54 protein-coding genes, 1 tRNA gene and 1 riboswitch (1 of these 56 cut by a window edge) are annotated in these 56,777 nt (G+C 68.9%); of the genes, 14 read left to right on the top strand and 41 right to left on the bottom strand.

Annotated elements, in window-relative coordinates:
• Nucleotides 1-27: 27 nt before the first annotated feature.
• Together HNR40_RS41130 and HNR40_RS41135 are read right to left on the bottom strand one after the other, a co-directional pair.
• Nucleotides 28-1,218 (bottom strand): cytochrome P450, encoded by a 1,191-nt coding sequence (locus HNR40_RS41130; protein ID WP_184971370.1) that lies wholly within the window; start codon nt 1,216-1,218, stop codon nt 28-30.
• A gap of 9 nt (nt 1,219-1,227) precedes the next feature.
• Nucleotides 1,228-1,977, bottom strand: a complete 750-nt coding sequence (locus tag HNR40_RS41135) for a TerC family protein (protein ID WP_184971372.1) — start codon at nt 1,975-1,977, stop codon at nt 1,228-1,230.
• Nucleotides 1,978-2,206: 229 nt separating this feature from the next.
• Nucleotides 2,207-2,322: riboswitch (SAM riboswitch) on the top strand.
• A 42-nt stretch (nt 2,323-2,364) separates the two neighbouring features.
• On the opposite strand from HNR40_RS41135, the gene HNR40_RS41140 reads away from it, so the two are divergent.
• Nucleotides 2,365-3,663: an aminotransferase class V-fold PLP-dependent enzyme gene (locus HNR40_RS41140; protein ID WP_376773575.1), complete on the top strand. Its 1,299-nt coding sequence runs from the start codon at nt 2,365-2,367 to the stop codon at nt 3,661-3,663.
• Between the two features lie 3 nt (nt 3,664-3,666).
• Here the strand turns inward: HNR40_RS41140 and HNR40_RS41145 are convergent, their stop codons facing one another.
• Entirely contained in the window at nt 3,667-4,371 is a 705-nt protein-coding gene (locus HNR40_RS41145) for a DoxX family protein (RefSeq protein WP_184971374.1), read from the bottom strand.
• A gap of 159 nt (nt 4,372-4,530) precedes the next feature.
• Between HNR40_RS41145 and HNR40_RS41150 the strand changes: the two genes are divergently transcribed.
• From HNR40_RS41150 to HNR40_RS41165, 4 genes are read left to right on the top strand one after another with little or no spacing between them, the layout of a single operon-like run.
• Nucleotides 4,531-5,676: an NADH-quinone oxidoreductase subunit D gene (locus HNR40_RS41150; RefSeq protein ID WP_184971376.1), complete on the top strand. Its 1,146-nt coding sequence runs from the start codon at nt 4,531-4,533 to the stop codon at nt 5,674-5,676.
• The gene (locus HNR40_RS41155; protein WP_184971378.1) at nt 5,673-6,764 is read left to right on the top strand and encodes an acyltransferase family protein; all 1,092 of its coding nucleotides are present in this window, start codon (nt 5,673-5,675) and stop codon (nt 6,762-6,764) included. The genes HNR40_RS41150 and HNR40_RS41155 overlap by 4 nt, the downstream gene beginning before the upstream one ends.
• A gap of 21 nt (nt 6,765-6,785) precedes the next feature.
• On the top strand, nt 6,786-6,983 hold the full coding sequence (locus HNR40_RS41160; RefSeq protein WP_184971380.1) for a hypothetical protein: 198 nt from the start codon (nt 6,786-6,788) through the stop codon (nt 6,981-6,983).
• Entirely contained in the window at nt 6,977-7,297 is a 321-nt protein-coding gene (locus HNR40_RS41165; RefSeq protein WP_221341441.1) for a type II toxin-antitoxin system PemK/MazF family toxin, read from the top strand. The genes HNR40_RS41160 and HNR40_RS41165 overlap by 7 nt, the downstream gene beginning before the upstream one ends.
• Here HNR40_RS41165 and HNR40_RS41170 read toward each other — a convergent pair.
• The 11 genes from HNR40_RS41170 to dacB form a co-directional block, all read right to left on the bottom strand.
• Nucleotides 7,282-7,743 (bottom strand): DUF3180 domain-containing protein, encoded by a 462-nt coding sequence (locus HNR40_RS41170; RefSeq protein WP_184971383.1) that lies wholly within the window; start codon nt 7,741-7,743, stop codon nt 7,282-7,284. The genes HNR40_RS41165 and HNR40_RS41170 overlap by 16 nt on opposite strands.
• Nucleotides 7,740-8,243 (bottom strand): 2-amino-4-hydroxy-6-hydroxymethyldihydropteridine diphosphokinase, encoded by a 504-nt coding sequence (gene folK, locus HNR40_RS41175; RefSeq protein WP_184971384.1) that lies wholly within the window; start codon nt 8,241-8,243, stop codon nt 7,740-7,742. The genes HNR40_RS41170 and folK overlap by 4 nt, the downstream gene beginning before the upstream one ends.
• Nucleotides 8,240-8,605, bottom strand: coding sequence for a dihydroneopterin aldolase (gene folB / locus HNR40_RS41180; RefSeq protein WP_246510102.1), 366 nt, complete (start codon nt 8,603-8,605; stop codon nt 8,240-8,242). Before folB ends, folK begins: the two co-directional genes overlap by 4 nt.
• On the bottom strand, nt 8,595-9,038 hold the full coding sequence (locus tag HNR40_RS41185; RefSeq protein WP_184971388.1) for a nuclear transport factor 2 family protein: 444 nt from the start codon (nt 9,036-9,038) through the stop codon (nt 8,595-8,597). Before HNR40_RS41185 ends, folB begins: the two co-directional genes overlap by 11 nt.
• Nucleotides 9,035-9,880 carry a dihydropteroate synthase gene (folP, locus tag HNR40_RS41190; RefSeq protein ID WP_446685795.1) on the bottom strand — a complete coding sequence of 282 codons (846 nt, stop codon included), beginning with the start codon at nt 9,878-9,880 and terminating at the stop codon, nt 9,035-9,037. The genes HNR40_RS41185 and folP overlap by 4 nt, the downstream gene beginning before the upstream one ends.
• Nucleotides 9,881-10,254: 374 nt before the next feature.
• A complete protein-coding gene (gene folE, locus HNR40_RS41195) occupies nt 10,255-10,824 on the bottom strand; it encodes a GTP cyclohydrolase I FolE (protein WP_184971390.1) in 570 nt (189 codons plus the stop codon).
• Nucleotides 10,821-12,815 (bottom strand): ATP-dependent zinc metalloprotease FtsH, encoded by a 1,995-nt coding sequence (ftsH, locus tag HNR40_RS41200; RefSeq protein WP_184971392.1) that lies wholly within the window; start codon nt 12,813-12,815, stop codon nt 10,821-10,823. The genes folE and ftsH overlap by 4 nt, the downstream gene beginning before the upstream one ends.
• Nucleotides 12,816-13,075: 260 nt before the next feature.
• A complete protein-coding gene (gene hpt / locus HNR40_RS41205; protein ID WP_312896704.1) occupies nt 13,076-13,627 on the bottom strand; it encodes a hypoxanthine phosphoribosyltransferase in 552 nt (183 codons plus the stop codon).
• 11 nt (nt 13,628-13,638) lie between these two features.
• Entirely contained in the window at nt 13,639-14,625 is a 987-nt protein-coding gene (gene tilS / locus HNR40_RS41210) for a tRNA lysidine(34) synthetase TilS (protein WP_184971394.1), read from the bottom strand.
• Between the two features lie 269 nt (nt 14,626-14,894).
• On the bottom strand, nt 14,895-15,971 hold the full coding sequence (locus HNR40_RS41215; RefSeq protein WP_184971396.1) for an Rv3626c family coenzyme F420 biosynthesis-associated protein: 1,077 nt from the start codon (nt 15,969-15,971) through the stop codon (nt 14,895-14,897).
• 45 nt (nt 15,972-16,016) lie between these two features.
• Nucleotides 16,017-17,393 (bottom strand): D-alanyl-D-alanine carboxypeptidase/D-alanyl-D-alanine endopeptidase, encoded by a 1,377-nt coding sequence (gene dacB / locus HNR40_RS41220; RefSeq protein WP_312896705.1) that lies wholly within the window; start codon nt 17,391-17,393, stop codon nt 16,017-16,019.
• Between the two features lie 113 nt (nt 17,394-17,506).
• On the opposite strand from dacB, the gene HNR40_RS41225 reads away from it, so the two are divergent.
• Complete coding sequence (locus HNR40_RS41225) at nt 17,507-17,998, top strand: inorganic diphosphatase (RefSeq protein WP_184971400.1); 492 nt, start codon at nt 17,507-17,509, stop codon at nt 17,996-17,998.
• A 6-nt stretch (nt 17,999-18,004) separates the two neighbouring features.
• Here the strand turns inward: HNR40_RS41225 and HNR40_RS41230 are convergent, their stop codons facing one another.
• The 7 genes from HNR40_RS41230 to HNR40_RS41260 all read right to left on the bottom strand — a co-directional run bounded on the left by HNR40_RS41230 (nt 18,005) and on the right by HNR40_RS41260 (nt 24,641).
• Nucleotides 18,005-19,123, bottom strand: a complete 1,119-nt coding sequence (locus HNR40_RS41230) for a C40 family peptidase (RefSeq protein WP_184971402.1) — start codon at nt 19,121-19,123, stop codon at nt 18,005-18,007.
• Between the two features lie 84 nt (nt 19,124-19,207).
• Nucleotides 19,208-19,861 (bottom strand): hypothetical protein, encoded by a 654-nt coding sequence (locus HNR40_RS41235; protein ID WP_184971404.1) that lies wholly within the window; start codon nt 19,859-19,861, stop codon nt 19,208-19,210.
• A 3-nt stretch (nt 19,862-19,864) separates the two neighbouring features.
• A complete protein-coding gene (locus HNR40_RS41240) occupies nt 19,865-21,313 on the bottom strand; it encodes an RNA polymerase sigma factor (protein ID WP_184971406.1) in 1,449 nt (482 codons plus the stop codon).
• A gap of 130 nt (nt 21,314-21,443) precedes the next feature.
• Nucleotides 21,444-22,247 (bottom strand): hypothetical protein, encoded by an 804-nt coding sequence (locus tag HNR40_RS41245; protein ID WP_184971408.1) that lies wholly within the window; start codon nt 22,245-22,247, stop codon nt 21,444-21,446.
• Between the two features lie 64 nt (nt 22,248-22,311).
• The gene (locus HNR40_RS41250) at nt 22,312-23,922 is read right to left on the bottom strand and encodes an ABC-F family ATP-binding cassette domain-containing protein (protein WP_184971410.1); all 1,611 of its coding nucleotides are present in this window, start codon (nt 23,920-23,922) and stop codon (nt 22,312-22,314) included.
• 67 nt (nt 23,923-23,989) lie between these two features.
• Complete coding sequence (locus HNR40_RS41255) at nt 23,990-24,322, bottom strand: type II toxin-antitoxin system VapC family toxin (protein ID WP_184971507.1); 333 nt, start codon at nt 24,320-24,322, stop codon at nt 23,990-23,992.
• Between the two features lie 106 nt (nt 24,323-24,428).
• Nucleotides 24,429-24,641, bottom strand: coding sequence for a hypothetical protein (locus HNR40_RS41260; protein ID WP_184971518.1), 213 nt, complete (start codon nt 24,639-24,641; stop codon nt 24,429-24,431).
• 123 nt (nt 24,642-24,764) lie between these two features.
• Here HNR40_RS41260 and HNR40_RS41265 point away from each other — a divergent pair, with 123 nt between their 5' ends.
• The 3 genes from HNR40_RS41265 (at nt 24,765) to HNR40_RS41275 (ending at nt 27,717) form a co-directional block, all read left to right on the top strand.
• A complete protein-coding gene (locus tag HNR40_RS41265) occupies nt 24,765-25,868 on the top strand; it encodes a DUF5005 domain-containing protein (RefSeq protein ID WP_184971412.1) in 1,104 nt (367 codons plus the stop codon).
• A 44-nt stretch (nt 25,869-25,912) separates the two neighbouring features.
• Nucleotides 25,913-26,875, top strand: coding sequence for a DUF4432 family protein (locus tag HNR40_RS41270; protein WP_246510104.1), 963 nt, complete (start codon nt 25,913-25,915; stop codon nt 26,873-26,875).
• A 101-nt stretch (nt 26,876-26,976) separates the two neighbouring features.
• Nucleotides 26,977-27,717 (top strand): SDR family NAD(P)-dependent oxidoreductase, encoded by a 741-nt coding sequence (locus tag HNR40_RS41275; protein ID WP_312896706.1) that lies wholly within the window; start codon nt 26,977-26,979, stop codon nt 27,715-27,717.
• Here HNR40_RS41275 and HNR40_RS41280 read toward each other — a convergent pair.
• The 7 genes from HNR40_RS41280 to HNR40_RS41310 are packed head-to-tail and all read right to left on the bottom strand — an operon-like array spanning nt 27,706 to nt 37,027.
• Nucleotides 27,706-29,130, bottom strand: coding sequence for a S10 family peptidase (locus tag HNR40_RS41280; protein ID WP_184971418.1), 1,425 nt, complete (start codon nt 29,128-29,130; stop codon nt 27,706-27,708). The two genes, HNR40_RS41275 and HNR40_RS41280, sit on opposite strands and share 12 nt — an antisense overlap.
• A 10-nt stretch (nt 29,131-29,140) precedes the next feature.
• Nucleotides 29,141-30,373 (bottom strand): enolase C-terminal domain-like protein, encoded by a 1,233-nt coding sequence (locus HNR40_RS41285; RefSeq protein WP_184971420.1) that lies wholly within the window; start codon nt 30,371-30,373, stop codon nt 29,141-29,143.
• A complete protein-coding gene (locus HNR40_RS41290; protein WP_184971422.1) occupies nt 30,360-33,350 on the bottom strand; it encodes a glycoside hydrolase family 38 N-terminal domain-containing protein in 2,991 nt (996 codons plus the stop codon). The genes HNR40_RS41285 and HNR40_RS41290 overlap by 14 nt, the downstream gene beginning before the upstream one ends.
• Nucleotides 33,350-34,159, bottom strand: a complete 810-nt coding sequence (locus tag HNR40_RS41295; RefSeq protein ID WP_184971424.1) for a carbohydrate ABC transporter permease — start codon at nt 34,157-34,159, stop codon at nt 33,350-33,352. The genes HNR40_RS41290 and HNR40_RS41295 overlap by 1 nt, the downstream gene beginning before the upstream one ends.
• Nucleotides 34,160-34,219: 60 nt before the next feature.
• A complete protein-coding gene (locus HNR40_RS41300; RefSeq protein ID WP_312896707.1) occupies nt 34,220-35,065 on the bottom strand; it encodes a carbohydrate ABC transporter permease in 846 nt (281 codons plus the stop codon).
• Complete coding sequence (locus HNR40_RS41305; protein ID WP_184971426.1) at nt 35,062-36,309, bottom strand: ABC transporter substrate-binding protein; 1,248 nt, start codon at nt 36,307-36,309, stop codon at nt 35,062-35,064. Before HNR40_RS41305 ends, HNR40_RS41300 begins: the two co-directional genes overlap by 4 nt.
• A gap of 10 nt (nt 36,310-36,319) precedes the next feature.
• The gene (locus tag HNR40_RS41310; protein WP_184971428.1) at nt 36,320-37,027 is read right to left on the bottom strand and encodes a FadR/GntR family transcriptional regulator; all 708 of its coding nucleotides are present in this window, start codon (nt 37,025-37,027) and stop codon (nt 36,320-36,322) included.
• Nucleotides 37,028-37,092: 65 nt separating this feature from the next.
• Between HNR40_RS41310 and HNR40_RS41315 the strand changes: the two genes are divergently transcribed.
• A complete protein-coding gene (locus tag HNR40_RS41315) occupies nt 37,093-38,211 on the top strand; it encodes an alpha/beta hydrolase (protein WP_184971430.1) in 1,119 nt (372 codons plus the stop codon).
• Nucleotides 38,212-38,300: 89 nt separating this feature from the next.
• Here the strand turns inward: HNR40_RS41315 and HNR40_RS41320 are convergent, their stop codons facing one another.
• Nucleotides 38,301-38,828, bottom strand: a complete 528-nt coding sequence (locus HNR40_RS41320) for a DUF305 domain-containing protein (RefSeq protein ID WP_184971432.1) — start codon at nt 38,826-38,828, stop codon at nt 38,301-38,303.
• A gap of 120 nt (nt 38,829-38,948) precedes the next feature.
• Here HNR40_RS41320 and HNR40_RS41325 point away from each other — a divergent pair, with 120 nt between their 5' ends.
• The 3 genes from HNR40_RS41325 (at nt 38,949) to HNR40_RS41335 (ending at nt 42,264) form a co-directional block, all read left to right on the top strand.
• The gene (locus HNR40_RS41325) at nt 38,949-39,575 is read left to right on the top strand and encodes a GNAT family N-acetyltransferase (protein WP_184971434.1); all 627 of its coding nucleotides are present in this window, start codon (nt 38,949-38,951) and stop codon (nt 39,573-39,575) included.
• 10 nt (nt 39,576-39,585) lie between these two features.
• Entirely contained in the window at nt 39,586-39,987 is a 402-nt protein-coding gene (locus HNR40_RS41330) for a VOC family protein (RefSeq protein WP_184971436.1), read from the top strand.
• A gap of 651 nt (nt 39,988-40,638) precedes the next feature.
• Nucleotides 40,639-42,264 (top strand): MFS transporter, encoded by a 1,626-nt coding sequence (locus HNR40_RS41335; protein ID WP_184971438.1) that lies wholly within the window; start codon nt 40,639-40,641, stop codon nt 42,262-42,264.
• Between the two features lie 635 nt (nt 42,265-42,899).
• Here HNR40_RS41335 and HNR40_RS41340 read toward each other — a convergent pair.
• The 6 genes from HNR40_RS41340 to HNR40_RS41365 all read right to left on the bottom strand — a co-directional run bounded on the left by HNR40_RS41340 (nt 42,900) and on the right by HNR40_RS41365 (nt 48,543).
• A tRNA-Thr gene (locus HNR40_RS41340) sits at nt 42,900-42,973 on the bottom strand.
• A 57-nt stretch (nt 42,974-43,030) separates the two neighbouring features.
• Nucleotides 43,031-44,476: an alpha/beta hydrolase gene (locus HNR40_RS41345; protein WP_184971439.1), complete on the bottom strand. Its 1,446-nt coding sequence runs from the start codon at nt 44,474-44,476 to the stop codon at nt 43,031-43,033.
• A 430-nt stretch (nt 44,477-44,906) separates the two neighbouring features.
• Nucleotides 44,907-45,551 (bottom strand): TetR/AcrR family transcriptional regulator, encoded by a 645-nt coding sequence (locus HNR40_RS41350; protein WP_184971442.1) that lies wholly within the window; start codon nt 45,549-45,551, stop codon nt 44,907-44,909.
• Nucleotides 45,541-46,449 carry an LLM class flavin-dependent oxidoreductase gene (locus HNR40_RS41355; protein ID WP_184971444.1) on the bottom strand — a complete coding sequence of 303 codons (909 nt, stop codon included), beginning with the start codon at nt 46,447-46,449 and terminating at the stop codon, nt 45,541-45,543. Before HNR40_RS41355 ends, HNR40_RS41350 begins: the two co-directional genes overlap by 11 nt.
• A 329-nt stretch (nt 46,450-46,778) precedes the next feature.
• Nucleotides 46,779-47,624 (bottom strand): PSP1 domain-containing protein, encoded by an 846-nt coding sequence (locus tag HNR40_RS41360; protein WP_376773576.1) that lies wholly within the window; start codon nt 47,622-47,624, stop codon nt 46,779-46,781.
• Nucleotides 47,625-47,817: 193 nt separating this feature from the next.
• Entirely contained in the window at nt 47,818-48,543 is a 726-nt protein-coding gene (locus HNR40_RS41365) for a permease-like cell division protein FtsX (protein ID WP_184971446.1), read from the bottom strand.
• On the opposite strand from HNR40_RS41365, the gene HNR40_RS41370 reads away from it, so the two are divergent.
• Nucleotides 48,542-48,814, top strand: coding sequence for a hypothetical protein (locus HNR40_RS41370; RefSeq protein ID WP_184971447.1), 273 nt, complete (start codon nt 48,542-48,544; stop codon nt 48,812-48,814). The genes HNR40_RS41365 and HNR40_RS41370 overlap by 2 nt on opposite strands.
• Nucleotides 48,815-48,839: 25 nt before the next feature.
• Here HNR40_RS41370 and HNR40_RS41375 read toward each other — a convergent pair whose 3' ends face one another.
• The 6 genes from HNR40_RS41375 to topA all read right to left on the bottom strand — a co-directional run.
• Nucleotides 48,840-49,382: a SigE family RNA polymerase sigma factor gene (locus HNR40_RS41375; protein WP_184971449.1), complete on the bottom strand. Its 543-nt coding sequence runs from the start codon at nt 49,380-49,382 to the stop codon at nt 48,840-48,842.
• 577 nt (nt 49,383-49,959) lie between these two features.
• Nucleotides 49,960-51,132: a DNA polymerase III subunit delta' gene (locus tag HNR40_RS41380; protein WP_184971451.1), complete on the bottom strand. Its 1,173-nt coding sequence runs from the start codon at nt 51,130-51,132 to the stop codon at nt 49,960-49,962.
• A 9-nt stretch (nt 51,133-51,141) separates the two neighbouring features.
• Complete coding sequence (gene tmk, locus HNR40_RS41385; RefSeq protein ID WP_312896709.1) at nt 51,142-53,151, bottom strand: dTMP kinase; 2,010 nt, start codon at nt 53,149-53,151, stop codon at nt 51,142-51,144.
• Between the two features lie 168 nt (nt 53,152-53,319).
• Nucleotides 53,320-53,829: a helix-turn-helix transcriptional regulator gene (locus tag HNR40_RS41390; RefSeq protein WP_221341444.1), complete on the bottom strand. Its 510-nt coding sequence runs from the start codon at nt 53,827-53,829 to the stop codon at nt 53,320-53,322.
• Nucleotides 53,830-53,899: 70 nt separating this feature from the next.
• Nucleotides 53,900-55,120: a metallophosphoesterase gene (locus HNR40_RS41395; protein WP_312896710.1), complete on the bottom strand. Its 1,221-nt coding sequence runs from the start codon at nt 55,118-55,120 to the stop codon at nt 53,900-53,902.
• A gap of 56 nt (nt 55,121-55,176) precedes the next feature.
• Nucleotides 55,177-56,777: the 3' portion of a type I DNA topoisomerase gene (gene topA / locus HNR40_RS41400; protein ID WP_184971454.1), read on the bottom strand. 1,090 nt of this gene lie beyond the right edge of the window; 1,601 of the gene's 2,691 nt are visible here — the last part of the coding sequence; the start codon falls outside the window, past its right edge; its stop codon occupies nt 55,177-55,179.

A 56,777-nucleotide genomic window follows, 5' to 3' on the forward strand; every position in this document is an offset into this window, starting at 1 on the left:
CAGCCACTCCAGGCCACGGCCGGGCGATCAGCTCGTTGTGACCTCCAGAGACTCCAGGCCGCGGATGACGTAGCCGGGCTTCCAGACCGGCTCGCGGACCAGTTCCAGCTTCGGCGCCTTCTCCAGCAGGGCGCCGAAGGACTCCATGAGCTCGATCCTGGCCAACGGCGCCCCCAGGCAGAAGTGGATGCCGGCGCCGAAGGAGATGTGCGGGTTGTCGGCGCGGCCCACGTCCAGGCGGTCGGGGTCGGTGAAGACCTCGGGATCGCGGTTGGCGGAGCCGAACAGCAGCGCCACCTCCACGCCCTTCGGAATCGCCACGCCCTCCACCTCGATGTCCTCCAGCACCCAGCGTTCGAACATCTGCAGCGGCGTGTCCCAGCGCATCAGCTCCTCGATCGCCGTGGGGAGCAGGGAGCGGTCGGCGCGCAGCCGTTCCAGCTCGGCCGGGTTCCTGAACAGCGACCACCAGCCGTTGCCGGTGACGTTCACGGTGGCCTCGTGGCCGGCGTTGAGCAGCAGCACGCAGGTGCCGACCAGCTCGTCCTCGGTCAGCTCATCGATCTGGGCCAGCGCGCTGATCAGGTCCTCGCCGGGCTGCCGCTTCCGCTCGCGGGCCAGGACCTTCAGGTAGTCGGCGAACTCCGCCGCCGCGCGCACCGCCGTGTGCTGGGCCTGCGGCGAAGGGTTGAGCTCGTACATGAGGCAGATGTCGGCCGACCAGGGACGCAGCAGGTGCCGATCGGCGTCGGGGATGCCGAGCATCTCGGCGATCACCGTCACCGGCAGCGGCTCGGCCACCTCGGCGAGCAGGTCGCCGCCGCCCTCGGCGACGAAGGCGTCCACCAGCCCGCCCGCGATCTCCCGTACGCGCGGCCGCAGCGACTCGACCATCCGCGGGGTGAACGCCTTGGAGACCAGGCGGCGCAGCCGCGTGTGGACGGGCGGCTCCACATCGAGCATGCCCGCGTTGACCACCCGCCAGAACTGCTCCTGGAAGTCCGGCGGCGCCTCCTGCCCGAACTCCTCGTGCGCGGCGACGTGCAGGTACGACCGGCCGAGCCGGCGATCACGCAGCAGGGCGTTGACGTCGGCGTGCCGCGAGATCAGGTACTGGCCGGTCGGCTCGAAGAAGCTGACCGGCTCGGCACGTCTCAGCTCGGCGTAGACGTCATACGGATGGGCGACGAAATCCGGATTCCACGGGTCAAAGCGCACCGCTTCATCCTACGAGCTGGTGCCCTGGGCTTTCTCCTGGTCAGACTGCTTGGCGTGCCTGCTGCGCATCCTGATGTTGAGCAGCTCGACGATGACCGAGAAGGCCATCGCGAAGTAGATGTAGCCCTTGGAGATGTGCTGGCCGAAGCCCTCGGCGAGGAGCACCACGCCGATCAGCACCAGGAACGACAGGGCCAGCATCTTGATGCTCGGGTGCTTGTCGACGAAGCGGCTGATCGGGCCGGAGGCGAACAGCATGACCAGCACGGACACGATCACCGCCGCGACCATCACGCCCAGTTCGTCGACCATGCCGACCGCGGTGATGACCGAGTCGAGCGAGAAGACGATGTCCAGGATCATGATCTGGATGATCACCGAGGCGAACGAGGCGACCTTGCGCTGCTTGCCGTCCTCGCCCTTCAGCTCCATGCTGTGGCCGATCTCGGTGACGCTCTTGGCCAGCAGGAACAGGCCACCGAGGATGAGGATCAGATCTCGGCCGGATATGTCATGGCCGAAGACGTTGAACAAGGGCTCGGTCAGCCTGACCACCCACGAAAGGGCGAACAACAGGAGCAGACGGCTGATCAGTGCGGCGGCCAGACCGAGCACGCGGGCCCGGTCGCGCTGGTGCTCAGGGAGTTTCCCGGCGAGGATCGAGATGAAGATGATGTTGTCGATCCCCAGGACGATCTCCAGGGCGACCAGGGTGAAGAACCCGATCCAGATCTCCGGGCTGCTTACCCAGTCCCACATCGCCGCACCTCCGTTGTCGGGAACTATCTCCCGGTACCAACGACCTAACCCCCGCAGAAGTTCACGATCCTCCTTAGTAGTTCGGATATGTCGCTGACCTGGGATGACCCATCCGCTCAGGGTGATCAACGACGGGTCGCGGCGTTAACGACACCGAACACATCACCTCGTGCGGGTGAGGTGAGGGGTTGCCATTTATGGCCGGGTGTCGCTTATAGTGCTGCGTGTAGGTCATGAGTGCCAGCGACAAGCCCCGGCTAGCTGGCCGGCAACCCTCGCGTCCGCGGCGGGGTGCCCCGGGTGAAGACCTGGTCCGTCACGAGGTGTGGCGGGCAAGCGCGGGCTCCGTGGCGATTCCAGGGGTCCCGACGACCCAGGAGATTCGCCGTGTCCACGCTGACCATCTTCAGCTCCGTCCCCGCCCAGACCCAGTCGCAGCAGCCCCGGCAGGGCGAGGCCCGTGCCATCCCGGCCGTGCTCGGCGCCGACCTGGAAGTCCCGGTCAAGGGCGGCAAGCTGGTCGGTTACGCCAACCTCGACTACGCGGCCAGCGCCCCCTGTCTGGAGCCGGTCAGCGCCGCCGTCACCGCCGCGCTCCCGGCCTACTCCAGCGTGCACCGCGGCGCCGGCTACGCCTCCCAGCTCACCACCGCCCGCTACGAGCAGGCCCGCCACACCGTCCGCGCCTTCGCCGGCGCCCGCCCCGACGACGCGGTCATCTTCACCCGCAACACCACCGACGCCACGAACCTGCTGGCCGGCGTCCTGCCCGCGGGGACCACCACCGTGGTCTTCGACAGCGAGCACCACGCGTCACTGCTCCCCTGGGACAAGACGGTACGGCTGGCGCCGCCCGCCTTCCCCGGCGAAGCCGTCCGCCAGGCCGACGAGGCCCTCGCCGCCATCTCCGGCCCCAAGCTGCTCGTCGTCACCGCCGCCTCCAACGTCACCGGCGAACTGTGGCCCATCGCCGCCCTCGCCCACATCGCCCACCGGCACGGCGCCCGCATCCTGGTCGACGCCGCCCAGCTCGTCCCGCACCGCCAGCTCAACCTGACCGCCCTGGACCTGGACTACGTCGTCTTCTCCGGCCACAAGCTGTACGCGCCCTTCGGCGCCGGTGTGCTGATCGGGCGCCGTGACTGGCTGGCTGACGGCGAGCCGTACCTCAAGGGCGGCGGCGCGGTGAAGTCGGTCGGATCGGACGGGGAGTCCACCGAGTGGCACGACGACCCCGAGCCCCGGCACGAGGCCGGCACCCCGAACGTGATCGGCGCGATCGCGCTGGCCGCGGCGTGCGACGCGCTGAGCGCGACCGGCTGGGCGCCGCTGGTCATCGAGGAGGAGCGGCTGATCGGGCGGCTGCGCGACGGGCTCGCCACGATCGAGGGCGTGCGGGAGCTGTCGCTGTGGGGCCCCGACCACCCGCGCGTGGGCATCGTCTCCTTCGTCGTGGACGGCTACAGCGCGCGCGAGGTCGCCGAGGCGCTGTCCGGCGAGTACGGGATCGGCGTGCGCGACGGCAAATTCTGCGCACATCCCTTCGTCAGGCATCTGCTGGGCACCGCCGACGGTGGTTGTGAGGACGGCACGGCTTCGGCGGTGCGCGCCTCGATCGGCATCGGCACCACCGACGAGCACGTCGACCGGCTGATCACCGCGCTGCGGGACCTCGCCGCCCGTTAGGCGTCACTCAGGCGGGTTCTTCCTCGGCTGGTCGTCGGACATGAGCGCGTCGAGCGCCTTCATGTCGTCGTCGCTCAGGGCCGCGCCGCTGCTCGTGGCGGGCGGCGGCGTGGACTGACGCGGCACGTCGGCACGCGGCTCGGTCCCGTTGCTCGGAGCTTCGGTGGGCGGCGACTGTGTGCCGTTGCTCGGCGGGTCCGTGTCGGTGCGGGGCACTTCCCGTACCGTGCGGACATTGGTGGGCATGGTCGTGGTCGTCGTGGCGCTGCCGGTCGACTCCGGGAGCGTCTGGTCGGCCGCGCGCTTCCTCAGGAACGTTCGGACGATGCCGTCGACGCTGATCCGGCCGGCCCCGGCGGCCAGCAGGAGCAGGCAGGCGGCGCCCAGCGCGCCGACGAGCTCCCAGCCCATGTCGGTGACGAAGATGCCGTTCTTGCCGTGGACGAAGATGATCGCGCCCAGGCTGACGCACAGCAGGGCCAGCGCGGCCAGCCGGGTCAGCAGTCCGATGATCAGGAAACTGCCGCCCACGAGCTCGGCCATGGTCGTGAAACCGGCCGCGAGCTCGGGTTGGGGCACGCCGGACTGGGTGAACATCTGGGACGTCGGTCCCAGCCCGTTCTGCCATTTCTGCCACCCGTGGGCCACGAAGATCACGCCGATGGTCACCCGCGCGATCAGGGCAGCTAGGTCGAAAGCTAGCTTCATGGTGGTTTCTCCCCCCGTTGCGGTAATTGTCCCCCACCCCTCTGACCTGCGACTCCTCCCCATACCGTCTCTTGAACGGCCCGTTACGCCAGGGCGCGCCGTACAGAATGAAAGGACCGCACAGTAGATCGTGCGCGAGGCCGGTGGGAGCATGGGGAAATGACCGAGCGCATCATCGGGATCGGCGCAGGGGCGAAGGAACTGGCCACCGAGGACATGGTCCTCAACATCGGCCCCCAGCACCCCTCCACCCACGGCGTGCTCCGGCTGCGGCTCACGCTCGACGGCGAGCGGATCTCCAGCGCCGAGCCCATCATCGGCTACATGCACCGGGGCGCGGAGAAGCTGTTCGAGGTCCGCGACTACCGGCAGATCATCATGCTGGCCAACCGGCACGACTGGCTGTCCGGGTTCGCCAACGAGCTCGGCGTGGTGCTGGCCGCCGAGCGCATGCTGGGCATGGAAGTGCCGGTCAGGGCGGTGTGGGCGCGTACGTTGCTGGCCGAGCTCAACCGGGTGCTCAACCACCTGATGTTCCTCGGCTCCTACCCGCTGGAGCTGGGCGCGATCACGCCGCTCTTCTACGCCTTCGAGGAGCGCGAGCGCATCCAGGCCGTCATGGAGGAGATCTCCGGCGGGCGCATGCACTACATGTTCAACCGCGTCGGCGGGCTCAAGGAGGAGCTGCCGCTCGGCTGGCTGGACCGCGTGGCCGAGACGGTCGCGATGACCCGCCGCAAGGTCCCCGACATCGAGGGCCTCATCCTGCACAACGAGATCTTCCTGGCGCGCACCAAGGGCGTCGGCGTGCTCGACCGCGACACGATCATGCAGTACGGCGTGAGCGGCCCCATAGCCAGAGCCGCCGGTGTCGACTTCGACCTGCGCCGCGACCAGCCGTACCTTGCCTACTCCGAGCTGCCGGTCAAGGTCGTCACGCGGACCGCAGGCGACTCCTACGCCCGCTTCGAGGTCCTGCTGGAGCAGGTGAAGGTCTCCCTCGACCTGGCCGAGGCCTGCGTCGACAAACTGCGCTCACTGCCGCAAGGCCCGATCAACCAGCGCCTGCCCAAAGTGCTGAAGGTGCCCGAGGGCCACACCTACGCCTGGACGGAGAACCCGCTCGGCATCAACGGCTACTACCTGGTCTCCAAGGGAGACAAGACGCCGTGGCGGATGAAGCTGCGCTCCGCCTCCTTCAGCAACATCCAGGTGCTGCGCGAGATCCTGCCGGGGCACCTGGTGGCCGACATGGTGGCGATCTTGGGATCCATGTTCTTCGTCGTGGGTGACATCGACAAGTGAAACGCGATAAATACGTCGACTGGCTGCGCGCACTGAGCCTGATCGTCGTCGTGGTGTGGCATTGGGCGTTCACCATCCTGCAGTGGACGCCGGACGGACCCTCGCCGACCAGCCCGCTCGGCTTCACCACCGGCCTGTGGATCCTCACCTGGCTGCTGCAGGTGCTCCCGCTGTTCTTCTACGTTGGCGGGCACGTGCACCTGCTGTCCTGGAACCGGGCCTGCGAGCGCGGCGTCGGCATCGGCGCCTTCGTGTGGCGGCGGCTACGGGCCCTGGCACTGCCCGCGCTCGGCCTGTCGGCCGCCTGGATCGCCATCGGAACCGTCGCCACCACCGTGTTCGACGCCCCGCCCTGGACCTGGCGGGTCGTGCTGCTGGTCCTCAGCCCGCTGTGGTTCATGGGCGTCTACCTGGTGCTCATCGCACTGCTGCCGGTCGCGCTGTGGATGCACCGGCGCTATGACGTGCTCGCCCTCATCTGGCTGGGCGGCGCGGCGCTGGTCGTGGACGTGCTCCGGTTCCGCTACCACCTGGAGTGGGCCGGCTGGTTCAACATGATCATCGTGTGGGGGCTGGCGCACCAGGCCGGCTTCTTCTACGACCGCGTGGTCGCACTCCCCCGCCGCTACGACATCGGCGTGCTCTGGACCGGCCTGTTCATGCTGATCGGCCTGGTCTACTCCGGTATCTACCCGGGCTCGATGGTCGGCGTACCCGGTGAGAAGTGGTCCAACATGGCGCCGCCGACCTTCGTCATCGTCGCCCTGCTCATCTTCCAGATCGGCCTGGTCGAGGTGCTGCGCCCGGCCATGGAGCGGGTGCTGGAGAAGCCCGGATGGAAGCGGGTCAACGACACCATCAACCGGTTCGCGCTGCCGCTGTTCCTGTTCCACACCACCGGGATGGCGATCGCGCTGGGGCTCGGCTGGTGGTTGTTCGGCACGCTCGGCGGCACCATCCCGCCGGACTTCACGTGGTGGCTGGAACGCCCCCTCGCCATCCTCGGCCCCCTGATCTGCACCCTCCCGGTCATCTACCTCTTCGGCCGCAACCGCCGCAGCGTTGAACAAGTGCCTGACAAGCGTTGAACGGCACCGTAACCTGGAGCCATGACGAACATCGGCTTCCGGGCGACGCCGGACGACGAGCGGATCATCAAAAGCGCGATGCACGAGGGTGAGAACACCACGGACGTCATCCGGCGGGCACTGCGCCTGCTGGATCGACAAGCATGGCTGGAGCAGGCCCGCGCCGACGCCGCGCGACTGGCCGACGAGGACCTCTCCACGGAACCGGACGCATGGTGATCAGAGGCGCGGTCTACCGCGTTGACCTGGGCGAGGCCAAACGCGGCCACGAGCAGCGCGGCAAGCGCTACGGACTGGTGGTGAGCCCCAGCGACATGGCCTGGAGCGTGGTGACCGTCATTCCGACGTCGACCAGCGCACAGCCCTCCCTCTATCGACCCGAGATCGACCTGCTCGGCACCCCTACACGTTTCCTGGTGGACCAGATTCGCACCATCGACACCGACTACATCCGCGGTGAAGCCGTCTACTACCTTGGTGGGGACGAGTTGGCCGCCGTCGAAAGCGCGCTCACCCGCTACCTTGAGCTCTGACGCTCGGCTTCTGGGTCCTTGGGGATGCGGCAGGAGTGTTCGAGGAAGAGGGCGGCGCCGATCAGGACGACGAAGGCCAGGAACGAGCCCGTGGCGACGAAGAACTCGGCCCGGGGCGTCGACCTGGTCAGCATCGACATGGTGTGCAGCGAGAACCCGGCGAAGATCCCGGCGAACACCGCCCCCACGTACGCCGAAGCCTTGGCCAGCGCGGCCAGACGGGCCACCGCCAGGGGTTCCACCGGCTTGGTGCCCGGCCTGCGGGCGATGCGCGCCCGCGTCATCCACGCGCTGTAAGCCTCTCCGACGGCCAGCAGCAGCACGGTCGGAATCGCGGTCCATGGAATCACCGGCAGGTCGGAGTAGACCTGCCGCACCAGAATCCACGTGAGCAGGGCCAGCACGACGACGATCCCGACGAGCACGCCGGGTTTGGTGGGTCTCAAGCCGGCCCCTGCAGCTTCAGGTCCTCGCGCAGCCACACCCCGGTCCGGTCGAGCCCGGCGAGCAGGTCGGCCACCCGCCCCCGCCCGGGAATCTGACCGTCGGGATCCACCTGTGCCCACGGCACCAGCACGAACGCCCGCTCGTGCGCCCGAGGATGCGGCAGCGTCAGCTCGGGGTCGTCGCTGATCACCGCTCCGACGACGAGCAGGTCCACGTCGAGCGTGCGGGCGCCCCACCGCTCCGCCCGTACCCGGCCGAAGGCGTTCTCCACGCTCTGCGCCCGGTCGAGCAGCATCTGTGGCTGCAACTTCGCCTCCGCGATGATCACCGCGTTCAGGTACGGCTTCTGCCCCTCCGGCCCACCCACCGGGTCCGTCTCGTACACCGGCGAGGCCGCGACGAACTCCAGCCCCGGCGCGTCGAACAGCGTGTCGACCGCGCCCTGCAACGTCTGGAAACGCTGCCCGAGATTGCTGCCCAGCGCGAGAACCACTTTCATAGCCGGCTCCGTTCGATCGTGACCACGACGTCGTCGAAGGGCAGCGGGATCGGCGCCGCCGGCTTGTGCACGCTCACCTCGGCCCGCTCCACCAGCTCAGAGGCCAGGCAGACGTCGGCCAGCCGCTGGGCCAGCGTCTCGATCAGCTCGACCGGCTCGCCCTCGACGACCTTGACCAGCGCCTCGGCCAGTTCACCGTAGTGAACGGTGAGCGTGAGGTCGTCGCCGGCCGCCGCCGGGGCGGTGTCGAGGAACAGCGTCACGTCGAGCACGAACTCCTGGCCCAGCTCGCGCTCGGCGGCCAGCACCCCGTGGCGGCCACGGGCGCGCAGGCCTTTCAGCGTGATGCGGTCAGCGGTCAAGCTCGCCCTCTTCCTCATCGTCCTCGCCCTGCAGCACCGGTGAGCCGTGGTGCATCCACAACCGCCAGCCCTGCGGCGTGCGGATGTAGACGTTGCTCGCCACGACCTTCCCGGCGGCGAAGCTGGCCTCGCCCTCCTCGCCGGCGGTAAGAATGTTCTCCACGCAGGTCAGGACCGCCACGTCACCCAGCACGACCGTGCTCACGTCGGTGAGCACGAACTGGATGTAGGTGGTGTTCGCCATGATCAACGCCCAGGACCGCAGCACCTCGGAGCGCCCGGCCAGCAGCGACCAGCCAGGATGAACACAGCTCACCTGATCGCTGATCGTGTCCTCGGCCCAGATCTCGGTCATCTTGTCGAGATCGGCGTTCTCTATGGCGGTATAGAAGGCCTGGTTGACCGTCTCGATGGCCGCGGTGTCGACGCTCATCCTTCGGCTCTCTTCCATGCGGCGGCCACACGCACGGCGTCCGCGTTGGGCCCTACCTCGTGCACCCGCACGCACCACGCGCCCGCCCGCGCGGCCAGCGCCGTCACCGCCAGAGTGGCGTGGTCGCTCCTGCTGAACGGACGCGGCGTGCCGTCGGCGTCGGCCAGCAGCCGCCCGAGGAACCGTTTGCGCGACGCCCCGACCAGCAGCGGGAACCCCAGCTCGGCCAGCCGTTCGATGCCGGCCAGTACCGCCCAGTTGTGCTCGGCGTTCTTCGCGAACCCCAGCCCCGGATCCAGCACCACCTGCTCCGCAGAAACACCCTCGGCCAGCACGTAGTCGACCCGCTTGGCCAGCTCTTCACCCACCTCGGTGACCACGTCCTCGTAGACGGCCCGATTGTCCATGTCGTGCGAGTGCCCACGCCAGTGCATGACCACGTACGGCACGCCGGTGGCGGCCACGACCTGCGGCATGTCCGGATCGGCCAGCCCGCCGCTGACGTCGTTGACCAGCCGCGCCCCGGCTTCGACGGCCGCCTTGGCGACCTCGGCTCGCATCGTGTCCACACTGACCGCGACACCCTCACCGGCCAGCGCCCGGATCACCGGAACCACCCTGGCCAGCTCTTCATCCAACGCCACCCGCGCCGCACCCGGCCGCGTGGACTCCCCACCCACGTCGACGATGTCGGCGCCCTCGGCCACGAGCTCAAGCCCATGCCGGATCGCCGCCGCCTCGTCGAACCACAACCCGCCGTCGGAGAAGGAGTCGGGCGTGACGTTGACCACACCCATGACGAGGCACCGATCCTCGGCAGGCAGTCCCGGCACCCTCATCATGCCCCCAAGCCTAGGCGGTGGTGGTTCGCTCTCGATGTCGTGGGTGGCACTTTCCCCGCCGCTCCCAACTCTGTCTTTATCGCCGTGTCACCGGATTACGTGTGTATCCGACAAAGCGCAGCCAGCGTAACGCCCCCGCCCGCATCCAGCATGGGAGCGGGGAGGAACTCCCGAGGCGCCGGTGCGGCGGGATGGGGCACGGGCGAGGTCGGCGCCGATGTGCGGTGGCCGGGGTGGGGTCGCGTGCCCGGCCAGCCGGGCGGTCGTAACGGCGGGACACCCCTGAGGTGGACGACCGTTTCCCTGGAAGGGCGGGAAGGGGTGCGGCGGGTGGGGTGCCGTGGGCTTGCCGTAACACTGAGGCGTGGTTTGACTCAGCGGCCGATGATCAGGCTCATCGCCTCGGCGCGGGTTTTGTCGCTGGTGCGGAAGTCGCCGCGGACCGCGCTCGTGAGGGTTTTGGCGCCGGGCTTGCGGACGCCGCGCATCGTCATGCACAGGTGCTCGGCCTCGATGACCACGATGACGCCGCGCGGCTCGAGTACGCGCATCATGGCGTCGGCGATCTGGGAGGTCATGCGTTCCTGGACCTGCGGGCGGCGGGCGTAGACGTCGACCAGGCGGGCCAGCTTGGACAGGCCGGTGACCTGGCCCTTCTCGTTGGGGATGTAGCCGACGTGGGCCACGCCGTGAAAGGGGACGAGGTGGTGTTCGCAGGTGGAGTAGACCTCGATGTCGCGCACCAGGATCATCTCGTCGTGGTCGACGTCGAAGACCTTGGTGAGGACGTCCTCCGGCTGCTGGCGCAGGCCGGAGAACTGCTCCGCGTACGCCCGGGCGACCCGAGAGGGGGTATCGAGGAGGCCGTCACGGTCGGGGTCCTCACCGATGGCGATGAGGATCTCCCGGACGGCCTTCTCGATCCGTGGTTGATCTACGTTCACGCACTGTCCCCGGACGGCAGGGCGTCTTGGTGCCCCGCGGTGAGCGAGCCGTTGGCCGACTGCTCCTTCGGCGTCAGGATGGGCGGCAGGTCGGACGGGAGCCGCTTGCCGTAGCCCGCGTAGGACGGGCGGTGCTCCCTGACGACCACGGACGAGAAGATCTCCACCACCTGCTGGCGGGAGAGGGTCTCCTTCTCCATGAGTTCGAGCACCAGGTTGTCGAGCACCTCGCGGTATTCGACCAGGATGTCCCACGCTTGGTCGTGCGCCGTCTCGATCATCCGGCGGACTTCCTCGTCGATCGTGGATGCGATCTTCTCGGAGTAGTCGCGCTCGTGGCCCATCTCGCGGCCCAGGAACACCTCGGCCTGACCGCTGCCGAACTTGCGGGCCCCGAGCTGCTCGCTCATGCCGTACTCGGTGACCATGCGGCGGGCCACGGCGGTGGCCTTCTCGATGTCGTTGGAGGCGCCGGTGGTGGGCTCGTGGAAGACGAGCTCCTCCGCCGCGCGGCCGCCGAGCAGCATCGCGAGCTGGTCCATCATCTCCGAGCGGGTGGCGAGGAACTTGTCCTCCATCGGCAGCGTCATCGTGTAGCCGAGCGCACGGCCGCGGGAAAGGATCGTGATCTTGTGCACCGGGTCGCTGTTGGGCAACGCGTGCGCCACGAGCGCGTGACCGCCCTCGTGGTAGGCGATCATCTTCTTCTCCTTGTCGGACATGACCCGCGTCTTGCGCTCGGGTCCTGCCATGACGCGGTCGATGGCCTCCTCAAGGGTGTCCATCGAGATCAGCTTCTGGTCGGCGCGCGCGGTGAGCAGCGCCGCCTCGTTGATCACGTTCGCGAGGTCCGCACCGGTGAATCCGGGGGTACGGCGGGCGATGACGTCCAGGTCGACCTCCGGCGCGAACGGCTTGCCGCGGCCGTGGACCTTGAGGATGCCCTTGCGGCCCTCCAGGTCGGGACGGTCGACGGTGACCTGCCGGTCGAAACGGCCGGGGCGCAGGAGCGCCGGGTCGAGGATGTCGGGCCGGTTCGTCGCGGCGATGAGGATCACGCCGCCCTTGACGTCGAAGCCGTCCATCTCGACGAGCAGCTGGTTGAGCGTCTGCTCGCGCTCGTCGTGACCGCCGCCCAGACCGGCGCCGCGGTGGCGGCCGACGGCGTCGATCTCGTCGATGAAGATGATCGCCGGGGCGTTGGCCTTCGCCTGCTCGAACAGGTCACGCACGCGGGAGGCGCCGACGCCGACGAACATCTCGACGAAGTCGGAACCGGAGATCGAGTAGAAGGGCACTCCGGCCTCACCGGCCACCGCGCGGGCCAGCAGGGTCTTGCCGGTGCCGGGCGGGCCGTACAGGAGCACGCCCTTCGGGATCTTCGCGCCGATCGCCTGGAACTTGGCCGGGGCCTGCAGGAACTCCTTGATCTCCTGGAGTTCCTCGATGGCCTCGTCGGCGCCAGCGACGTCGGCGAACGTCGTCTTGGGAGTGTCCTTGGTGATCAGCTTGGCCTTCGACTTGCCGAAGCTCATCACCCGGGAGCCGCCGCCCTGCATCTGGTTCATGATGAACAGGAAGATCAGCACGATGATGACGATCGGCAGGAAGCTCACCAGCAGGCCGACGAGGAAGTTCTCCTGCGGCACCTCGGTGGTGAAGCTCTTGGTCTTTCCGGCGCCCACCTGCTTGTTGAGCTCTTCGGTAAGCGTCGGGCCGTAGCCGGTGACCCAGTCAGACTGGATCATGTTGGTCGGGGCGTCGCCCGACTTGACGGTGATCTTGTTGTGGAGGGTCAGCTCGATCCGCTGGTCTTTGTCAACAATCTTCGCGTTGCTGACGTTGCCGGTGCGGATCTGCTCGAGGACCGTGGACGTGTCGGCCTGCTTGAAGTTGCCACCGCCGCTCCACAGCTGGGTGACGAGCAGGAGCAGCACGACGATGCCCAGGATCCACAGCAGTGGCCCACGTGTAAATCGCTTGAGATCCATCCGATGCGGAACCCCTTGCGGGCCCGTCCCTTCCTGACCATGGCCTGGAAACCCCGGGCAGAGCCCGGGGCCGCGGCATCCGACACCGCGACTACTGACTACCCGAAGGGGACCACGTGGTCACCCTCCCGTCGTCAGAAGGTACACCGGACAACGCGCGGTGGCACCGCCCGCTAGACCGGCCTTGCCCTACCAACGTACGTCAGGTAGAGCGATGTTCCCGGTCCCTGCGTGCAATGTCGGAAATGCCGCACAGACAGTTACGTGTAGACATGCGGAGCCAACGTGCCGATGAACGGCAGGTTGCGGTATTTCTCCGCGTAGTCCAGCCCGTAGCCGATGACGAACTCGTTCGGGATGTCGAAACCGACATACTTCACATCAATCGGCACCTTCACCGCGTCCGGCTTCCGCAGTGCGGCGCAGATCTCCAGCGAGGCCGGGTTGCGCGATTTCAGGTTCTCCAGCAGCCAGTGGAGGGTCAGGCCGGAGTCGATGATGTCCTCGACGATCAGCACGTGGCGGCCCATGATGTCGTTGTCCAGGTCCTTCAGCACCCGGACCACACCCGACGACTTGGTGCCGGCGCCGTAGGAGGACACCGCCATCCAGTCCATCTGCACCGAGGTGTGCAAGGCCCTGGCCAGGTCGGCCATGACCATGACCGCCCCTTTCAGCACGCCCACGAGCAGCAGCTCCTGGCCCGCGTAGTCTTCGTCGATCCGGCCGGCAAGCTCTTTGATCTTCGCCTGGAGCTCGTCCTCGGGTATGAGGACCTTCTCGAGGTCGTGGCCCATGTCGGCAGCGTCCACCTGCGAGTTCCTTACGGGATGGGACTGATGGCGAGTATCAGCGTCCCATACCGCCGCACGGCGGTCAGACCCCCGGGCAGGTCAACCCCCTTCTGCCCCCGCCACTCGGTGACCAGCCGCTCGACAGCGTGCACATGAACGGCCGACAGGGCCCCAGAAGGCACCCCCGCGTCGATCGCCGCCCGTTTGATCACCCGCCGCCGGACCGCGCCAGGAAGATCCTCCAGCGCCGGTACGGCCAGCGTCACCTTCCCCGGGATATCGCTTAGAGCGCAATCCGCAAACGCCCTTTCCGCCCACTCCTGGAGCGCGTCGGCATCATCCCGGGCCAGCTTGGCCGTCCGCGCCAACGCCTGAGCCACTCCGGGGCCCAGCTCTCCCTCCAGCACCGGCAGCACCGCCTTGCGCACCCGTACCCGGGTGAACCGGTGTTCGTCGTTGTGCGGGTCCTCCCAAGGCTCCAGCCCCAGTTGCCGGCAGGCGGCCACCGTCGTGCTCCGCCCCAACTCCAGGAACGGCCGCCGATAGATCCCCTGAACCTTCGCCATCCCCGACAACGACCGCAGGCCGCTTCCCCGCGCCAGGCCCAGTAGTACTGTCTCGGCCTGGTCGTCCATCGTGTGACCAAGCAGGACCGCCACGGCGCCCAGCCTTGTCGCCGCGTCCTTGAGAGCCGTGTAGCGAGCGTCTCTCGCCGCCGCCTCCGGGCCGCCTTTGGTTCCCACCTTTACCGGCAGCACCTCTGCCGGTTCGAGGTCCAGCGGGAGCGCGGCCACCTTGGCTGCCCGATCTTCTGAGCCCGCTTGCAGGCCGTGATCGACCGTCACCAGGCCTGCCCGGAGGCCCATTCGGGGTGCTGCGAAGGCCAGGGCCGCGGCCAGGGCCAGGGAGTCGGCGCCGCCGCTGCACGCGGCCAGCACCAGGTCGCCCTGGGGGAGGTCGCCCAGGGCTTCTCTGACAGCTCGCCTAACGTCGGCTACGGCGGGATGCGGCCCCATGCCGCCCATTGTCCCCGCCCTGCTTACAGGCACCGCCCATCCACGCCGGATCTCCAGCTGGCCATCGGGTGACCACCGGCACCTAACCGGGGCTCACGACGACTCGGCCTGCGTGCACCCAACCGGCCCAGCGCGCCTCTGTGGCCGGCGGCGTGCCGACCACCCAGCCGGGCAACGGGTGGGACGCCCAGAAGGCAGCCCGAGCGCAGCGAGGACCCACAGGAGTCGAGCTTCAGCTCGACTGGCTGGGCGCGCGAGGCTCCTTGCCTTTAGGACTCCAGAGCTGGTTGGCCGATTACGCGGGCGATCCAGGCGTCGGGGTCGGCTATTTCGGCGATGGTGGGCAACGTCTCCGGGGAGGTCCATACCTTGTTGAAGCCGTCCATCTCCACCTTGCCCACCACGTGGCGGACGAAGGCCGAGCCCTCCGCGTACTGCTTCATCTTCAGTTCGATGCCCAGCAGCCGCCGTACCGTCTTGTCCAGCTTGGACGTGCTCTCCCTGCGGGAGGCGAACTTGGCCCTGATGTCGGCCACCGACGGGACCACCGACGGCCCTACCGCGTCCATCACGTAGTCCCCGTGGCCCTCTACCAGGGTCATCACCGCGGTGAGGCGGTCGAGGATCTCCTTCTGGGCCGGTGACTGGATGGCGTCGATCAGGCTGCCGTCTCCGCCGCGTACCACGTCGGCGACCGTGTCGGCCGCGGTGCGCAGCCGTTCGAGGATCGTCGGGAGGTCCAGGTCGGACGCGAGCAGGAACTCGGTCATCTGCGACCGCACGTATTCCCGCAGCCACGGTACGCCCGTGAACTGCACGCGGTGCGTCTCCTCGTGCAGGCAGACCCAGAGGCGGAAGTCGCGCGGGTGCACGTTCATCTCGCGTTCGGCGTGCACGATGTTGGGCGCGACCAGCGTCAGCCGGCCCGCGGCCTCCTGGCCGGTCGGGTCCGGGGGGAGGAACAGTTCGTACTGGCCGAGTACGCGCGAGGCCAGGAACGCCAGCACGGCGCCGACCTCGACCCCGGTGATGCGTGAGCCGACGGCCGTCACGATGGCGGGCGGCGGGTTGTCGCTGTTGCCCATCCGCTCGGTCAGCGGCTCCAGCACGACGCGGAAGCCTTCGACGTTTGCCCTGATCCAGCCGGGCCGGTCGACGATGGTCGCCGGTTGCGGGGGCGTCTCGGTGTGGATTTTGGTGAAGTCACGCACGTGGCCCTCGGCCTCGCGGGAGAGAGTGCGTAGCTCTGTGACCGCCTGCCTGGCCTCCTCCCGGCTAACCTGCGGCCCGGGGCGCACCAGGCGCGTGCCGGTCGATACGGCCAGTTCCCAGTCGATCACCTGCATGCCTCCACCGTACGTGGTCGGAGGCCGACCCGCGACGGCATGGCGTCAGGATCGGGCGACGATGGCGGCGAGCCGGTCCAGAACGGGTTCGGCCGAGAGGGGAACCTGGTCGGCCAGGAAGGCGAAGGTGACGAGCCGTCCGTCCTTGGTGGTGGCGAGGCCGGCGAGCGTGTTGACGTTGTTGAGCGTGCCGGTTTTGGCGCGGACGAGTCCGGCCTGGCCCTTGCTGTCGGAGCCGGAGAAACGCCGCCCGTTGCCGAGCGTGCCGGTGAACCCGGCGATCGGCATGCCGGAGGTGACCGCGTGGAGTTCGGGGTGCTTGGGCGAGCCGGCCAGTGCCACGAGCCTGGCCAGGCCGTCGGCGCTGATGCGGTTTTTGGTGGACAGGCCGCTGCCGTCGAACACCTGGATGCCGCGCGAGGCTCCCAGTCTCTTGAGGACGGCCAGCACCGCCTTGCTCCCGCCGTCGAACGACGCCGGTTGCCCTTCCTTCAGCGCGATCTGCCTGGCCAGCGCCTCGGACAGGTCGTTGTCGCTGAAGGTGAGCGCGTGCTCGACCAGCGCGTAGACGGGCGGGGAGTCGACCTTGCCGAGTTCCGCTGCGCCCTGACCGGCCTTGGCGGGGGCGATGCTCTTCGACACGGCGATGCCGTACCGGGAAAGGAGCTTGGCGAAGGCGGCGGCGGCGAACTGCGGCGGGTTGGCGACGCGGGGCTGGGAGCGCGCCGGGTTCTGCCGGCCTTCGTCGATGGCCAGCGCGTAGACGGGCGCGACGTTGCCGTCGGGGATGTAGCTGGGCTTCCAGCCGGGCCCGATGGGTGAGCCGGTGTAGAGGGAGGCGTCGTAGCCGAGCGTGACCTTCTTGACGCCCTGCTCCTTCAGCTTGGCCGCGGTGCGGGCGGCGAGCACGGCCAGGGAGGCGGGCTTCGGGTAGGTGGTGGGCTTGGCCGCCGGGCCGGACAGCATGGGGTCGCCGCCGCCGACGAGGACGATCGAGCTGGACGTCCTGCCCTGGACGACGCGGGTGGACAGGCGGGTGTCCGGGCCGAGCGAGGCCAGGGCGGCGGCCGAGGTGACGATCTTGGTGGTGGAGGCGGGGACGATGCCGGTGTCGGCGTTGGCGGCGAAGATGCGCTGGCCGGTCGTCGCGTCCAGAACGACGGCGCCGACACGGTTCCCCAGTGCTTTGTCACCCAGCGCATCGGTGAGCTGTTGCGTCAAAGTACCCTTAGTCGGGAGAGGTCCGTCTCCACCCGAGGCCAGCACTGGTCCAGCGGTGATCACCGGGACGGAAGGAGACGCGGTCGGCTGATCGGCTGGGTGCGGGGCCTGCCTCGTCAGGGCGGCCAGGCTGAAGTCGTTCCGCACCGCGTAGACGCCGGTGGCGATCGTCGTGGCCTGGAGCAGGACGAGAGTGGCCACCGCCACCCAACGCTCGCGCCGTACCACGTCGCCTGTCCCTCTCTCCTGTAGTTCGCCTACGAGACATTAACGCCCAGCCGGGGGTGCCCGGGGGGTTGAGCGGAGGAACAGCGGTGGAGTTCGACGTTGTCGTTGAGATTCCCAAGGGGCAACGGAACAAGTACGAAGTGGACCACGAGACCGGGAAGATCCGGCTTGACCGGCTCCTGTTCACCTCCACGCAGTACCCCGCGGACTACGGCTTCATCGAGAACACCCTCGGTGAGGACGGCGATCCCCTTGACGCGCTGGTGTTGCTGCAGGAGCCGACGTTCCCCGGCTGCTACATCACCTGCCGCGCGGTCGGCATGTTCCGCATGACCGACGAGAAGGGCGGCGACGACAAGGTGCTGTGCGTCCCCGCCACCGACCCCAGGATGGAGCACATTCGCGACATCCACCACGTGCCCGAGTTCGACCGGCTGGAGATCCAGCACTTCTTCGAGGTCTACAAGGACCTGGAGCCCGGCAAGTCGGTGGAGGGCGCCAACTGGGTGGGCCGCCTGGAGGCCGAGGTCGAGATCAAGCGCTCCTTCCAGCGCCTGAAGGACCAGGGCCACCACTGACGACCCTCAACGAGGACGGGTGGCGCCCACGAGGTCGCGGCGCCACATGGAGGCGATCCTGACGACGTCACCCGTCTGCGGGGCGTGCACCATGAGGCCGCGGCCGATGTACATGCCCACGTGGTGAATGTCACCGGGGTCGCTGGTGATGCGGCCGAAGAACAGCAGGTCGCCCCGGCGCAGCTCGCGTAGCGGGATGTGGGGTCCCGAGGTCCACTGGGTTCCGGTCCAGTGGTCGATCCGGATCCCGGCCCGCTCCCACGCCCGCATGGTCAGCCCCGAGCAGTCGTAGCTGCTCGGCCCGTCGGCCGCCCACACGTACGGCTTGCCGAGCTGCGTGAGCGCCCAGTTGGCGGCGATGTCCCCGTTGGTGGACCCGGCCACTGGCAGCGCCCCGGCGCTGAAGCTCGTGCGTTCGAAGGCGGCGGCGCGTTCCCTGGCCAGCCGGTCGGCGAGGCTGCGGGCTGAGTCGACCTGGTCCTGCAGCTTCTTCTTGGTGGCCAGCAGCGTCTTGGTCTCGCGTGTCTGCTCGGCCACGGCGGCCGTGGCGGCGGTCTTGGCCTCCTCGGCGCGCTCCATGGCGTCCTGCTGCTCTGTCTGCGCGTCGTCGGCCTGCTCGCGCAGGATCTCGGCCACGCGTTCAGCGGCCCGCATGCGGTCGAGGACGAGCGTGCGCTCGCCGCCCATCTGCTCCAGCACCGAGGCCCGGTGCAGGAAGCCGTCGCCGCCGTCCGTGATCATGGTCAGGATCGGCCGCCCGAGGTCGAACCCGCCGTAGGCCTGCGCGGCGATCGCCGCCACGTCCGCCCTGGCGGTCTCGGCCATCGTCTCGGCGTCCAGCAGCCGCGTGCGTGCCGCCTCAGCGGCGACCTTGGCCGCCGCGAGCTTGACCTGCTCTCCGTTGTAGGCCTCGACCAGCCGTTCCGCGGCCGCGTCGAGCTCGTCGAGCCTGCCCTGCGCGGCCGCGAGCTTCGCGGCCGCCGCCCCCAGCGCCTTGTTCTTGTCCCGTACGGCGTCGCGCGCCTCGGCCACGTCGTCGGCCGAAGGCCGCGGGTCGGCGTAGGCGGGCGGGCAAAGGGTGGCGATCAGGCAGGCGACCAGGAGTCCGGCTCTGACGGAGTGCATAGATCCCCCTCGCTCTCGGTCACTCTATGCACACAGTGCCCGTTCGTCACTCACCGCACACATGAATCACACGCAACGTAATCATCACAGGCGAAACAGGCGTTCTATCCAGGGACGGACGCCAATAGAGGGAGGTTTCGCACCACGGGGATAGGTGAAGACAGGTGTCTGGCTTCCATACGCAGCGTGAAGTTCGGCGGCTTTACACCAGTCGGCGCTGACCCGGGCGGCGGCCCAGGCGGCGGCGATGGCCGGGCGCGACTCCTGGTGGCGGTCGTAGGTCTGGAAGAGCGTCATCGTGGCGGCGGCTGCGAGGTGGCCGTCGCCGGGGTAGGCGGTTCCCGCAAGGTAGGGAGCGGTGACCCGGCCGCCGTGGGTGGTGTCCAGGGCCCAGGTCCAGTTGGCCAGCACGAGGCCGAGCACGGGGTCGGGCACGGTGGCTGCGGCGCCGTACATGCGCTCCTGGCGGGCGCCGGTGAGACGGCGGGAGGTCCACAGCCAGTCGAGCTCGGCGGGCGGCTCGCCACCGGCGAGCCAGGACAGGACGGCCAGGCCCCGCGCGGTCCGCAACCGGCACAGTTCGAGCAGGTCGCGCAGCATGCGGGGGCCCGGGTCGAGCCAGGTGGGCCAGGCGACGCAGTGGCTTCTGTGCACCATCGCGGCGAGTTCGTCGCGGACGGTCAGCGGGCAGACGCGGCAGCCGAGGTGCGAGTCGTGGCGCAGCTCGAATGCCTCCATCGCTCAGCTCGCGGTCGGGTCGGGGGCGGCGGTGGGGGTCTCGGCGGTCGGCGTGGCCGTGGGGGTCTGGGTGGGGGTCTGGGTGGGGGTCTGCGTGGGGGTGGCCGACGGAGCAGGGGTCTTGGTGGGCTTTTGTGTGGGGGTGGGCGTCGGCGCGGGGGTGGTCGGGCAGGGCGTGCGGGTGGGGCGGCCCTGCGGGTCCCTGGTGGGACGGCCGGCTCCGGGTTCGCCGCCGGGGTCACCGGGCTCGCCCGGGTCGGGGGCGGCCGGTGGGGTGGTGGACGCGGTGGGAGTCGGCGTGGGCGGGGTGGGCGTGCGGGCGGGCGGCGTGGTGGTGGGATGGGCGGCGGGCGGGGTGACCGCCGACGGCTCGGTGGCGGCCAGGACGCCGACGGGGCGGGTGGCGGTGCTGTCGGGGATGGGTTCGACCTGGATCGCGGTGTCCTGTGGGTCGGGGGCCCAGGGCAGCCTGATGCCGGGCGGCTCGCCGGTGGCCGGGAATGCGCCGGTGGCGAGGCCGGACAGGCCGCCGGTCTCGGTGCCGAACTGGTGGAAGACGACGCCGATCGCGATCACCGTGGCTACGGCCGCCAGCGCGCCAGCCAGCGCCTGAGGCCACTTGCGAGCCTTCTTCTCCCCCGGGCTGGGAAAGCCGGCGGCGTCCAGGGCGGCCGAGCGCCTGGCGACGTAGCGGCGGTACGGCAGGAGCTCGGGGTCGATGAAGCAGCTCATTACCCGGACCCTCAGCGACTGCGGCAGCCGGGCCGCCGGGAGCAGTTCGAAGACCTTGGCGGCGGAGATCTGCCGGTTGCGGTGCGGGGCGCACAGGTCGCAGTGGGCCACGTGCCGGACGAGTTGCCTGCGCATCTCGTTGGTGAGCTCGCCGGAGAAGCCGGCGAGGATGTCGGCGCGGCGCGGGCAGTCGTAGGGGCCCTTCCTGGCCAGGAACTCGGCGGTGATCGCGTCGCGCAGGCGCTCGCGGGCCTCCTCCTCGGCGGTCTCGACCTGGCGCGGCGAGGTGCCGAGGACGGCGGCCAGGTCGAAGGTGGGCAGGGCGTGGCGGGTGCTGAGCTCCAGCAGTTCGCGGTCGCCGGCCGGCAGGCTCCGCACCGCGTTCCATGCCATGACCCGCAGATCCGCGTCGTCGGGGTCGTCGGGCTCCGGGGCTTCGGTCAGCGTCTGCGCGCCTTGGGGCGCCGCGAGGCGGCGGCGGGCGCATTCGCCGCGGGCCAGCGCGTAGAGCCAGGGGCGCAGGCGCTCCGGCTCGGCCAGCGCGCCGATGTGCGCCTCCGCGGCGATGAGCGTGTCGCGCAACGCCACCTGGGCGCTGTCGGAGCTTTGGAGGAGGGACCAGCAGTATTGGTAGATGCCCTCGGCATACGTGTCGTAGAGCGCAGCCAGAGCACCCGGGTCGTCGGCGCGGAGAGCCTCGACCAGGACGCGGTCAGTCATGTTGCTGAAGGTAATGGATTGGTAACTAGTAGTTCTACCGATTCAGCGCTAATGACAGAATGGCCCGCAGATAAAAAGTCCGAATAAAAAGGAATTGTTGCGAAAGCGCCGCGCCCGAGGGCGCGGCGGTTCACTCCTTGTGGTCGTCGCCGGGCAGCGCGGTACGCCCGCGGTCCACCGCGAACGGCTCGGTCGTCGGCATGACCGTGTGCACCGGCACCGCTCCGGCCAGCGCCAGCTCCTCGAACGGCCGGCCGGTCGAGCCCCAGGTACGCGCCACCACCTCGGTCTTGGCCACCTTCGCCCCCGGCGCGAGCCCCTCGACGGTGAGGATGAAGCGCGGCGGCGCGCCCGCCTTCACGTCGTCCACGAACGCGTAGCCGCCGCCGACCAGCTTGCCCGCCGGGTCGCGCAGCAGGGCGTTGACCACCAGGCTGCTCGCGGGCAGCGAGTACGGGTTGTCCACGTACCCGGTGACCAGGTAGGTGCCGTCCTTCTGCTTGAGCGTCTGGACGCCCGAGACCGGGAAGGTGCGGAAGGCCGAGGCGATCCTGGCCGCCGCGCGCCACTGGGCCGGGCGGTACTCGATGGTGACCTTGGCCGGTCGTTCCGAGGCGCTGGCCTGGCCGGCGAACGACAGCGAGCCGCCCGGCGGGACCGCGTCCAGCGGCTGGTCCATGCGCACGACCTCGGCGCCGGCGGCGTCACGGCCGATCACCGTGGCCACCACGTGCTCGCCGAAGTGCCAGGGGTTGGCGTTGGTGAGCACGCCGGCCCAGTTCACGGCGTAGCCGGAGGCGGTCTTGACGGTGTTGGACACCTGCTCCTTCAGCGCCAGCGGCTTGAGCTGGGCAGGCTGCGCTTCTTCTGAGCACCCGGTCAGGAAGATCGCGCCGAGTGCGAGGACAGTGACGGTTCGGCTACGCAGGATCACTTTGCCGTGATAGCCGGTTAATGGGCACGTCATGCGTGAGACACGCGCATGGCGTACCCATTCTTTAACGTGGGCGCACGACCCGCGTCTCATCCCACACCGGCTCAGGAGCCTCGTAAACGGTGCCGTCGGCGCCGAAGACCAGGTATCGGTCGAAGTCCGCGGCGAACCAGCGGTCGTGGGTGACCGCCAGCACGGTGCCGTCGAAGGCGTCCAGGCCAACCTGGAGCGCCTCGGCGCTGGCCAGGTCGAGGTTGTCGGTGGGCTCGTCGAGCAGCAGCAGCGTCGCGCCGGACAGCTCCAGCAGCAGGATCTGCAGGCGGGCCTGCTGGCCGCCGGACAGCGTCTCGAAGCGCTGGTCGGCGATGAGCCCGGCCAGCTCGTAGCGGGCCAGGATCTTCATGGCCTCGTTCTTGAGCCTGGCGTGCTCGGTCATGACGATCTCGACCGAGCTGCGTCCCCGCAGGTCGGGGCGGGCATGGGTCTGGGCGAACAGGCCAGGGACCACGCGCGCGCCGAGCCTGGCGACGCCGGTGTGGCGCACGTCATCGCCGGAGATCAGGCGCAGGAAGTGGGACTTGCCCGAGCCGTTTGAGCCCAGGACGGCGACGCGCTCGCCGTACCAGATCTCGGTGGAGAACGGCTTCATCAGGCCGGTCAGCTCGAGCTCCTCGCAGATGACCGCCCGCTTGCCGGTGCGGCCGCCCTTCAGGCGCATGCGGATGTTCTGCTCGCTGGGCGCCTCCTCCGGCGGGCCCGCCTCCTCGAACCTGCGCAGCCGCGTCTGGGCGGCGTGGTAGGCCGGGGCCATGCCGTCGTTGTAGCGTGCCTTGTTTTTGAGCATGTTGACCAGGGCTTTGAGCTTGGCGTGCTCTTCGTCCCAGCGGCGGCGCAGCTCTTCCAGGCGTTCGTTGCGGGCTCGTCTGGCGTCGGCGTAGGTGGTGAAGTTCCCGCCGTGGATCCAGATGTTGCCGGACTCCACGGTGACGATGCGGTCGGCGGCGTTGGCCAGCAGCTGCCGGTCGTGGCTGACCAGCAGGACCGTCTTGGACGTCTCCCTGAGCTGGCCCTCCAGCCACTCCTTGCCCGGCACGTCGAGGTAGTTGTCGGGCTCGTCGAGCAGCAGCGTCTGGTCGGGGCCGCGCAGCAGCGCCTCCAGCACGAGCCGTTTCTGTTCGCCGCCCGACAAGGTGGCCACGTCCCGATATTTCACGTTGTCGTACGGCACGCCGAGCGCGGCAACCGTACACGTGTCCCAGAGCACCTCGATGTCGTAGCCACCGGCGTCGGTGTAGTCGGTGATGGCCTGGGCGTAGCGGAGCTGCGTCTTCTCGTCCTCGCGCTCCATCATGGCCAGTTCGGCCTTCTCCAGCTTGGCCGCGGCCGCCCGCACCGGCGGGGGCGCGACGCTGAGCAGCAGGTCGTGCACGGTGGAGCCGTCACGGACGCTGCCGATGAACTGGCGCATCACGCCGAGCCCGCCGGAGCTGGCCACGCTCCCCTCGACCGGCTGCAGGTCGCCCGCCACCAGCCGCATCAGCGTCGTCTTGCCGGCCCCGTTGGGACCGACGAGCGCCGCCTTGATCCCGTCGGGGATCCGGAAAGACACGTCGTTCAGCAGCGGCCGGCCGTCCGGCAGCACGTACGTCAGGTGTCCGACCTCGACGTGACCCATCTCCGATCCCTCCCCCAAGCTCCTCGCGCAGGCTACATGGGCGTTTCGCGGGTGGGCATCCGATTTTTCAGCTCGTGCGATCGACCACACCCCGGAGAAGTTCGGTCTTCACGACTCCCTCGACCGCGGCGCAGAGCTTGGTATCGGTTGTGAGCAACGGAATGGCTCTGTCCAGCGCCAGTTGGGCGAAGATCGCGTCATACATGCGGAGCGTGAGCCGGACCGCCAGGGCGGCGGCTCTCTCGAGCCTGTCCGCGTCGACCTGGTGGACGTGAATCCCGAATTCATCGATGACTCGAACGGCCGCGACGAACTCCTCAGCCGTCAGGCGACCGGAGAGAAGCCCCTTCTTCCGCAGAACTCCCGCGACTTCGATGCGCGCGAAATCGGCTGTCTCCAGCCCGACCGATCATGCAGGAAAGCCACTTGGACTTCGCGAGCGTGTTCGAAACCGGGTTGATCGACGAACCACCTCAGAAACACGCCCGTATCGAACAACGTAGGCGTCAGCCACGCGACTCGTCCCGAAGGCGGTGGAGCTCTTCGTCCACGCCCGTCACTCCACGCATCCGCTTCTGGATCCGTTCGAGGGTCCGTACTGCTCCCCCACGGCGGTGTGTCGCCGCGATGTTCTCACGGACGAGCGCCAGGACCGGCGGCACCTGGTCCTCGGGCAGCTGATCGACCAGCGAGTGGAGCTCATCACGGATCGCGCTCATATGCGGAGTCTAACGATTCGAGCGTGATCGGCAGCGGGTCATCCGGGTTTTCGGGGGTAGACAATAAGTGATCTGATGACTAGAACTGTAGTCGGCTCACCTCCTCCCCCCCCTGGATGTGTGATGAAGCGTCTGCGCCTGGTCTTAGTCCCACTCCTACTCGCGCTCCTCCTGCCTCAGCAGGCCATGGCCGCCGAGGCCAACTGCGCGCCCGAATTCCGCGGCTCGTCGATCAACCCCCGGCTGACCAGCCTGTTCAGCACCTACGGAAACGACAACTCCCGCCTCGACGACTGGACGGGTGCCGACGGCACCTACTCGGTCCGCCTGCCCAGCGGCAAGGAGCTCTGGGTCTTCTCCGACACCTTCCTCGGCCAGGTCAACCCGGACGGGTCCCGGCCGCCGGTGGTCGAGGAGGGCGGCACGACCGTGTTCCTCAACAACACCTTCGCGCTGGAGCGCGAGGGACGGCTGCGCACGATCTACGGCGGCCGCCCCGGCAAGCCCGCGGCCGTGATGCCGCCCCGCGACAAGAAGCACTGGTACTGGGCCGGCGACGTGACGCTGGCCGGTGGCATCGTCGAGGTGACCTACCAGGAGTACGAGCGCTTCGGCGACGGCGCCTGGGACTGGAAGTGGCACCGCAACGTCGTGGCCCGCTTCGCGCAGGGCCGCATGGAGCGCCCGCTCAGCGTGCACAACCTGCCCTCCGGCAACAGCGTGGCCTGGGCCTCCGGCATCCTCAAGGACGGCCGCTACACCTACGTCTACGGCGTCGAGGACAAGGGCGCGACCAAGTACATGCACCTGGCCAGGGTCCGCGGCGAGAGCCTGCTGGGCCGCTGGGAGTTCAGGACCGCCGCCGGCACCTGGTCGCCGTCCGAGCGGGACTCGGCGCGCATGATGGAAGGCGTGGCCAACGAGTACAGCGTGACCAAGGTCGGCGACGGCTACGTCCTGATCACCCACGACACGACCGAGGCGCTGAGCGCCAAGATCGTGGCCTACTCCTCCTGCTCGCCGACCGGCCCGTTCACCGGCAAGCAGGTCCTCTACACGACCCCCGAGACCAACGGGAACGTCTTCACCTACAACGCCCACGCCCACCCGGCGGTGGCCGGTGACGGCCTCGTGGTCTCCTACAACGTCAACAGCTTCGTCAACACCGACCACTACCGCGACGTGTCGATCTACCGCCCGCGGTTCATCGACGTGAGGTTTGGTTGAGGCGTAACTGGGCCGCCCGTCTTCGTCGCTTCGCCCTTGACGGCATGGACGCGGTGACGCTGGAGAACGAGCTTCTCCGCGTCACCGTCCTGCCGGGCAAGGGCGGCGACGTCGTCGAGTTTCTGCACAGGCCGACCGACACCGACTTCGTCTGGCTCTCCCCGCAGGGCCTGCGCGCCCCCGCCGGGCACCTGCACGGCGCCGCCGACGACGTGGCCCAGTTCATCGACCACTACGAGGGCGGCTGGCAGGAGATCTTCCCCAGCGGCGGCGCGCCCAGCCTCTACCGGGGAGCCCGCCTGGCCCAGCACGGCGAGGTGTCGGGGCTGCCGTGGGAGTGCGCGGTCGTGGCCGACACGCCCGAGCTCGTCTCGGTACGGCTCAGCGTGCGCACCCGGCGCCTGCCGTACCGGCTGGAAAGGACGCTCACGCTCGCGGCCGGATCGCCCGCGCTGGAGGTCGAGGGCCGCGCGGCCAACGACAGCGGCCTGCCCCTGCACGCCATGTGGGGCCAGCACATCGTGTACGGCGCGCCGTTCCTCAAGCCCGGCCACCGGATCAGGCTGCCCGGCGGCGTGAAGGTGGTCCCGCACGAGACGGCCATCAACCCGGCGGGCCGCAGGGTGGCGCCGGGCGGGCCCTGGGACTGGCCGCTGGTGCCCGCCGACGGCGGTGGCACCACCGATCTCGGCGTGGTGCAGGCGCCCGGCTCGCCGAGCGACATGGTGTACCTGACCGGCTTCAGCGAAGGCTGGTATGAGATCTCGGGAGAGATCGGCATGCGGGTGGAATGGGATGCCGAGATGCTGCCGTATCTGTGGATGTGGCAGGAGTTCGGCGCGTCGGTGGACTATCCCTGGTGGGGCCGGGCTTACGTGCTCGGGCTCGAACCGTTCGCGGGCATGCCGACCGACGGGCTGGCGGCGGCCGTGGGCAACGGCACGGCGATGGCGCTGGGGCCGTACGAGAGCAAGGTGCTGAGATGGCGCGCGGAGGTGCTGGCGTGAACCACGTTGAGGGCAAAGACGTTAAGGGCAAAGACGTTGAGGGCAAAGACGTTGAGGGCAAAGACGTTGAGGGCAAAGACGTTGAGGGCAAGGTGGCCTTGGTGACCGGCGGGTCCACGGGGATCGGGCGGGCGGTCGTCGACCGGCTGGTCGCCGGCGGGGCCTCGGTGGTCTTCTGCGGCCTCGGCGATGGCCTGCCCGTGGAGGGCGAGCGGGTGACCGGGGTGGCGGCCGACGTGCGCGACGCCGGTCAGATGCGCGAGCTCGCCGAGCTGGCGGTCTCCCGCCACGGCGGCCTCGACATCGTGGTGACCTGCGCCGGCGTGCAGCGCTACGGCACCGTCGAGGACACCCCGCAGGAGACCTGGGACGAGGTCATGGACGTCAACGTCAAGGGCGTCTTCCTGGCCTGCCAGGCCGCCGTCCCGCATCTGCGCGCCCGGGGCGGCGGGGCGATCGTCGTGGTCGCCTCCGTCCAGTCCTTCGCCTCGCAGACGCGGGTGGCCGCCTACTCCACCAGCAAGGCGGCCCTGCTCGGCCTGACCAGGTCCATGGCGCTCGACCACGCCGCCGACGGCATCAGGGCCAACGTCGTCTGCCCCGGCTCGGTGGACACGCCCATGCTGCGCTGGGCGGCAGACCTGTGGCGGGGCGAGCGCACGCAGGAGGAGATGGTGGCCGAGTGGGGACGCTCCCACCCGCTGGGCCGGGTGGCCCGGCCGGCGGAGGTGGCCGAGCTGGTCGCGTTCCTCGCCAGCGAGCGGGCCTCGTTCATCACCGGCTCCGAGCACCGCGTGGACGGCGGCCTCCTGTCCGGCGTACCGGTCGCGCTACCCGAGTGAGCCTCTGACGAAGGCGGCCAGGTCGGCCGACTGGCGCAGGCGGCTCGGCTCGTGGACGTACATCATGTGGCCGGCCTCGTAGTACTTGAACTCGACGTTGCCGCTCAGCTCGCCCGGAATGCGCAGCTGGGCGAAGGTGTGCTCGGCGGCGAAGTACGGCGTGGCGCCGTCGTGATAGCCGCAGGCCACGTGGACGCGCAGGTGGTGGTTGTCGCGCATGGCCGCCGCCAGCCTGTCGGCCGCGTGGACGTGGGCGCCCTCGAACTCCTTGTACGACCAGGGCTGCACCCGGCCGGTGAGGATCTCGTAGGGCAGGTCGCTGGTGTAGCTGAGGTCGGCCCGCAGGTAGTGGTTGAGCGCGGCGCTGTAGGGACCGACGATCGCGCTCATGCTGGGGTCGCGGTCGAAGTGCTCGCGGCCGCCGTCCTCGTCCCAGCCGGTGAAGCGGCCGTCGAGGCGGCCCACGATCCGGCGGCGCGAGCGCAGCAGCTCGGTGAAGAAGCGGATGTGCTCCAGGCGCAGGTCGACCCGGTCCACGTAGTCGGGGCCGAGGCCGGTGAGCGCGGCGACCTTGGCGACGGCTGCGGCGCGCTCCTCGGTGGTGAGGCGGTTGCCGCGGGCCAGGGCCCACGGGTAGTCGCGGGCGGCGTACTCCTCGGCCTCGCGCAGCACCTCGGCCAGCGGGCGCTCGCCGTGCAGGCCGTGGTAGTGCGCGATGGCCGCGTACGTGGGCAGGTAGAGGGCGTAGGCCAGGTCGTTGCCCGGGTTGAACTCGCCGGTGATGAAGTCGAGCACCGAGGAGATCAGCATGAGCCCGTTGAGGTACATGCCGTAGCGGGTCTGCAGGTGGTCGGCGAGCGCGGCGGCCCTGAGCGTGCCGTAGGACTCCCCGGCCAGGAACTTGGGCGACATCCACCGCCCGTTGCGGGTGGTCCAGAGCCGGATGATCTCCCCGACCGACTCCACGTCGCCGGTGAAGCCGTGGTAGGCGTCGGGCTTGGAGCCCTCGGCGGCCCGGGAGAAACCGGTGGAGACCGGGTCGATGAACACCAGGTCGCTCTCGTTGAGCAGCGTCTCGGCGTTGTCGGCCAGCCCGTACGGCGGAGGCAGCAGCGCCCCTGCGTCGCCCATGACCACCCGGCGCGGGCCGAGCACCCCGAGATGCAGCCACACGCTCGACGACCCGGGCCCGCCGTTGAAGGCGAAGGTGACGGGGCGCGTCAGCGGGTCGGCGCCGTCGAGCGTGTAGGCGGTGACGAACATCTCGGCCTTGGCCTGGTGCCCGTCGAAGGCGCCGTCGGTGAACGTCTCCTCCCGCAGCACCATGGTCCCGGTCCTGGCCGTGTACGGCTGGCCGGAGGTGAGCGTGTGCAGGGTGGTGACCAGGTTGTCGGCGGGAGTGGTGTTCGTCATGAGGATGAGACTATGTCCGGACTTCTACTGAAATATCAGGGTCGGCAAAGCGCTCGTTGGGCACCTGCGCGTACCACCCCGGCCGGCCCGGATCGCGGTCGTACGGGTAGCCGCCCGTCTCCCGGTAGAGCTCGGCGTACCGCGCCACCTTGTCGCGGTCCAGCCGGACCCCCAGCCCCGGGCCTGAGGGCACCGCGATCGCGCCGTTCACGTACGGCAGCTTGCCGCCTTCGATCACGTCGTCGCGGAGCTGGTGGTAGTGGGCGTCGGCGGCGTACCCGAGGTTGGGCAGCACCGCGCCCAGGTGGAGCATGGTCGCGAGCTGGATGCCCAGCTCGCCCGATGAGTGCACAGCCACGCCGAGCTGGAACGTCTCACACACGCCCGCCGCCTTCACACACGGCCGGATGCCGCCCCAGAAGGTCGTGTCCAGCAGGATCACGTCCGCGCTGCGCCGCATGACGTTCGAGGCCAGCTGCTCGAAGTTGACCACCACGGTGTTGGTGGCCAGCGGCACGCGTACCTGCTCGCGGACCTGCCGCAGGCCCTCCAGGCCGAAGACCGGGTCCTCCAGGTAGTCGTTGTTGAGGTCCTCGATGGCCCGGCCGAACCGCAGGCCCTCGGCCATCGAGAGCACGGCGTTCGGGTCGTAGCGCAGCCGGTCCTCGGGGAAGGCCGCGGCCAGCGCCCGGTAGCACTCCAGCTCGTAGCCGGGCGGGAAGACGCCGCCCTTGAGCTTGTGCACCGTGAAGCCGTGCTCCCGCTTGAGCTCGCGCGCCTGCTCCACGAGCTGGTCGGGGGTCCTGATCTCCTTGTGGCCCTCGGCCGCGTACCTGAAGAACAGATAGGAGGCGAAGGCCACCTCGTCGCGTACGCGCCCGCCGAGCAGGTCGTGCACCGGCACCCCGAGGTGCTGCCCGACCAGGTCGAGGCAGGCGAACTCGATGGCCGCGAGCAGCTGCGTGCGGTTGTTGTAGAGCGAGGCGGTGGGGTTGGCGATCTTGAAGCGGAGCGCTTCGAGCTGGAACGGGTCGTGGCCGGTCAGGTAGGGCAGCAACGCCTTGAAGGCGGCCTCGGCGCTCTCGCCGCCACCGCCCATCTCGCCCAGCCCGACGAGCCCGTTGTCCGCCTCGACCTCGACGATCGTGCGGACGAACCGGCCCCAGTGGGCGCCGTTGCTGTGCCGCAGCGGCGCTTCGAGCGGGACGGCGACCGTCGTCGCCCGGATGTCAACGATCTTCACAAGTCCCCCAAACGGCGGCCACCCCGCAGGCGGGCAGCGCTACCTTGACCGATTCGCCGTCGACCGCCGCGGGCGCCAGGTCGGTGAGCAGCCCGGAGCTGACCTGGGCTTCGCGCAGGCCGGGCAGCGTCACGCGCGCCTCCACCGGCCGCGGCGCCAGCGACTGCAGGCGCACCACCAGGCCCTCCGGCGACCGGCCCAGCGAGGTGACCAGCACGTCGGGGTGGTCGACGCGGACGTACTCGTGTGCTTCCGCGTCGGCGCCGGTCGTCAGGACCCCGATGAACGGCTCGGTCAGCCCCGCCGCGGCCCGCGCGCCCAGGCGTCTGGCCTCGACTCCGGCCGAGGAGGTGACGGCGTAGCGGAACGTGGTCTCACCCTGCTGCTGGGCGGGGAAGTTGGTGTCCCAGATGTTGTTGAGCGCCCAGGAGTAGACGGTGCCCGCCTCCTCCTCCAGCGTGGGCGGGAATGGCGCGTACGGCATGTGGATGGTGCCGAGCTGCACCAGCGGCGCCTCCATCGTGGCCCAGGCGATGGTCAGCTCGGGGTCCTCGTAGGCGATCCAGTGGCGGATCGGCAGCATGTACTCCGCCGAACCCGGCACCCGGGGCACGCCGGGACCGCCGACACCACCGGTCAGCTCCCAGGCCGCCGGGGCGCCCGCGGCGAACGGGAAGGCCAGGAAGACCGCCTCCTTCGCCGGAGTGCCCTGCTTGGCGAGCTGGTAGGTCAGGTCGAGCCTGGGCACGCCCCTGTGCAGCTCGATGGTGGTACGCAGCCAGTCGACGCCCTTGCCCTGCAGCTCCACGACGAGCTTCTCGCTCACCGCGGTGCGCTGCGCCTTGACCACGGCGGCGTTCCTGGCGATGGCCCGGTCGCCGAGCAGCGTGCGGTCGTGCGCGCCCACGTGTCCGGACATGTGGTTGAAATGCGGGGCGGTGGCGTAGCGGTCGTAGACGTACTGGCCGAACCCGGCGGCGGCGTCGGCGTTGACCAGCTCGCGACCGGCCACCTTGTCGAAGATCGAGCGGACGTAGCCCTCGCGCAGGTCGTAGGTGACCCGGTAGAACTCGTTCTCGATCACCGGTTCCGTGCCCATGTCGACCGGCTCCGGAGCCTGCGTCTCGGCGGCGACGACGTCCACCCGGGCGTAGCCGTACCCGGGGACGTCGGGGACCACGGCGTGCAGGTGGCGCCCGATCGGCCGCGTCGGCCAGTCCTCCGGGAGCACGACCTCCTCGTGGTGGGGCAGGATCTGCCCGGTCCTGGCGTCCTTCAGCGCGATCGGCGCGTCGATGGGCACGAGGTCGCGCGGCAGGAACGCCTTCACCACGTCCGTCCTGGCGTGCGTGCCCGGGTTGAAGACCGCGAACGAAGCCGCGCCCTCCCCGCTCAGCGCCGCGCCGAACCGGCGGATGGCCGCGTGCAGCAGGTCGGCCGCGTCGTCCTGGGCGTCGTAGGCCCCGGCCGACTTCCTGGTCCACTGCAGCCCGCCCGAGTCGCCCGCCTCCTCGGCGTCCTCCCACGGGTTGGCCGCGCCCCAGGTGTGCTCGTTGAACAGCGCCACCTTGTCGTAGGCCAGCGAGATCTGCTCGGTGGCGTCGACACCGGCCAGCGTGTGCAGCGTCTCGGCCGCCCTCAGCGAGGACTGCGCCCGCCGCACATATCCCAGCGGCCGGGCGCCGGAGCCGAGCCCGTCGGCCCACCAGTCGGTCCAGTCGCCCTCGTGCACGGCCAGCCGGTCGCCGTAGCGCTCCTCGACGTGCTCGAAGAAGTCGCTGTTGACCGCCGAGCGCAGCCTCGGCCAGGCCCACTGCTCGTTCCAGCGCCGCGCGATCGACGCCGGGACGATCGAGGGCCCCGCGTTGTCGGCGTGCGCGCCCTGCACCCGCAGATGCAACACATCCAGCTCGTACGGCTCCCGCGGCGCGTCCGGCCCCTGCCACCCGAACGTGCCAGGCCCATACGGATACCCCCGGGTGGCCAGCGCCGACAGGTAACGCGGCAAAAGGTCGTCGGCCAACTCGTAGGAGTCGGTCAGCCCGACCGTGTTGCCCTCCATGTACGCCATGCCGTGCGGCGTGTCGGTGAACCACACCAGCACCCGCTGCCCCGACGGCGCCTGCCACCAGAACGGCCTGGTCAGCTTGTCGCCGCCGTGCAGATACGGCACCGACCGCCCGGCCCAGTTGTGCGCCGCGGCCAGATACCGCACCCCCGCCGCGTTGAGCGCGTCGACAAGCCCGACCACGGCGCCGGGCACGTCGGTGTGCATCGCCGACTTGACCGGGAAGTCGAAGACCTGGCGCAGCTGCCGGTAGAGCTCCTCGGTCGAGCACGCCTCGGTGTGCAGCTGGAACGGCAGCGCGGTGACCTCGATGATCCCCTCGCGGGCCGCCCGGTTGAAGCGTTCCACCTGCTCGGCCGGGCGGGCCGCCAGCCACTTGGCCGCGGGCATCGAAGACTCGACCGTCCAGCGGAACTTGGCGTCGTCCGGCCACGAGGCGGTCTCGTCGGCCAGCCGTACCGCCGCGTCGAGGTATTCCAAGTGGTGGCGCAGGACCGTGCCCTGCGGGTCGGTGTAGCCGATGTCCAGGTGGGAGTGGTGCACGACGAAGACGCTCCACTTGCGCTGCGGCGTCACCGTGACCTCGGCCGAGCCGATCACGCCCGCGGCGTCGCGCACCTCCAGCGTGAACGTCCTGGGCTCGGTCACCTCCGGCACCAGCAGGGTGACGTCCGCGCCCGTTTTCTGATCAACGTCCTTCAGCGACACGATCAGGTCGGAGCCGATCAATCCGGTGCACGACACCCTGACCGCCTGGCGCCCGTCATGGGTGAACAACGGCAGTACGGCCAGCCGTACCTCCAAGCCGCGCACACTGATCACCGGGGTCGAGGTGTCGTGCCGCAGCGCCTGCCTGATTCCGTCGTAGTCCGGGGAACCGAGGCTCCTCTGCAGCAACCGGCTCGTCATCACACACTCCCTAGAGAAAGGCCCCTGGCGAAGAGGCGCTGGGTGGCGAGGAACAACGCGACCGTCGGCAGCGAGACCATCAGGCCGGCGGCCAGGCCGACGGGGACGGGCGTGCCCGCGTAGACGTCGGTGATCAGGCCGTTGAGCGCGACCATGACCGGCCGCACCCCCTCGGACTGGGTCAGGACCAGGCCGAAGATCAGGTCGTTCCAGATGAAGGTGAACTCAAGGATGAAGACCGCGGCCAGCGCGCTCATCGAGAGCGGCAGGTAGATGCGGAAGAAGATGCGGAAGGTCGAGGCGCCGTCCATCCTGGCCGCCTCGAAGATGGAGAAGGCCACGCCCGAGTAGAAGTTGCGCAGCACGAACGCGGCCAGCGGCACGTTGATCGCGGTGTAGAGGAGCAGCATGCCGAAGCGGTCGTCGTAGAGCCCGGCGTCGCTGTAGCCGATGAACAGCGGCACCAGCAGCATCTGTGACGGGAAGATCGTGCCGCCGAAGATGAGCATGAACCACAGGAAGCCGAAGCGCAGCCTGAGCACCACGATCGTGTATCCGGCCATGGCGCCGATGAGCACGCCGAGCAGGGGCGAGACCACGCTGTACAGGGCGGTGCTGGCCAGGCTCTGGGCGAGGTCGGCCCGCTCCAACGCGGTCGAGAAGTTCTGGAACAGCGCGAAGTCGCCCGAAGGGACCCATGCGCTGGCCGGGTCGTAGGCGTCGGCCGGGCGCGAGGCGTTGACCAGCAGCAGGTAGGTGGGACCGAGCCAGATCAGCCCGAGCACCACCAGCACGAGTCGGCGAATCACGAGGCCTCCTTCGTCGGCCTCATGATCAAGATGCTGTGTCCACTGATGGCTTCACTTCGTTCAGCCATTGACCTGCCTCCTCAGGTAGAGCCAGGAGGCCAGTCCGGCCACCACGGTCAGCAGCACCGCGACCGCGGAGCCGTAGCCGTACTTGGTGGCGACGAACGTCTCGCGGTACATCATCACCGCCAGCGTCTCGGAGTTGCGTCCTGGCCCGCCCTGCGTCATCGCCCAGACGATGTCGAACGTCTTCAGCCCCGCCACCAGCGCCAGCCCCACCACGACCGCGGTCAGCGGGCGCATCAGCGGCCAGATGACGTGCCGGAACAACGACCAGCCCGACGCCCCGTCGAGCCTGGCCGCCTCGATCGGCGCCTTCGGGATCGACTGCAGGCCGACCACGAACAACAGCGTGTTCACGCCGAGTTGCTGCCACGTCCACACCAGCAGCATCGCGATCGTGTTGTGCGGCGCCTCCTGCATGTACGCGGTGTCGGTGCCGAGCAGCAGGTTCGCGATCCCGTCGTGGGACAGGATGGGGCTCCAGACCATGCCGAGCCCGGCGCCGCTCAGCGCGTACGGCAGCATGAACGGCACCCGGAACCAGGCACCGCCCTTGATGTCGTAGGACAGCACCGCCACCAGCAGGCCCAGCCCGACCGGGAGCACCATCGTGCCGACCACCCAGATCAGCGTGTTCCTGGTCGAGGTGAGCAGCGCCGGGTCGTCGAAGAGCCGGGTGAAGTTGCGCAGGCCGACGAACTCGGGGTCGGCCAGGCCGTCGTAGGCGGTGAGGCTGAGGTAGGCCGTCCACAGGAACGGCGCGTACAGGAGCCCGGCGACCAGGAGGACCGCCGGGGCCACGTACCCGCCCCGGAACCGCCCGAGGATGGGAGCGGTTCTCACTGGTGCGTGCTCCAGTACTCGTCGGCGGCCTTCTGAATCGTCTCCAGCACCTCCTTGGTGGTGCTGGTGTCGGAGACGAACTTGCCGAAGCCGTCCAGCGCGGCCGACAGGATCGGCGGCGGCGTCGCCTCGAAGTAGCGGTTGACCAGGCGGTACTTACCGCTGCCCGCGTCCTTCGTGATCGAGTTGAGCGCCTCGTCCTTGACCGTGACCTTGGGGTTGGCGCTGACGTCGCCCCTGCTGCTTGCCCACTTCTCCTGGGCTCCGGCGCTCGTCCACCACTTGAGGTACTTCATCGAGGCCGCGGGGTCGGCGGCCTTGTCCAGCGCGCAGAGCGGGCCGCTCTCGAAGATGACCGAGGTCTTGGGCAGCGACGTGTTGACGTTCGGGATGACGAAGAAGCCGTAGTCCTTGCCCGGCGCCATGCTGCGGGTGGTCATGCTCGTGTTGAAGAACGTGCCGAAGGAGACCATCGCGGTCTTGCCGGTCTTCAGCAGGTCCGCCGGGTCGGTCTTGTCACCGGCGTTCACGAAGTATCCGGCGTCGATGAGTTCCTTCCACTTGTCCATCACCGCGACCACGCCCGGGTCGGTGTACTTGGCCTTGCCGGTGGACAACCGGTCGTACAGGTCGGGATCCATCCCGGCCATGAGCTGCTCGAACCAGACGAAGGAGAACAACACGCTGGTGTGGTAGAAGGGCGTGACCCCGGCCTTCTTCAGCGTGTCCGCGGCCTTGATCAGCTCCTCCCAGGTGGTCGGCGGCTTGACGCCGTGCTTCTCGAAGACCGGCATGTTGTAGAACATGCCCCAGTAGGCGACGTTGAGCGGGACGCAGTACTGCTTGCCGCCGACCGTGTAATAGGGGGCCAGATCCTGCGGCAGGTCACCCGCCTTGATCGCCTCCTGCCAGACTGCGGTGGTGTCGGCGACCTGCTTCTGCTTGACGATCTCTTCGAGCATCCCCCCGGTCTGCCAGGTGAACAGGTCGGGCTTCACGTCGGTGCGGAACGAGGCCTTGATGAACGCCTGGTACTGCGCCGAGTCGGTGTAACCCACCGGCTTCATCGACAGGCTGATCTGCTGCTTGGACAGGGCGCCCATGCCGTCGAAATACTTGCTCCAGGCACCTTTGTCGTTGTAGAGCGACAGCTCGCTCTTCTTCTGCGGTGCTGCGGCGTCGTTGCCACCGCAGGCCGCCAGGGTGAGGGTGGCGGCCAATCCGAGCGCGGCCAGAGTGCGCATGCCGGACTCCTTACTCCATGGGGGGATGGTGCAGCCTCAGCTCGACGACGCTCTTCACGTCCGCGAGATGGGCCTTCATCAGCCGCTCAGCGGCCTGGGGGTCACCTGCCTCGATCGCTTCGAGGATCGCCAGGTGTTCGTCGTAGTCACGCCGCCGGTCATCGAAGATCTGCAGGATCTCCCGCTGCTCGTTGGCGTGCACGGTCAGCAGCGAGTCGACGATCTCGTGCAGGACGCCGTTTCCGGCCAGCCGGGCGGTGGCCCGGTGGAAGGTCATGTTGGCGTCGTGCAGTTCGGCGTCCTCGCCGCGCAGGTGGAGCGCCGCCTCGTCGAGCATCGTGCGCAGTGCGGCGATGCCCTCGGCGGTGGCGTGCTGCGCGGCCATGGCCGCCAGCGGCGGCTCGATGACGATGCGGGCGCCGAGCAGCTCCAGGAGCTGGGCGCCGCGCATCTCGCGCATGTTGGGGTTGGGCATGACGAGACGTTCGATCGCGGAGCCGACGTATATGCCGGAGCCGTGGCGCATCTCGATCGCGCCGGTGGCTTCGAGCCTGCGCAGTGCCTCGCGGAGCGTCGGGGTGGTGACAGCGAAGCGCTGGGACAGTTCTCTTGTCGAGGGCAGCCGGTCGCCCGGACGATGACCTCCGGTACGGATGAGCTCCAGCATGCGCTCGGTAAGCGCGTCGGAGAGCGTGGGACGGGTGACTTCGGCCGACATATCAAGTCATCTAATCACCTTACGTGCACTGCGTCTATGCGTGCTTTCGGAGTATTTTGCAGCCCATGAAAAGGATCCTGGCGTGGACGGTGCCCGTCCTCCTCGTGCTCGGCACGGCCGGACTGGGCGCGGCCGGCTGGTACTACTCCGGCATGGTCATCGACCCGTCAGGCGGCCAGAACTCCTACCCGCTGGAGGTCACCGAGGCCACCGCCGACCAGGTCACGCTCAAGGGCGGCGGCGACACGGCCGCGCCCGGCACCTACGGGCTGACGTGGAAGGACGGCAACGCCACCCTGGGCAAGGTGATCTCCACCGGTCCCGGGACGGTGACGCGCGAGGTCCTCAAGGTACGGCGGGGCGAACTGAAGCCCGGGGTCCGCGGCTACCTCGACCGGTGGGTGTGGGCCAACGAGGATCCGGAGTCGGCGCTCGGCCTGCCGTACAAGAAGGTGAAAATCCGCTCGGAACTGGGCGAGTTCCCGGCGTGGCAGACGGAGGGCAAGTCGAAGACGTGGGTGATCGCGGTGCACGGGCGCAACGCGAACGCCAGCGAGGCGCTGCGGATCACCCCGGCTTTCCACAGGCTGGGGATGCCGGTGCTGGGGATCAGCTACCGCAACGACGCCGGAGCGCCGGCCGGGCCCGACGGGAAGTTCCACCTGGGCGCGACGGAGTGGGAGGAGGTGGCGGCGGCCATCTCCTACGCGCGGTCGCAGGGGGCGGGCGGGGTGGTGCTCTACGGGTACTCGATGGGCGGCGGGATCGTCGCGATGGCTGCCCGCAAGCTCCCCAAGGAGCCGATCAGGGGGATCGTCCTGGACAGTCCGGTGATGGACTGGAACGGGCCGATCGAGGCGGGGGCTCGGGAGCAGGGTGTGCCCTTGTGGCTGGCCTCGGTGGGGCAGTTCGTGATCGAGCGGCGGACGGGGATCTCGCTGGCGGAGCTGAATCACGTGGCGCACGCCCAGGAGTTCAGGATGCCTGTGCTGCTGTTCGTGGACGACTCCGACACGGGGGTGCCGCCTGGGCCTGCTTTGGAGTTTGCCCGGGTTCGGTCGGATTTGGTGAACGTGGTGCGTACGCAAGGGGGTGGGCACGTCGGCTCATGGAACGTCGATCCGGAGGCCTACGAGAAAACCGTCACCGACTTCGCCACAAAACTACCCATGGCATCCCTCTGACCCCGCGCCTTCTCTTCCCCAGCGCCTTCTCCATGACCAGGACCGCCCTCATCGCGCGAAGCGCACCTACGGGCCTGTTCCCCGCTGTCCTACGGCTTCTTCTTGAGCAGGGTCATCATCTGGTCGATCTGGGCCTTGCGTGACTTGCTGATCTGGTCGGCCCACTGCTTCACGTCCGGGTTGATCCCGTTCATGGTTTCGATCTTCGCCATCTGGATGGCGTCATCCTGGTGCGCGATCAGCAGGTTGAGGAAGTCGGGCTCGAAGTTCTTCGACTTCGCCAGGCGCTCGATCTTCTCCCGGTCGGTCTCCGGCATCCCGCCATGATGGTCGTGGGCACTGGAAGGCGCGACGGTCGGCTGGTCCCAGGACCGCAGCCACTCCATCATCTTCTTGACCTCGTCCCCCTGCGTGGACTCGATCGCCATCGCCATCACTTTGAGCTGGTCCTGGACGGGCTTGGCCCGAGCCTGCTTGACGATCTCGATGCCCTGCCGATGATGCGGGATCATCATCTGGAGGAACATGACGTCCTCGGAGTTGGCCGGTGCTTCCGTCTCGGGCGCGGAGCAGGCGGCCGCCAGTAACAGAAGCCCCAGGGCGAATGCTCTTTTCATCTCGAACCCGAGATTGACACGTTACGGCGGTCGAGTCGAGACCCGAAGTCCGCCCTTAAGTGTGCTTAATCCTCCCTTAAGTATTGGCTGCCGACGGCCGGGGTCCGGCATGATCGCCCGATGAGTACGCTGCACGGCACGCTCGTCCGGCTTGAGCCCCTCACCCTCGGCCACGCCCCCGACCTCGCGAAGGCCGCCGAGGAGGACCGCTCGTCCTACACGTTCACCATGGTCCCTCGGGCCCACGAGGTCGAGTCGTACATATCCGCCCAGCTCACCCGCCCAGGCCTGACCCCCTTCGCCCAGGTACGCACCCGGGACGGCATGGCCGTGGGCTGCACCGGCTTCTGGGACCCCCGCACCTGGCCCGGCCGCGCGGACCTGCGCGCCATCGAGATCGGCTTCACCTGGCTGGCCGCCTCCGCCCAGGGCAGCGGCATCAACGCCGAGGCCAAGCTCCTGATGTTCGACCACGCCTTCGACGTGCTGGGCGTGGCGCGCGTCGACCTCAAAACCGACGCCCGTAACGAGCGCTCCCGCCGCGCCCTCGAACGTCTCGGCGCGACCTTCGAGGGTGTACTGCGGAGCTGGTCCGTCTCCTGGGCGCCCGGCGAGGAAGGGCAGCTCCGGGACTCGGCGATGTTCTCGATGATCGCTCCCGAGTGGCCCGCCGTACGCCGGACCCTGATCGCGCGCCTCCACGTCCGAGCAGGAATGAAGAAGCATCCAACGGCCCCCGCCACCTAACGTCGACGGCATGAACCTCGCACTTCAGTACTGCCACATCACCGTCAACGACCTGGACGAATCGCTCGCGTTCTACCGCGACGCCCTGGGCCTGGAAGTGCGCAACGACGTCGGCTCGGACGTGTCCCGATGGGTCACCCTCGGGGGCGTGACGCAGCCCGGCCTGGAGTTCGTGCTGTCGCAGCCGCACGCCGGCCGTTCCCAGGAAGACGGCGACGCCCTGCGGGAACTGCTGGTCAAGGGCATCCTGCCGATGATCGTCTTCAGCACCGACGACCTAGACGCCACCTTCGAGAAGGTGAGGGCGTTCGGCGCCGAAGTACTCCAGGAACCCATCGACCGCCCCTGGGGCCCACGCGACTCGGCTTTCCGCGACCCGTCGGGAAACATGGTGCGCATCCAGCAGGCGTAGCCGAGACCGGGCTCGCCGGCCGCGCCTTCACCTCGTCTCCGGGGTCCTGCCGAGCGGCACGTCCGCCGTGGGTTCCCCGGCCGCCGCTGCCGTACGGGCGGGTCATGATTTTCATGTTGTGGCCGGTGGGCTCCTCGACGGAGACCCATCGGCCGCCGTCCCGGGTGTTGACCTTTTTGGGTGCCCAGTGGTCGAGACCGCCGTCGCCGAAGATCTGGTTTCCCGGCCGCGACGGGCTTGCTAAAGTCTCGAACGAGACTTCTCACCGCGGGCTCACGCCTCGCCAACCAGCTTCTTCGGGCCCCGATGGCCGCGGAAAAGGTGGGAGTCGTTCCACACCTGGAAGAGAGTATCTCTGCGATGGTGCTGGCAATACGGCGCGTGAGTCCGCCTTTTGTCGCGGCCGCGGTGACGCAATCGGACGTCCGACGTTCTGATCATCTCTGTATGCCTCGGAGTGCGCGGGAACCCGTTTCCTGCCGTTAATCGCGATCGGTTCGGGTTCTCACCGCACTCAGTGCCACTTCGCGGCGTTCGCCTGCCGCCGCGGAGGAGAGTTCCATTACCGGTCGCGAGCCCTGGGCTCGCCACCGTGCCGAATAGGCGTGTCCCTTGGCCATGACCGGTTTTCCGCTCATGGAGGTAACCAGAGTGACAGAAGTCAATTCGGCGGAGGCACCGGTCACGCGGCGGCCGTGGCTGGTTCTCGGCATTTTCTGCGCCGGCTTTTTCATGGCCCTGCTGGACGGCACCATCGTCAACATCGCCGTCCCCACGCTCATCAGCAGCGTCGACGCCTCGTACAACCAGGTGCTGTGGGTGCTCGACGCCTACCTGCTGGTCTTCACGGTGCTGCTGATCACCACAGGACGGCTCGGGGACATCTTCGGCTACCGGCGGATGTTCCTGATCGGCATCACGCTCTTCACCGTCGCCTCGGGCCTGTGCGGGCTGGCCGACACCGGAGCCCAGCTACTGGCCGCACGGGTGCTGCAAGCCGTGGGTACGGCGCTGCTGTTCCCCCAGGTCATCTCAGCGATCCTGACGATCTTCCCCGGGAACATGCGCGGCCGCGCGTTCGGCCTCTTCGGCGCGATCGCGGGGCTTGCTCCGGTAGCCGGGCCGATCGTCGGCGGCTTCATCCTCGCCAAGCTCAGCTGGCCGTGGATCTTCTTCATCAACATTCCGATCGGCGTAATCACGATCATCCTGACCCTGATCTACGCCCCGCCCATGCGCTCCGCCGGCACCCGCAGCCTCGACCTGGTAGGCGTCGCGCTGGCCACCGCAGGACTGACCGGCATCGTCTTTGGCCTCATCGAAGGCGAGCGCTACGACTGGGGCACCACCATCGGCTCCATCATCGTCGCCGGAATCGTGCTGCTGGCCCTGTTCGTCCTCTGGGAGACCCGCGAGAAGAGCGAGCCCCTCATCCCGATGGCCCTGTTCACCGCCCGGAACTTCTCGATCGGCAACGGGGTCGGTTTCATCTTCTACGTCGGCATGATGGCGATCCCGCTCGTCATGGTCCTCCACCTGCAGACGGCCCGCGGCCACACCCCGCTGGACACCGGCCTGCTCCTGCTCCCCGGCGCCGTCATCACCGCGTTCGGCTCCGCATACAGCGGCCGGCTGTCGGACAAGTTCGGCGGCAAGTACATCCTGATGGCCGGGCTGGCCATGCTAGCCGCCGGCCTGCTCGTCCTAACCCTCACCACCGCCCCGAACAGCAGCACGTGGAGCCTGCTGCCCGGCCTGATCATCATCGGCTTCGGCAACGGCGCCACGTACGCCCCTCTGCAACAGGTCACGATGGACGGCGTCAACCCACAACTGGCCGGCGCCGCCTCCGGCGTGGCCAACACCATCCGCCAGATCGGCAGCGTCGTAGGCCTGGCTGTCCTGGGCGCCCTACTCTCCACCCGCCTAACCGCCGCCCTGCAAACCAACGCCACCCAGCAGGCCGCCCAACTACCCCCGCATCTGCGCGAGAAGTTCATGACCGCCATCACCAGAGCCGCCGAGCACTTCAGCCCACCCACCCCGCCCCCCGGCCTCAGCACCACCGAAGCCGCCCTCTTCCAACGCCTGGGCAACGAGGCCTTCACCACCAGCTTCACCGGCGCCATTCACACCACACTCCTGGCCACCGCCGCCATCCTCATCGCCGCCACCACTTTCTGCGCCCTCCTGCCGAAACAGCAACCGGAGGCCACCCCTGACCGAGCGAAGAAAGTGGCGGGGTCATCAAGCAGCGATATCCACGCTGAGTCATAACGCCATCCGAAAATCCTTCACCGTCCGTGAATCGCCCCCCGCGAAAGGAGCGGCAGGAGGCCCTGCGAGGACCGCATAGGCCGAGAATTCGAGGACGGTGGAGGATATGCCGTCGTTGCCGGCCAAGTGTCTGGCCCGGCGGCAATGGTCACCAGCGCCTGAGATCAACAAGAGAGTGCTGGGCCGACACGATCAGCAGAAAGGCTCGCTATAAATGGCTGAAGGTGCCCGGCCCCGCCGGGGCCTTTCGCGCAAATTCTGACGGACCAGCTCGGCGAGCCCATTACGGACGGGGAATTGCGGGGCGGGATTCCCGCCCGTCCCTGCGGCTGATCCGCATCGCCCGCGAGGGACCGCAGGGGAAAGGCGGGGCCATGCACCAGTCCCTCCTGGCCACCTGGGAGGCGAGGGCCCGGGTCGTCCCTGCGCGACAAGACCGCCTGCGAGCACGCCCTCACCCGGTCCACGTCCGCCACTCCCGGATAACGGTCACGGTGAACGTCTACACCCAGGTCCCCTCTCCGGAGACCGCAAGGCGCTCAAGCGCTGAACAAGCGGTTGACCTCGTAGCTATGCAGCTGAACAAGATCGAAAAAGGCCCTTCCGGATGATCCGGGAGGGCCCTTTTCCCGCGGAGCCGCCTTCGGGATTCGAACCCGAGACCCCTTCATTACGAGTGAAGTGCTCTGGCCGACTGAGCTAAGGCGGCACTGCCGTACAGCGTGATGAAGTCTACAGGAGGTGCGGCACTTCTCGCTCCCGTCGATCAGCAGCGGGTGCCGTCGCGGGGGGTGGTGCGGGTGATGAGGTAGTGGTCCACGTGGGTGTCGATGCAGGTGGAACCGCTGCCGTAGGCGGTGTGGCCGTCGCCCTCGTAGGTGAGGAGGGTGCCGGATTCGAGTTGGTCGGCTAGGGATTGTGACCATTGGTATGGGGTTGCGGGGTCGCGGCGGGTGCCTAGGACCAGGATGGGGGCGGCGCCTGCGGCCCGCAGGGTTGCTGGGGGTTCTGGGGCGGGGGGCCAGAAAGTGCAGGGGAGGATGCTCCACATGACGTAGGAGCCGAAGACTGGGGCGGCTTGTGCGGCTTTGGTGGCGGCTTGGGCCAGTGCTGAGGTGCTGGGTGGGGTTGGGGTGTCGGCGCAGGTTATGGCCATTCCGGATTCGGTCTGGTTGGAGTAGGTGCCGTCGTCTGCGCGACCTACCAACTGGTCGGCAGAGGACAGGAGCAGGGTGCCGTTGCCCTTTTGGGCTTCGGCCAAGGATTCGGACAGGGCTGGCCAGGAGTTTCGGTCGTAGAGCGGGGTTAGGGCTCCCAGGGTTGCCAAGGCTTCTGTTACTGGGCGGCCGGTTTCGCTGGTCAAGGGGTCTTTGTCGGTACGGCGGAGCAGTTCTGACATCTCAGCTAGGGCGTGTTCTGGGGTCTTTGAGGTGAAGGGGCAGGACTGGGTGGTGAGGCAGTCCTTGGCGTAGGCGCGGAAGGCGGTTTCGAAGCCTTTGGCCTGGTCGAGGTTGAGGCGTTGGCGGGTGATCGCGGGGTCCATGGCGCCGTCCAGGACCAGGGCGCGTACCTTGCCTGGGAACAAATGCGCGTATGTCGCGCCTAGGAGGGTTCCGTAGGACTTGCCTAGGTACGTTAGCTTTTCGTCGCCCAGGGCGGCTCGGAGGAGGTCCATGTCGCGGGCGGCGTTCGTGGTGCTGACGTGTGGGAGGAGCTTCGGGGAGCTTGCCTGGCAGGCCTGGGCGAAGTCCTTCGACGCCTGTTCCAGGGCGGACTGCTCGGGCTGGGTGTCGGGGGTGGCGTCCAGGGCTATGAATGCGGACAACTGATCGTCGGTCAGGCATTTGATGGGGGTTGACGCGCCTACGCCTCTGGGGTCGAAGCCGACGATGTCGAACCGTTCGCGGATGTCCTGGCTGAGCATGGCGGGGGCGGCGCGGGCGTAATCGATGCCGGAGCCGCCGGGGCCGCCGGGGTTGATCACCAATGAGCCGATACGGTCGCCGCCGGCCGGGAGGCGGATCACGCTGATCTCGATGTGTTCGCCGGCTGGTTGGGCGTGGTCAAGGGGGACCCGGAGGCGGGCGCACTCGAAGTCGTCGCCGCAGTCTGACCAGGCCAGGGTCGCCGGGGCGGGGGGTTGGGCGCTCGCGCAGCCGGAGGTCAGCAGCATCAGGGCGGCTAGCAGGGCTCGGCACCACACTGTCGCCATGCTACGCCGAGTCGATCGCCGCCATGGGGCGGTTGACGGCGGAGAGGGTGGCTTCGGTCCTGGTATGCCCTACTGCGTCAACCATCGCGAACCTGCGCCTCTCGACTCGGGCCCTGCTACCTCCCGTCACGAACCGGATCCCTTCGACCCGGGGGCCTGCCTCACGTCGCGAACCAGCGCCCCTCGACCCGACCCTGCCTCCCGTCGCGAACCGGATCCCCTCGCACAGGCGCCCAACCCGGCACCCCTCGACGCACACACTGCCCCCTCCCGAACCGACACCCCCTCGACACGGACGCTCTCCCCGTCGCGAACCACCCCCTCGACGCGGGCACTCCCCCTCGCGGGAGCGGCGCCCCACGACGTGGGTACTCCCCTCGCGGAGCAGCGCCCCTCGACCCGGGTGCTGCTCTCTGATCACCCGGGTCAACTAGGTCGCGCGGTAGCGGGCGAGGAAGAGGTCGACGCCTGAGGTGATGGTGCGCTTGAGGTCGATCTCCGCGCGGGGGTCGAACGTGCGGAGCAGCTGTGGCACGCCGATCGTGGCCGCCACCAGCTGCCGCACGGCGAGGACCGGGTCGGGCACGCTGATCTGCCCGCGCTCATCCAGGATCTCGAACGCCTCGACGAGCTGCTCGTTGTTCATCTTGTCGCTGATGCGGTACCACGCGTTCCCGAGCTGCGGAAAGCGGTCGATCTCGCCGATGACCAGCCTCCGCAGGGCCATGATGTCGGGACGTAGGAGGATCTCCGCCCATTCGGTCATCAGGCCGATGAGGGCGGTCCGCAGGTCGTCCGCCTGGGCGATCTTCGACTTGCAGGGCTCCAGATGCGCGTACGTCTGCGGCAGGATCCCCCCGATCACCGCCAGGAAGAGCCGCTCCTTGTTGCCGAAATGCTTGTAGATCGTGGGTTTGGACACCCCGGCCCGGGAGGCGATGGCATCCACCGATGCGGCCGTATATCCCTCTTTGAGGAACTCGACCTTGGCCGCGTCGATGATCGCTTCGCGCTTGCGCTGCGAAACGTTGACCGCATCGGGGATGATCGGGAGGCCGAATTCGTCAACGTTCATGCGCGTAAACTACACCGTTTGGTGTCCTCTCCTTGACCAGCGGGACGACCTCGGTCGCGAAGCGCACCACCTGCTCGACCGACTGCTGCTCCGGCCAGAAGATGAACGTGGTGAACGGCTGCTCGATGGCGAGCTTCGCCAGGAAATCGGCCCATTGGTCCGGCGTGCCGCGTACCGGATCGGAGCCGTGTTCGGGCAGTTCGCCCGAGGTGGTGGTGATGGTGCCGACGACCTGCGCCATCCGCATGACGGCGGCCGGGTCACGGCCTTCGGCGCGCGCGGCCTGGTCGATGAGGGCGTTCGCCTCGGGCCAGCTCTCATACGGCAGATAGGACGGGATCGGCGCCGCCCACCCGTCGGCCAGCCGGCCGGTGAACCGCAGTGCCCTCGGCCCCTGCGCGCCGACCCAGATGTTGATCGGGTGGGCCGGCGGTGGCCCGGCATGCACGCCGTTGACCGTGTGGTGCTCGCCGCGCAGCCGTACCGTCGGCTGGTCTGGGCTCCACAGCGCGCGCATGATCTCCATCGCCTCGCCGAGCGCGTCAAGGGCCGCCGCGGGCTTGAGCTCGGGCACGCCCATGCCGGCGATCGCCCGCCAGTAGCCGCCCGCACCGATGCCCAGCTCAAACCGCCCGCCAGAGGCCAGATCCAGAGTCGCCGCAGTGTTCGCGAGTACGGCCGGCGGACGCAACGGCAGGCTGGCGACATCAGGGAAGAACCGGATCCGCTCGGTGTGCTCCAACAGGGTGCCGATCAGGGCAAAGGCGTCGACTTGGGAGGGGGCATAGGGATGATCCTGTACGCCGACCAGGTCGAGGCCGGACTCCTCGGCAACGGTGACCAGTTCGCGATGGGCGGCTATGTCGGGTGTCGGGACAAGGGAGAAACCGAACTCCATGAGAACCTCCGGATATGATCTCCCTTCGAAACTAAACCGTTCAGTATCTACTGTCAACTACACCGTTCAGTGTGCCTCGCCGCATGACCGCGCCGCCTGTGACGACGCTGCGGGGTCAGCGCGTGGAGGTGGCGCGTGGAGGGACGCGAGCCGTCCACGGTCTTCCGGCGAACGCCCGACCGAGCCGATCATTCGGTTGCCACAGCGGCGCAGTTAGCCCCAAATGCCCATACGGCCCGTGAGTTCCCAGCCCGGGAACAGACAACCTCGGCCCTGCGTCACACGGGCTTCCACAGCCCGCCTGGAATCCGACGTTCTCGCGGCCGGGTTCAGGGGGTTGGGGTGCCGTCGGGGTTGGCGCCTTCGGGGCCGTACTGCTTTTCGTGTTGCTGGCGGGGGGAGCACACCGACGCCGACGGGCAGGCGCATCGGCGCCCCCCGTCGTCCAGGCGGACCAGCACGGTGTCCGACGGGACGTTGTGGCCCATCACCGTGCCGTCGCCCTGGGGTGTGGCCACGCGGCTTCCCGCTTTCGGCATCCGGTAGCGCGTCTCGACGTACAGCGGATGCTCGTACTTGAGGCAGCACATGAGGCGTCCGCACGCCCCCGCGATGCGCAGCGGGTTGACGGGCAGGTCTTGGTCCTTGGCCATGCGTACCGAGACCGGTTCGAAGTCCTTGAGGAACGTCGCGCAGCACAGGTCACGGCCGCAGGGGCCGATGCCGCCCTGGAGGCGGGCTTCGTCGCGGGGGCCGATCTGACGGAGTTCCACCCGGGCGCGGAGGTTACGGGCCAGGTCGCGGACCAGCGCCCGGAAGTCGACCCGGTGCGGCGCGGAGAAGTAGACGGTGTAGACGTTGTCCTTGTCGAGGTAGTCGACGCCGACCACTTTCATGGGCAGGCTATGACGTTTGATCAGGCGCTTGGAGACGCTGCGGGCCTCCGCGCGGCGGCGCTTGTTGCTCTCGTCCCGGGCCAGGTGCTCGTCTCCGGCGACGCCTTCGCACACGGGCAGCCCGTCGATGTCCTCACTCGAGTACTGCGGCGCCCACACGCACTCCGCGACCTCGGGACCCGAGTCGGTGGGCACCAGAACCTTGTCACCCACCTTGGGGGTGTGCCCGCCCGGGTCGAGGTAGTAGAGCCTCCCGTAGCGTGTGAAGCTCACGGCCATGATCATTCCCATGGGCTAGAGCTCGCCTCCTGACGGCCTCGGGGGTGCCTACCATTGCCACACTACGTGCGTAGACCGCCCAAACGTGAGAGTCACTAGCACTACTTTCCCCACTCCACCCAAGATCCCCTCGTGTACGAGCCCGCTCGGCCCAACCCCGTGCGTGATCAACCCAGAGGGTTGGGCCGAGCGGTCAGCATGACGTCGACGTGGGGCACGGGTGCTCCACCACCCGCTCCACGCCTGCCAGGGACTCGATCACCTTGATGACGCGCGCGTGATCAGCGTCCGGGTGAAGCAGCAGCCGGATGGACTCGTTCATGTCCTCGGGTGTCTGGCCCGCTGTGGCGCCGATGCTCTGCCGCGCCTTCCAGGCCATCTCCCGAGTCTCGACCTGGGTGTTCGCCACCTCGGGCAGCGACCGGAGCGTGTCGTGCGCGACCTTCACCTGCTCAGGTGTCGCCCCGCGTTCCGAAGGCGTGGCTTCACACAGCGCGCTGGCCCCGCCGCGTCGGCACATGAAGACCGAGATCGTACGCTCCTGCGGCCACCCCTCCGGCAGCCCCGCGGTCATCTGCCGCCGGAGCATGCTGGAATCCACCACCTGCGCGACACCGGGCATGGCCTTGACCTCGGCGATCAGCGACTGGTAGTCCGCCCCGGGTCTGATCTTCACCCGGAACGACTCCGGCATGTCCTGCACCCGGACAGCCTTCTTGACGCTCTCGGAGATGAGGTCATCGGCCTGGAAGTTCTTGAACGCCTCTCGCTGGCCCTCGAAAACCAAGGTCTCCACCCAGGGAGCGCTCCGCAGGGCCCGTTGGACAGCCAGGCGCTGCTCCTTCGTGATGGCCTCGCCCCCGCAGGACGGCAGCGCGGGGTTATCCCCGTGGCAGAGGAAGACGGACAGATCGGCCATGCCGCTGTTCGGCGGCAGCACCGCGGCGGCGGTGCTCAGAGTGCCCTCGGAGGGCGAGGTGACCATGACCCCCGTCATCACACCGGCCGCCACCACGACCGAGGCCACCGTCACCCACCGGCGGCTCGCCCGCGGGATCAGCAACCGCACACGCGCCCAGCTCACCCCGATCCACCGCATGTCAACCCTGCGCCGTCGCACCGCCGACCCCGCACTCAACGGGCGCAGGGTCTCCGGGTCGATGACTGCCCCCGCCTCGGACAGCGCTTGACGCAGACGTTCTTCCACAGGGCTGTTCATGACCTCTCCCCCAACTGCTTGGCGAGGGCGGCAAGCCCCCGGGCGATCGTGGATCGAGCGGTGCCGCCGCTGATCCCCATGGTCTCGGCGATCTCCGGATCGGAGAGGTCGAGGTAGTAGCGCAGCGTCAGCGCCTCACGCTGTCTGCGGGGCAGGCGCTGGAGCGCGAGCAGCACCTCACGGCGCTCCTCACCGACCAGCGCCGCGCTCTCCGCCGACCAGACCGGCGGATCGTACGGCAGGGCGCGCCGGAACACCGTGGCCCTCCGCCGCAGCACCGACCGGCACCCGTTGAGCACCGCCGAACGCACGTAGGCCAGCGCCTTGTCAGGATCTCGCAGCCTGTCCCGGCTGGCATGGGTACGCGTGAACGCCTCCTGAACCACGTCCTCGGCGCTGGCCCGATCACCGAGCATGAGCAGGGCCAGCCGGACCAGGCCCAGCTGATGCTCGGCGAAGATGGCCGCGACGTCGACATGCTGCCGCGTCAGGGGTTCACCATGGGTGAGCAGTTCGACTTCCACATCACAGAGACGCATGTGGGGCCCGTCTGCTGCTTCGGTCACCGCGATATCTTCTCGCCCCGCCAAAGCCTCCCGCGCCGACCACGAACTGCCGGTGACACCCCACGGCGGGCCCAGGCAGCCGGTGACACTCTGCGGCATCCGCGAGCTGTCCGAACCCCGGCGACCCAGGCTGTCCCTAGCACCTGCCGGCCACCGCCACCCGTCCCTGACACCTCCCAGCGTCCGCAGCCTGTCCCTGATGCCTCCCGGCGCCCGCAGCCTGTCCCTGATACCTCCCGGCGTCCTGATACCTCCCGGCGTCCGCGGGCCGACCGTGACACCCCAGGCGGCCACGGGCAGTCTGTGACACCGCAGGTCTTCAGCGGCACAGGGCTTGCGCGCCACCTGGATGGTCATGCCGACTCCACAGCCACCTGTCTGGTGCACGCAGGCCGTGACGGTGCTCGCCACGTCCGACGTGAGAAGCGACCCCCACGACACGCCCGCCAACATCGGCGGGTGGCGTGGGGGCGGCTTGCCGTAACAAAAACCAGAAACGAAAAAGAGAGAACGGCCCGCAGCAAGCTGCGGCCGGGAACAAAGACAGCGGTCAGCCGCGCAAGGACAGCATCAGGGCCTCCACCGCGATCTGCGGATTGACGTTGGCGTCCAGCCGCTCCCGGCACACCATGATCGCCTCGATCCGCCGCAACGTCTCCTCAGGTGTACCCCCCCGAGCCACCTGATCCAGGTCGAACCGCAGATCGTCGTTGGCCAACTCCACCCCAGCCCCGAACTGCATGGCCAGCACATCCCGATAAAACGACACCAGCTCCAGCAAAGCCGAGTCCAGCGAGTCCCGCTTGATCCGTGTGGCCCGCGACTTCTGCCGGTCCTCCAGCTCCTTCAACGCCCCCGCGCCCCCACGCACCAGCCCGCGGTTGAGACCTTTCCCGGTCGACCCCTCGCCATACAACTTGCGCAGTTCGGACGTCTCAGTCTCATTGAGCGCCGCAGTGGCCGCCGCGGCCTCCTCCTCGGCCGTCTTGACCAGGCGCTCTGCAGCGGTGATGCACTCCCCCACCCCCGTCAGCGACCGGGGGATCGCCAGCACCGCCTCCCGCCGCGACCGCGCCCCCTCGTCCAGCGCCAGCGACCGCGCCCGGCTGATGTGCCCCTGCGCCGCCCGCGCCGCGAACTGCGCCATCGGCGCCGGCACGCTGTCACGCGTCGCCAGCACGTGCGCGACCGCCTCCGTGCCCGGCGTGGTCAGCGTGATCACCCGGCAGCGCGACCTGATGGTGATCATCATGTCGTCCGGCGCGGGCGAGCACAGCAGCCACACGGTACGCGGCGGCGGCTCCTCGATGGCCTTCAGCACCGCGTTCTGGGCCGATTCCGTGGCCCGGTCGGCGTCCTCGAAGAGGATCACCCGCCACCGCCCCTGCGTCGGCGCGCCCGCGGCCCGCAGGATGAGTTCACGGGTCAGCTTCACGCCATAGGACAGCCCTTGGGGACGGACCGATTCGAGGTCGGGATGCGACCCGATCATCACCTGATGGCACTGGTCGCAGTGGCCGCATCCGCCGTCCGGACAGAGCAGCGCGGCGGCGAAGGCTCGCGCGGCCTCCTCACGCCCGGAGCCCGGCGGGCCGGTGAACAACCACGCGTGCGTCATGCCCGCGCCCCGCCCGCCGCCGACGACCTCGCGCGCGGCAGCGGCGGCACGCGAGAGTACGGCTACCGCCTGGCCCTGGCCGACAAGGTCATCGAAGACGCCCACAGAGCAAGGTTAGTCGCGGATGGCCGGCATCGTGCCCGTGATGTCTTCGGACGCCTCCGGCACCGGATCAGGCAGGATCTCCCGCACCCGGTCCTGGATCGAACGGGTGATCTCCTCGGGCCTCAGCGTGCCGTCGACGACCAGGTAGCGCTCGGGCGCGGCCGAGGCCAGCGCGCGGAACTCCTTGCGCACCCGCTCGTGGAACTCCAGCGGCTCCGACTCGATCCGGTCGGCCGCCCCGCCCAGCCGGGTCAGCCCGATCTCCGGCGGCGTGTCGATCAGCACGGTCAGGTGCGGCACCAGCCCGCCGGTCGCCCAGGCGTTGACCTTGGACACGTCGGCCGGGTCGAGCTCCCGCCCGGCGCCCTGGTAGGCCAGCGACGAGTCGACGTAGCGGTCGGTGACCACCACGGCGCCCCGCTCCAACGCCGGACGGATCACCTTCTCGACGTGCTCGGCCCGGTCGGCGGCGTAGAGCAGGGCCTCGGAGCGCGCCGACAGCCCGCGCTCGGCCGCGTCGAGCAGGATGGCCCGCAGCCGCATGCCGACCTTGGTGGATCCGGGCTCGCGGGTCTGGACGACGTCGTAGCCCTGGTCGCGCAGCCAGATCGCGACGAGCCGGGACTGCGTCGTCTTGCCGGAGCCCTCCCCGCCCTCGAAGGCGAGGAACAGCCCGGGGGTCTCCTCGTCGAACCCCGGCGCGTAATGGTCACCGCGCACCGCCGCGACCAGGTCCTCCGACAGCCGGACGCCCTTCCTGTCGTCCAGGTGACGGAAGCTCAGGACCCCGACCACCGTGACGAGCACGCCACCGACGACCAGCACCAGGTTGACGCCGTCGAAGTCGTAGTCGTATCCGGCGAAGGCCAGCTCGTGCACCCCGAACACCGCCGCCAGCGCGCCGCCCACCAGGACCACCAGCAGCAGCGTCAACCGCGCCGCCGCCCGCAGGAACGGCAGGACGCGCCCGCGCAGCGAGTCTTCGGCCTCCAGCTCGATCAGCGTGTAGCCGATGATCCACGAGATGCCCGCGCACGCGCCCAGCAGCCCGGTCAGCATGACCACGATCACCAGGTTGTGGATGAGCGCGATCGCCACCAGCGCCACGCCCGCGACCACGATCGACAGCCCGAACAGCCGCCGCCGCGACAGCCCGGCCAGCAGCCTCGGCCCGAAGAACATGCCGAGCGCGATACCGGCGAAGACCGCGAAGAACACCATGCCGTAGGCCGCGTCGCCGCCTGCGAGCTGGCTGACGTACAGCTTGGCCAGGACCGCCACGGCGCCGCCGGCGGCGAACGCGCCGAGCATCCCGATGATCAGCCCGCGGACCAGCCGGTTGCCGCCGACCGACCGGCGGCCCTCGACGATCTGCTTGAGCACCGACGGCGTCGGGATCGCCCCGGTACGCCGGGGGATGTCGCGGAGCGTGAAGATGAGCACCGCCGACACGAGGTAGGCGACGGCGGCGACGATCAGCGCCGGCCCGGCCGTCTCCGTCGCGGGCGAGAACGGGGTCACCGCGCGCAGCAGGCCGGCGGCGACCGACAGCACGGCGAACAGCAGGGCCGCCAGCGGCGCGGTGCCGTAGGTCGCGAGCAGGTCGAGCCGGTTGGCCGGCTCCAGCCGCTCCCTGGGCACCAGGTCGGCCACCGTCGCGTCCTTGGCCGGCGTCCAGAGCAGGGTGACGCACTCCACGAGGACCATCGTGACGATCAGCCACTGGTAGCCGCCCACGAACACCGCCGACAGCACCACCGCGAACCTCGCGAGGCCGGTCGCCGCCATGATCATCCGGCGGTCGAAACGGCCGGCGAGCGCGCCCGCCAGCGGTCCGAGCAGGATCGCCGGCAGGATCTTGGCGACGAAGACGCCGCCGATGGCCAGCGCCTGCACGCGCGGGTCGCCCTGGTAGAGGTTTCCCGCGACGGCGGTCAACGCCAGGATGGTCAGCCAGTCACCCAGGCTGCACGCCGACATGGCCGTCCACAGCTTGCGGAATGGGGCGTGAGCCAGCACATGTGCTGGTCTGGGTCGGCCAGGGGCGGTCATAGTGTCAGCGTATCCAGGTGCTCGCCGGGCGTGGGAGGTCACGAGACGTGCCGGAAAAGCCCGGCTGCTCGCGCCTGAGGGTATTACGTCCTGGGGCCCCTGTGCAGGGCACAGACCCCGAATGGGCCCCCATCGCTATGCCGTCCGGCACTCGCGCACCAGGGGCGTCCAGGCGGCTCTGACCGCCTCGGGCAGATCCAGCTCTCCCCAGAGCTCCACCAGCAACACTCCGTCGACATAGCGCAGCAGGTCAGCGGGGCTTCCCTCGCGTAGCACGGCGGAGTAGACCGCGCCGCGGTCGGCTCTGTCGGCCAGGTCGCGCCGCCGGCCCGCCGGATAGTCGACCGTGGCCAGCGCCCGCTCGGCCGGCAACCGTGGCAGGCGGTCGGGCACGTGGAAGGAGCCCTCGTGCTCGGTGAACTCGATCTTCGGCTCCAGCGCCAGGTGGAAGCCGGCCGCGTCGAGGATGCGGCCCGCGGTCTCCAGCGTCGGCGACTTGCGGCCGTGCTCGTAGGCGGACAGCGTCGTACGCGACGTGCCGCTCAGGTCGGCCAGCACGGTCTGGTTCATGCTGGCGGCCTGTCTGGCCCGTTTGAGCAGCAACCCGCCGCGCTCGGCCCAGAATCTGACGTCAGGCGTACGCAACCGCCCACCTCCTCGGTATCCGGTTGGATACTACGCCGGGTGGGCCGGGCCCGTCAGGGGAATCGGGAAGTCAGCTCAGCTCCAGCAGTGTGATCTCCGGCGGCGCGCCCACACGCACCGGCGGCCCCCAGAAACCCGCGCCCCGGGTGACGTAAACCTGCACGCCGTCGACCGTCGCCAGCCCCGACACCACCGGCTGCTGGAACGGCACCACCAGGTTGAACGGCACCATCTGCCCGCCGTGCGTGTGCCCGGACAACTGCAGGTCAACGCCATAATCCTTGGCCCGGTCCACCTGCACCGGCTGATGGGCGAGCAGCACGGTGGGCCGCGCCGCGTCCCGCCCGCCGAGCGCCTTGTCGAAGTCGGGGCCGTCGTTCATGGTCGCGCCGTTGATGTCGTTGACCCCGGCCAGGTCGAGCACCGCGCCCTGATGACGGATCTCCACCCGCTCGTTGCGCAGCGACCGCACGCCCAGCCCGTCGAGTTCCTTGATCCACTCGTTCGGCCCGTTGGCCGTGTAGTACTCGTGGTTACCGGTCACGAAATAAGCGCCATATCGGGATTCTAGGCTCCGGAACGGCTTCGCCAGCGCCCCCAGCTCCGCCACCGTCCCGTCCACCAGGTCGCCCACGATCGCGACCACGTCGGGCTCGAGCTCGTTGATCATCCGGACGATGCGCTCGGTGTGCCCGATCCCGGTCAGCGGCCCCAGGTGGATGTCGCTGACCACCGCGAACCTCAACCCGCCCAGCCGGGGATCCAGCTTCGGCAGCGTGACCTTGACCGCCTCGATCACCGGCGGCCCCAGGGCGGTACGCATGCCGTACCCCACCGTGCCCATGGCCGCGACGCCCGCGACCAGCGCGGTGCCGCGCCCGATGAACAGGCGTCTGCTCACGTCCTCGCCGCCGGACGGCGGCGGCGGTTCGGCGGGCTCCGTCGCGGGCGGCGCCCCGCCCGCGACCAATACCGGCTCTTTCACCTCATGTACGGCAGGCCGCCGCCACAACCGGCTCAGCACGGCCCGCGGGATCTCCAGCACCACCAGGAAGACCACGAGGTAGAACATCATGGCGAACCAGATGTAGCCAGGCCAGGCCAGCCACCACAGCCCCGCCTCCACCCGGGTGCCGATGAAGGTCGCCACCACGAGCAGGACCAGGCCGACCATGACCCAGGTGAGGGCCCGGCGCGACCGGCCGGGCGCGGTGGTCGAACGGACCAGCCTGCGCCACAGGTAGTAGTGCACGGCCAGAACGACCACGATCATCATGACGGCGAATCCCACGCGGTCATGCTACGAGGCGGCGCCGACAACGCGCGCGGCGCCGCCTGAGAGCCTTCTCAGGACTTGGCGGCCGGCTTCTTCGCCGGAGCCTTCTTGGCCGGAGCCTTCCTGGTCGTGGTCGTCTTCTTCTTCGGCGCGGGCGCCCGCTCACGCCGCTCGGCCAGCAGTTCGGCCGCCCGCTCCGTGGTGATCTCCTCCACGCTGTCGTCCTTGCGCAGGGAGGCGTTGGTCTCGCCGTCGGTGACATAGGGGCCGAAACGCCCTTCCTTCACCACGATCTGCTTCTTGGACTGCGGGTCCTCGCCCAGCTCACGCAGCGGCGCCGCGGCCGCGGCGCGGCCCCTGCCACGCTGCTTGGGCTGCGCGAACAGCTCCTTGGCCTGCTCGATCGTGACCGTGAACAGGTCGTCCTCGGCGGCCAGCGAGCGCGAGTCCGTGCCCTTCTTCAGGTAGGGACCGAACTTGCCGTTGTGCGCGACGACCGGCTCGCCCTCCAGCTCACCCACGAGCCGCGGGATCTCCAGCAGCCTGAGCGCCTCCTCGAACGTGATCGTGTCCAGCGACATCGTCTTGAACAACGAACTCGTCCGCGGCTTCGCGGCATCCGCCTTCTTCGTCCGCTTCTTGGGCGTCTCGTCCTCGGCCGGAGCGGACAGGACCTCCGTGACATACGGGCCGAACCGCCCGTCCTTGGCCACGATCATGTTGCCCGTCGCCGGGTCTTGCCCGAGCTCACGGTCGCCGGTCGGCCGCGAGAACAGTTCCTCGGCCTTCTCAGCGGTCAGCTCGTCCGGCGTCATGTCCTCGGGGACGTTGACCCGCGAGCCCTCCCTGTCCAGGTACGGGCCGTATCGACCGACCCGCAGGACGATGTCGCTGTCCCGGATCGCGAAGGAGCTGATCTCCTTGGCGTCGATCTCGCCGAGATCGGTGACCATCTCCTTCAGGCCCTCGTCGCCGTCGCCGCCGTAGTAGAAGCGCTGCAGCTCGGGCACCCGCTCGGCGCGGTCATTGGCGATGTCGTCGAGGACCTTCTCCATCTCGGCCGTGAAGTCGTAGTCGACCAGGTTGCCGAAATGCTGCTCCAGCAGGTTGACCACGGCGAACGCCAGGAACGACGGGATCAGCGCCGTGCCCTTCTTGAACACGTAGCCGCGGTCGAGGATCGTCCCGATGATCGAGGAGTACGTCGAAGGACGCCCGATCTCCCGATCCTCCAGCTCCTTGATCAGCGTCGCTTCCGTATAACGGGCGGGCGGCTTGGTCGCGTGCGCGGCCACGTCGAGCCTGCTCAGGTCCAGCGCGTCGCCCTCCGCCAGGTTCGGCAGGCGCTTCTCGGAGTCGTCGCGGTCGGTCGACGGATCGTCCGCGCCCTCGACGTAGGCCTTGAGGAAGCCGTGGAAGGTGATCGTGCGGCCGGAGGCGCTGAACTCGACCTCTTCACCAGCCGACGACGCGCCCGCCACCTTCACCGTGACCGACTCGCCGACCGCGTCCTTCATCTGCGAGGAGATGGTCCGCTGCCAGATCAGCTCGTAAAGGCGGAACTTGTCGCCACTCAGCCCGGTCTCACCAGGAGTGCGGAACTCCTCACCCGACGGGCGGATCGCCTCGTGCGCCTCCTGCGCGTTCTTCACCTTGCTGGCGTATACCCGCG

This window comes from Nonomuraea endophytica, assembly GCF_014203235.1.
GTDB classification, from domain to species: Bacteria; Actinomycetota; Actinomycetes; order Streptosporangiales; family Streptosporangiaceae; genus Nonomuraea; species Nonomuraea endophytica.

Bases quoted from the DNA above. Each gene is read 5' to 3' on its own strand.
- HNR40_RS41135 (WP_184971372.1), bottom strand. From the start codon at position 1,977: ATGTGGGACTGGGTAAGCAGCCCGGAGATCTGGATCGGGTTCTTCACC.
- HNR40_RS41145 (WP_184971374.1), bottom strand. From the start codon at position 4,371: ATGAAGCTAGCTTTCGACCTAGCTGCCCTGATCGCGCGGGTGACCATC.
- HNR40_RS41150 (WP_184971376.1), top strand. From the start codon at position 4,531: ATGACCGAGCGCATCATCGGGATCGGCGCAGGGGCGAAGGAACTGGCC.
- HNR40_RS41160 (WP_184971380.1), top strand. From the start codon at position 6,786: ATGACGAACATCGGCTTCCGGGCGACGCCGGACGACGAGCGGATCATC.
- HNR40_RS41165 (WP_221341441.1), top strand. From the start codon at position 6,977: ATGGTGATCAGAGGCGCGGTCTACCGCGTTGACCTGGGCGAGGCCAAA.
- folK (WP_184971384.1), bottom strand. From the start codon at position 8,243: ATGAAAGTGGTTCTCGCGCTGGGCAGCAATCTCGGGCAGCGTTTCCAG.
- HNR40_RS41185 (WP_184971388.1), bottom strand. From the start codon at position 9,038: ATGAGCGTCGACACCGCGGCCATCGAGACGGTCAACCAGGCCTTCTAT.
- folP (WP_446685795.1), bottom strand. From the start codon at position 9,880: ATGATGAGGGTGCCGGGACTGCCTGCCGAGGATCGGTGCCTCGTCATG.
- ftsH (WP_184971392.1), bottom strand. From the start codon at position 12,815: ATGGATCTCAAGCGATTTACACGTGGGCCACTGCTGTGGATCCTGGGC.
- tilS (WP_184971394.1), bottom strand. From the start codon at position 14,625: ATGGGGCCGCATCCCGCCGTAGCCGACGTTAGGCGAGCTGTCAGAGAA.
- HNR40_RS41215 (WP_184971396.1), bottom strand. From the start codon at position 15,971: ATGCAGGTGATCGACTGGGAACTGGCCGTATCGACCGGCACGCGCCTG.
- HNR40_RS41230 (WP_184971402.1), bottom strand. From the start codon at position 19,123: ATGCACTCCGTCAGAGCCGGACTCCTGGTCGCCTGCCTGATCGCCACC.
- HNR40_RS41235 (WP_184971404.1), bottom strand. From the start codon at position 19,861: ATGGAGGCATTCGAGCTGCGCCACGACTCGCACCTCGGCTGCCGCGTC.
- HNR40_RS41240 (WP_184971406.1), bottom strand. From the start codon at position 21,313: ATGACTGACCGCGTCCTGGTCGAGGCTCTCCGCGCCGACGACCCGGGT.
- HNR40_RS41250 (WP_184971410.1), bottom strand. From the start codon at position 23,922: ATGGGTCACGTCGAGGTCGGACACCTGACGTACGTGCTGCCGGACGGC.
- HNR40_RS41260 (WP_184971518.1), bottom strand. From the start codon at position 24,641: ATGAGCGCGATCCGTGATGAGCTCCACTCGCTGGTCGATCAGCTGCCC.
- HNR40_RS41265 (WP_184971412.1), top strand. From the start codon at position 24,765: ATGAAGCGTCTGCGCCTGGTCTTAGTCCCACTCCTACTCGCGCTCCTC.
- HNR40_RS41270 (WP_246510104.1), top strand. From the start codon at position 25,913: ATGGACGCGGTGACGCTGGAGAACGAGCTTCTCCGCGTCACCGTCCTG.
- HNR40_RS41280 (WP_184971418.1), bottom strand. From the start codon at position 29,130: ATGACGAACACCACTCCCGCCGACAACCTGGTCACCACCCTGCACACG.
- HNR40_RS41290 (WP_184971422.1), bottom strand. From the start codon at position 33,350: ATGACGAGCCGGTTGCTGCAGAGGAGCCTCGGTTCCCCGGACTACGAC.
- HNR40_RS41305 (WP_184971426.1), bottom strand. From the start codon at position 36,309: ATGCGCACTCTGGCCGCGCTCGGATTGGCCGCCACCCTCACCCTGGCG.
- HNR40_RS41310 (WP_184971428.1), bottom strand. From the start codon at position 37,027: ATGTCGGCCGAAGTCACCCGTCCCACGCTCTCCGACGCGCTTACCGAG.
- HNR40_RS41315 (WP_184971430.1), top strand. From the start codon at position 37,093: ATGAAAAGGATCCTGGCGTGGACGGTGCCCGTCCTCCTCGTGCTCGGC.
- HNR40_RS41320 (WP_184971432.1), bottom strand. From the start codon at position 38,828: ATGAAAAGAGCATTCGCCCTGGGGCTTCTGTTACTGGCGGCCGCCTGC.
- HNR40_RS41325 (WP_184971434.1), top strand. From the start codon at position 38,949: ATGAGTACGCTGCACGGCACGCTCGTCCGGCTTGAGCCCCTCACCCTC.
- HNR40_RS41330 (WP_184971436.1), top strand. From the start codon at position 39,586: ATGAACCTCGCACTTCAGTACTGCCACATCACCGTCAACGACCTGGAC.
- HNR40_RS41345 (WP_184971439.1), bottom strand. From the start codon at position 44,476: ATGGCGACAGTGTGGTGCCGAGCCCTGCTAGCCGCCCTGATGCTGCTG.
- HNR40_RS41350 (WP_184971442.1), bottom strand. From the start codon at position 45,551: ATGAACGTTGACGAATTCGGCCTCCCGATCATCCCCGATGCGGTCAAC.
- HNR40_RS41355 (WP_184971444.1), bottom strand. From the start codon at position 46,449: ATGGAGTTCGGTTTCTCCCTTGTCCCGACACCCGACATAGCCGCCCAT.
- HNR40_RS41360 (WP_376773576.1), bottom strand. From the start codon at position 47,624: ATGGCCGTGAGCTTCACACGCTACGGGAGGCTCTACTACCTCGACCCG.
- HNR40_RS41370 (WP_184971447.1), top strand. From the start codon at position 48,542: ATGCCGCTGTTCGGCGGCAGCACCGCGGCGGCGGTGCTCAGAGTGCCC.
- HNR40_RS41365 (WP_184971446.1), bottom strand. From the start codon at position 48,543: ATGGCCGATCTGTCCGTCTTCCTCTGCCACGGGGATAACCCCGCGCTG.
- HNR40_RS41375 (WP_184971449.1), bottom strand. From the start codon at position 49,382: ATGCGTCTCTGTGATGTGGAAGTCGAACTGCTCACCCATGGTGAACCC.